This is a genomic window from Nostoc sp. DedQUE02, assembly GCF_034531035.1.
In the GTDB taxonomy this organism is placed as follows: Bacteria; Cyanobacteriota; Cyanobacteriia; order Cyanobacteriales; family Nostocaceae; genus Nostoc.
In genome coordinates this window covers 1-57671 of the sequence record NZ_JAVRBY020000048.1, presented here as the reverse complement: position 1 = coordinate 57671, position 57671 = coordinate 1, and the positions used below count along the sequence as shown (strand labels likewise).

Sequence of the window (57671 nt, the reverse complement as noted above, 5' to 3'; positions counted from 1 at the left end):
AATGCAGTATCAGGGATGAATAATCCTGCACTAGGAGCAGTAGCACCACTTGCGAGACGTGTTGCACCCGTGCCAAAAATCTGTACTATCGTAGGTTCTGCCATATTGACCTCTTGTGTACTTATGATGCAAATAGTATTTGTGTACTATCGGATTGTCAATACTCTTTTTTCATTCGTATACGAATTTGTGGAACCCTTAAGACATCCTGACCTTAAGAAGACCGCACTACCTGGGTTACAGTGAATTCACACACAGAGAAAGAGGGTCGAATTAAATGGCTGTCGCCGCAAGAAAGAAGACAACTTATTTCATCAATGTTTCAAGTACTAAGGTCGTCCGCATTAAGGCAGTAAAGGCTAGCGTTGGCAACCTTGCAGACAACCTGGGATGGACAGAAAGCGCTACGGGCGAAGTCCCTGACGGCAAAACCTTGGTTGGCACAGGAATATCCGAAGCATTACTTAATGGGTGCTTCCCTGTAGCAATCTATTACTCTAAAGGTGGCACGGAGCGCAGGGCTATCGTGTTGGCGTCTCCAACCAAGGCTGATACTATTGCTACCGAGGCAAAGGCGGGTACTTATGCTGGCAACCAGGTTATTCGCGTAACCGCGGTGCGTAAACGTAAGTTTGTGTACTAATCTCTGACTTTTCAATCAATCATCAATATCAACAGACAATAGGAGACAATAACAATGGCTAGTGGATATGTAATTGCAAAAAAAGTTGCTGGCACTACAACTGGATATTGGGATGGTACAGCATTCACTGCTGCCGCAACCGACGATGACTTGTTAGAGGCAGACTTCATTACATTAGTAACCGATGCACGTTTCGTGCAAGGCAGTGTTCAGGCTGCCAATACCGATGTAGAAGTGGTCAAGTTAGCTGCTGACGAAACTATCACCCTGACACCGTAATTGTGTGATTACTTGGAATAAGATATTCGAGCGTAGTTACTACAATCTTCAGGTTCCTAGCCGTCCCAAGATTGACATAGTTCACAATCTCACCAGTAATATTATCGCAGTGGAAACAAATAAAATAGGCGGATGGGATTACCGTTTTATAGGATATCTAGCCCCCTATGTTTATATTCCCGATAGTGGAGAAAGGACTTATGCGAATTGGAAGCGATTGTATATTGGTAGTCAAACTATTAACTTACAGCCTGAAGATATACTAGGAGGTTTAGAGGTAATTCCTAAACTCTGGATACCTGATATTACCGTTCGAGTATGGGAAGGCTTGACCGCATAACAAAGGTAATCTCAATAATCTCATCAGTATCACAATCCTGTGTTATTGGTGAGATTTTTACAAGGTAGGGTGTATCTCCAGAGTGTCATTCTGGATGACATAAAAAAATGTCATAAAAATATGTCATCTGGGATGACACTTTTATTTACGGGGGTAAAACAATGACAAACGAGGCAATTATGTGGCTTATAGGTTTGGGTGTTCCAGCATTTACGAGTTTGGTGATTTTGTACATTCAAGAAAGGGGTATCCACAAGAGGCAAAGGATTGCAGATTACGCCGCCAAGGAAAGAGCATACACCCTGATAGAGGGTGATATGAAGGCACTAAAAAGCACTACCGACAAGATGTCAATAGTGCTTGATAGAGTCGATGAAAGGCTAGACGGGTTGGGCGAAAGAGTGGCTCGTGTGGAGGCTAAACTTTGACAGCCTTGATAGCTACTACTAACTCATCTTTTTTCATACTGCCATAGCCCTTGATTTTAAGGTCTGTGGCTATTTTTTTGAGTTCCCGGATAGATTGGTCGCTAAGTGGTTTTTGGGTGGGTTGTAGCTATATCTGGGCACTACCTTTGGTAGGATTCGCCCGTTTTATCATAGCACTTGCACGTATCGCTTCATAATGTTCAAGTTTTGCGCGAATTGGCTCGTTCAACTCAATATATGCATCTGCTATTTTTAATTCATTGTCGTCATATTCTTGCTTCAGTTTTTTAATGGCTTTCTCGTGCATTTTTATTTCACTAGCTAAAGCTGCATTAGCCTCTTCAAGCGATGCTAGCTAAATTTCTGCTGGAGACCGGGAGACAATTGCTTCACTACGGTCAGTGTATCCCAAAGCTTTCTGAGAAAATGCTCTAACACCCATAGCGCCGAAAGCTTTAGCCATCAACTTTGCCTGTTCTGTGCAATATCTACCAGCATCGTGAGCATAATAGTAAACGATGTGATACACAGCAATGTCTGGAATACCATTGGTTTTCCACTGCTCTAGTTCCGCACCCTCAAAACCTTGCTCTGCAAGAGTTTCCGCTAATTTTGATGGCTTTAGTTCCGCACTCTCTAACATAGCGCGGATTGCTTTCTCGTCAACCTTGACTAGCCTTGCAGTTGCCCTGACACTAAAAATTGACCTGCCTTTGCTATCAAGCTTAATGTCATTAGATTTTGCTTCAGATTGTAATATTAAAATTGCGTTAGACACAATGCTTTCCTTTGTTGTCATTGTTTTTGGTGAGTAGTTTTTAGCTATTGGTGCAAACCTTAGTATTCCCAATCTTGGGCAATACCTTTCAATACCTTATGTTTCTGAAGTGACATATTTTTATGACATCTACAGTGACATAAAAAAGTGTCACTGTAGAATACAAGGTATCTACCCCTTGGGGAAATATTTATTCCCCATGTTTTTTGGTGCGTTGGCAATTATTTGCTTACACCGTTCACCCTCTTCTATCACAGAAGCATTCTTCTCTACATAAAGACGGGCTTTCTTGACCCTGACTTCTTCTCTTTCATACTCAAGCTTGCTCAACTGCTTTTTGAGTTCATCAATACGTTCAGAGATTGCTGACTCTTTTAACCCCAGTTGAGCAATCTCGCTGTCTTCTGAAGAAGGTAGGCTTAGTGTCGTAACATCTGCTTTCTTAGCTATACGCTCACACTCTAGGAAGTATTTTCGTATTACCTTACCTTGTTCTGTTCCTGCTATCATTCCCAACATCTTGAAACACTCAATGCTGAGTAGTAAAACCTCAGAAGGTCTACCACCATTACTTTTCACGCCAGCGCGTATAAAGTCTTCATTCTCCAAAAATCTGCTATCTAGGGCATCCTTAGCATTTTGTTTTTTGGCATACCCCAACCATTGCCATGCATCATCAAGGTCAATAGGGTACAAGTCATCAGACTCATACAGTGAGAGTGCAAGCGTTTTATTAAACATTAGGTTTGTCATTGTTTTGTCCTTTGTCGTTATCGCTGTCTTGTGCATAAATACCACTAGCATTAATCCCTAGTTTGTCTAAGAGATTTCTTAATATTGAGACAAGCTTACGTGCTTGCTCATAGCGTGGTGAAGTACTTTTTTCTTCACAAGTTTTTTCCCATGTATTAACCTCTCTCTCTAGGTCAATTAAGAGTTGATAGATATCGTCTAACTTGTCAGCGATAGAGATTGGGACATATTTCTGCATTACCTCTCCTGCGTATTTTTTCTTCCTTCCCGAACCTGGCTTTCTCGTACCAGATTTTGGTACACCTCTAGGCATAGATTAAACCCTCATTGCTTTTAGAATTTGTGGTACATCCCACTAGCACTAACCAGTGGAATGTATTGCTTTATTTCGACTTATGGATTGTTGGGAAAAATTCAGTTAATTACTCTGTGAGTAACTTTTCATTAAAGATGGACTCTGGTTTCAGGTCATAAAAATACTCGCCAGAGTCAAAGTAATCATATATTGGTCTGCCTTGCTGAGTAGCTGTAATAACAGCAGCCGTGTATTGCCAGTAACTAGACTCAGCATCAACACGAAGAACTTGCTCTATGATTACTCCTTTGAAAACTCTTATTGAACCACCGGAGTAACTTGTACATCTGCTAGTCCATCTAACCACTTGTCCTAGCTTGTGAATTGGAGCGGGAATAGACACGGTAGAAGGGTGTACAGTAACTTGATTAGCGGTCATAATGATTTAGCCTCTTGCGTAGATTGGTTACGTGAGATGGAAGTCGTCATTGGCTGAGGTGCGAACTCATCCAGTGGCGCTTTTTATTGTGCGTATAAGGCATTAACAGCGCTATGGAGTCGATGAATCTCTGAATCCCTTGCTGTTGTTTGCTTTTCTTATTTGTAACAGACAAATAAGAGCTTGTCAATTATTTATAACAGATAAATAAGAATATAGCCTGAAACGTATACTGTGACTAAATAAATTCATATTTACAGGTATCTTGGCAACAATGGGTATACCCTATTGCTCGTAAGTGACATATTTTAGTGACATTTTTACTGACATATTTCGATGTCATCCTACACGCTGAGATACCTGTTAGCCTGTTTAGCACGCTCTACTATTTCCTTGGCATCAAGTACTTGTTTTGCTATTTCAGGATAGGTATCAAGTACAGCCTTAGCTTCGGTGAATAACTCTTGTTGAATGTTTTGCAATTCGCGCTTTTTATCTGCTAGTTGACTTTCCATTACCTTGATGTCGTGCCTTGCTACCGCTTCACTGTTTTTCAGTTCAGTAAGCTTTGAAGTAGTGACAGATGGTAGTGCTTTGGCTGTAGCTTCCTTGGCGATACGTTCGCACTCTAGGAAGTACTTGCGGACGACCTTACCTTGTTCTGTGCCTGCCATCATCGCGAGACACTTAAAGCACTCGATACTAAGCAGTAAAACTTCAGAAGGTCTGCCGCCACTGCTTTTCAAGCCTCCCCTTAAAAAGTCTTCGTTGATGATGAAATTGTTTTTAAGCGTACTAACGCACGTATGTTTATTGGTATACCCCAACCACTGCCAAGCATCATTCAAATCTATAGGAAATTGCTTGTCAGACTGGTAAAGAGAAAGTGCAAGTGATTTATTAAAAGTTGAGCTACTCATGGTCGTTCAATCTCTGTGTATGTATTGTTTGTGAATGACATGTTTTGATGACAATAAAAGTGACATATTTTTATGTCAGTTGAATATGTCACTTTGTGGTGATAGGGTGTTACCTTGCGCTACTGCGATACGCCACAAATAGATACCATTCTGCAAGAGTGCTACCTATACATAGCACTCTCACAGAATGGCATAAATTCCCTCTTTCTATGCTTATCTCACAATTCCCTTTTTAATTACCCTTATTGCATTTTCGTGTGGCTTGTTTAGTCCATTATCCTTAATAATCTTCTCTATCTTTTTCTTGAATTCTGCTTTGTCATCCCCTTGACGCAGTGCTGTTATTATACGTAACCCTTGTACATCGCGAGTCTTAATGCATTCCTCTATCACTCTTGAATAGTCATCGTCTGTCACGAGGAAGCAACCGAAATCTATGTAAACACCCAATATTTTCTCTGCTATCCGCTTTGCTTCCCGCTTGCCTTGCGGTGCTACCATCTGCCATTTAACTGTCATCACACCTTTACTAGTAATCTTTTTATCCGTAGCTCTTACTATCCAGCTATCACCGATATGTGGACGTGCATCTACGACGCAGGGTAATCCGTGGCAACTAAGCGTTAAAAAATCTGCAATCAATTTTACTTTGTTATCCACTATTATTGGAACTCCTGTTTAATACAAGCTGTATATTTAGATGGAAAACGATTAAACAGATGTTATTACTTACAGGTTATGAACACAATAAAGTTCTCTAGACTTGAGCATTGTTTGAACATTACTACTGTGTACTAAAAACTACTTAAAAAGGATATTTTGTACTTAAAAATCGTAGTTTGAGCATTGAGTGAGCATTTTAAAACAAATAGAAGCCAAAAGTATTGAAAATAGGTGCTTTTATGCCAACATCGCTGTTGGCGGATGTTTTGTGCAGGGGAGTTTACCGATAATCAATACACAATTGAAGGTACAACTTTACACGATCGCGTCCACACCACAAGCGATATACAGCGAGGAGAAACTTGGCAGATTCGAGCAATTTGGTTAAAGTCGGAGCAATACAAACTCATCGGTAAATCCGATTTAATTGAAGCCGAATCAGGTCAAGTTTATCCAGTAGAATACAAACGAGGACGCAAAGGCGAATGGGATAACGATGAATTGCAAGTTTGCGCCCAAGCCTTATGTTTAGAAGAGATGACAGGACAACCTGTAACTACTGGATATATCTATTATGCCCACTCTCATCAACGGCAATTAGTAGAGATTAATGCAGAGTTACGGCAAAGTGCGATCGCAACTATTCAATCTGTCACAAATCTCCTAGAAACAGGAGCAATGCCAAAACCAGTTTACAGCAAACGCTGCCAAGGATGCAGTCTTTATTCGCAATGTTTGCCCAAAGCAACTGATAAAGTCAAAAGTTATCAAGAAGTTAATTTTTGAAAATTATCTTGGATCATAAAATTTCCTACTACATCCACATACATAACTGATGCGAATTTCTCTAAAGTTTGCTTAGGTGGACTTTGTTTGTGTCTGATTTTTCATTTATACGACAAATTTAAAGTCCTTTGACCTGCATCTTTATTACATTGACCTGCATGTTTGTTGCATTGACTTGTACCTTTGTTGTATCGGCCTGCATCTTTGATGTATCAAGCTGCACCTTTGTTGTATTGACTTGCACCTTTGTTGTATCGACCTGCATCTTTGATGTATTAAGCTGCACCTTTGTTGCATCGACTTGAGTTTGATAACTTTCAATTAATTAAGGATTAAATCATGGGAACACTTTACATAACACAAGCCGATGCTTTTATCGGTAAAGTTGACGAACGTCTCACCGTTAAAGCTGAACAAAAAACTATCATGGATATTCCTTTAATTAAACTAGAGGGAATTGTAGTACTAGGACGAGCTACTATTTCTCCCGCCGTCGTTAGTGAACTTTTAGAACGTCACATTTGTCTAACATTTCTCACACAAAACGGACGATATTTAGGGCGTTTAGAACCAGAAGCGACTAAAAATATTTTTGTTCGTAAAGCCCAATGGCAAGCTGTGGGAGAATCAGAACCAGCAATACATTTAGTTAGAGGATTTGTGCGAGGTAAATTAAAAAATTACCGCCACACTTTACTTCGCACTCAGCGAGAACATCCCGATCTCGACCTGAATAATAACATCACTCGATTGGAAAACGCGATCGCACCAATCGAAAACACTAACAATATTGATTCCCTCAGAGGCTTAGAAGGTGCTGGTAGTGCAGCTTATTTTGGTTGTTTTCAACAGCTAATCAAAACCTCAGAATTTATATTTGAAGCCAGACGCCGCCGCCCACCAACCGATCCGGTTAACGCCCTACTGAGTTTTGGGTATTCATTGCTACGTCATGATGTGCAAAGTGCTTTAAATATTGTCGGCTTCGATCCTTATCTAGGATACTTACACGTCGAACGTTATGGTAGACCTTCCCTAGCCTTGGATTTAATGGAAGAATTTCGTCCTTTGATAGTGGATGCTGTAGTGTTGTCGTTGATTAACAAGCGATCGCTAACCCTAACTGACTTTACCACCGAACCGCTCAGTGGTGCTGTGTCTTTAACCAAAGAAGGACTGCATACATTTCTTCGCGCCTATCAACAAAAGAAACTATCGAGTTTCAAACATCCAGTCATGGGAAACAAATGCACCTACCAAGAATCCTTTGAAATTCAAGCAAGGTTATTAAGTAAATACCTGATGAACGAAATCGATAAATATCCTCCTTTAATTCTCAAGTAATTTGTAATTTATCCCTCTCCCCTACTTTCCCATGTATATTGTTGTCAGCTACGACATTCCAGAAGATAAACGTCGTACTAAAATCCATTCTGTTCTCAAGTCTTACGGACAATGGATGCAACTGAGTGTGTTTGAGTGCGATGTCACTCCCACTCAGTATGCTAAACTGCGATCGCGTTTAGCCAAATTGATTAAACCCGACACAGACAGCGTTCGTTTTTATTTTCTCTGTGGCTGTTGTCAGCGAAAAGTCGAACGCATTGGCGGAGAACAGCCACGGGACGAAACAATTTTCTTTGCTGAGTCTCCTTCTAGCTAGGTTCCTGTATTTCAAATGCGCGGAAGGGTAGGTGTACAAATCCCACAGCCCCCAAAAAATGCTCCTATCCCAACTCCAGCAAGGCTTTCAACCCATTAGTCGTCTAATCCTTATCCGCGCAATCTCTGAAATGCTTATCAAAATAGGGTTTTAGCCTTTAAACTTTCCTGGCACTCTTTCCAAACGAATTTTCTAGTGGTATGATTGCTCTTGAATCGCGCAACCGCACCTTGAAAAATAAATACAGCTTGGCTTTCAGCCTCCTGCCATTGCAATTCATCAAAATCCCTATTAGGGATTGAAACAAATCAACAGCATCAGATTTGAGGTAACAGAAGAGATTGCAATTCATCAAAATCCCTATTAGGGATTGAAACCTGGCATAAATTCCAAATTAATATTTTCCATAATTTAAAATTGCAATTCATCAAAATCCCTATTAGGGATTGAAACTGCAATCTGGTGGGGGGTTTGAGGATTCATATTGATTGCAATTCATCAAAATCCCTATTAGGGATTGAAACGGTATTATTCGAGAGACTTTTACTACCTTGCTTAAATTGCAATTCATCAAAATCCCTATTAGGGATTGAAACTATTCATGAGGTGGCTAAACAAGGTAATTTCTCAGATTGCAATTCATCAAAATCCCTATTAGGGATTGAAACGTTGACGCTGCTTTCGCTCTCGGATTTCCTCAAGTATTGCAATTCATCAAAATCCCTATTAGGGATTGAAACGATGCTTGGTGAACTTCACCATTTTCATCTACATATTGCAATTCATCAAAATCCCTATTAGGGATTGAAACTTGAATTTTTGCCTCGCCCATTACCTCCAGTGGTATTGCAATTCATCAAAATCCCTATTAGGGATTGAAACTAGAAAATGAATTAAAAATATTGAATATTTGCTTATCATTGCAATTCATCAAAATCCCTATTAGGGATTGAAACTGATTCTTTGTATTCATTTCTTGATGCAAATTCAATATTGCAATTCATCAAAATCCCTATTAGGGATTGAAACAAAGAGCGCGGTTCTTTTGCAATGCTTCGTCCTCATTGCAATTCATCAAAATCCCTATTAGGGATTGAAACCATACGGGAATAAATAACAACTATGTAGTATACGTATTGCAATTCATCAAAATCCCTATTAGGGATTGAAACAATAAATTATTGATTAATTCGCAATCATTTTTAATTGCAATTCATCAAAATCCCTATTAGGGATTGAAACGATGCTAAAGCTGGAAGTGGCAAAACTTCTACACTTTGCAATTCATCAAAATCCCTATTAGGGATTGAAACACCTCACTTGCGGTATTCTACCTGGTGCTGTGATTGCAATTCATCAAAATCCCTATTAGGGATTGAAACAAATGAGCGCGATAACAGTAAATGAAATTGGGATTATTGCAATTCATCAAAATCCCTATTAGGGATTGAAACATCCCAATTAACGATGCTATGCGTATCGGTGCTTCATTGCAATTCATCAAAATCCCTATTAGGGATTGAAACATCATTTTTGGAAGGTAATCATAAAAATGCCTAGATTGCAATTCATCAAAATCCCTATTAGGGATTGAAACCAAAATAAAACTGATTTAGAAGGAATCTGTCAAAATTGCAATTCATCAAAATCCCTATTAGGGATTGAAACCCAACCGTGCTACCAGAAAGCACGATTTCACCACAGCATTGCAATTCATCAAAATCCCTATCCAATGTCTATGTGAGCGCTTGTAAGAGCCTATCTTATCTCCTGCAAAAATTGGGGAAAGGGTGGGCTAGCTTGCCCACCCTAGACCACTATTTGATTAGTACTACTTTACAGGTGCTTGAGTAGCAGTTTTACCAACCAGCATTGCAGTATTTTCGTCGCTTTCAAGGATACCGAATTCAATCAACAACTCTTCTAACTCTTCCATTTCAATGGGGGTAGGAACGGCGAGTTTGTCGTTGTCGATGATCTTTTTAGCCAGTATGCGATATTCGTTACTTTGATTGCTGTCAGGTGCATACTCGTTAACAGTCATCCGGCGCAATTCTGCGTGTTGTACAATGTTGTCACGAGGTACGTAGTGAATCATTTGGGTATTCAAACGTTTTGCCAAGGTTTCGATAAGATCGATTTCCCGGTCAACGTTACGGCTGTTACAAATCAAACCACCCAAGCGCACGCCGCCAGTGTGAGCATATTTGAGAACACCACGAGCGATGTTGTTAGCTGCATACATCGCCATCATTTCACCAGAGGTAACGATGTAGATTTCTTGTGCCTTGCCTTCGCGGATAGGCATAGCGAAACCACCGCACACAACGTCTCCCAAAACGTCGTAACTTACAAAATCAACATCTTTGTAAGCACCGTTTTCTTCTAAGAAATTGATAGCGGTGATAATACCACGACCAGCGCAACCCACACCAGGCTCAGGGCCGCCTGACTCCACACAACGTACATCGCGGAAACCAGTCAGCATTACTTCTTCGAGTTCAATATCTTCTACAGCGCCGCGTTCAGCAGCCAATTGCAGAACACTTGTTTGAGCTTTACTGTGCAGCATCAAACGGGTAGAGTCAGCTTTAGGATCGCAACCAACAATTAAAATGCGTTGACCCATTTCAGCCATTGCTGCAAGCGTATTTTGAGAGGTGGTAGATTTACCAATACCGCCTTTACCATAGAAAGCTATTTGTCTAATCTTTTCGTCAGTCATGGTTGTGTTTCCTACAATAATTTAGTTGATGGGTTGTAAGCCAATACGGTTCGGTTAAAGGGGAAAGGTTTTGAATACATCCTTTACCCAATACCTGCAAACCCATTCCCCAGACCACAAAGAAAATGAAAAATGCTTATCCGAACCGTATTGGATTGTAAGCTTGATGTAGTTGTTTACCCTTGGTGTCATTGGGAAGTAGAGCCTGTTGGCGTTGACGCATAGCAGCTTTTTGCTAGACATCACACCCTGGCAAAAACAGTTAAAATCAGAACATATTTACCCACGAAGCGATGGCTTAAGGAATAGAGAAATCTCTATTTCCTAATAACGAAGCCTTTAAAACTTTGACTTCAGCATTATCAGTTGTTGCAACAGAATCCCAAATGGTTGCTCAAGCCTCAAGAGTGGTTACAGCAGGAATTCAAATGAACGCAGATTTGTTCCCTGAACCACACAACCAACCAAATTGCAATCCACTCTTAAATGGTCGTTACAACTTTTCTGATTTTGCTGATGTCAAGTTGCCAAGAACATCTATAGCGCTTCTCGTTTCGTGATTGATGCAGCAAGATAAATTTCAGCCTAAAAGTAGCAGTTACAGGTGCAGTAATATAATGCCTGCACAGACAACCCCTAAGACTTTGACTTAGACAATATCTTCGCGACTTTTGACAGTATGGTTAAATTCCTGAAAATTAGGGAACGACACCATGTTGCTTGAAGTTTTCGTTCCAAAAATCAGCAACTGCTTCAACTTAATTCGCGGTTGAAAATGTTTGCTCCCGCAAGACTAAGTTAGTAAATATTCTGTATTTCTATGGATTTGTCAGGCTGTACTAAGAGTCTTTCTTCCCAGACTCCAAGAGTAATTGCCTTTGGCGGGTAATGCTCTAGCTAGGTTAGCCAACTCTTATTGGCTCATACCCAGATAAATTTTGATTGACTTCAAGTTGTTGCAAAGGCTACTATCCTACTCAATCTAGTTTTAGATTTTCGTTACAAAAAGATGTAGCTAATTGAAGTGGACTTACCAGAGCAAAAAAACTTTCTTGAGCTTGCCTCAAACTTGTCTTGAAGTCTTTTTGTGCTTTCACTCGTTTTGATTCCTATAAAAACCATAACATACATCTCACTAATTAATTTGCCGAATCTCAAATTATTTATCTATTTAATAGAACATTATCCTTAAAACCTTTAATAGTCATAAGTTACGCCCTTACAGGTTGCTAGTCAATAAAATTATTGAGCCTAGTCAATATGTGCAGTTGGATACTTTTGGGTATTTGATAAAAGTGTTTAAAAATAAGCTTTTATAACGAAAAGATAATTTTTTATTTTTGGGGTCAAAAAATTTGTCAAAAACGTAGATTAAATAACTCACAGAATTTCACTCAAACCCAATAATAAGTAATATCATGTCCGCCTGATTGCTTATTAAACCCGAAGAACCCCACCCCGCCAAAGCTGTCCTTTGTCTCCCCTCCCGAAGAGCGGGGAGGGGTTGGGGGTGAGGTTCTTTTATTATGGGTAATTTGGCGGACATGATATAAGATGGCTTATGCCAACTCTCTGTGCAGTTTCACAGAGAATTGCTATCCACACAACATATATAGGACTCATATTTGATTGCGTGAAAAAAAATCGGTATACCTTAATCTTCTGAAATCCTCTTGCCTATTGCATGAGTGCCTATTGCAAGCTTAGTTAGTCCATCAGTCGCTCCCACGATACCATGAAATCCTCTTGCCTATTGCCTTTAACCTATTGCCTTTTGTCTATTGCCTACTAAGCCAAGTGATTTCAGTAATCAAACCGGATTCCTATATAAAGAGTTTCTACCTCCTGCCCCCTGTGCCCTGTTCCCTGGCTCAAACCCTGTAGTTTTGTACTTCATGCAAATGAAAACTGCTGTAAGATTCTTATCATTCTCATAAATAAAAACTTATATACCACAAAATACTAGTATAATTAAGTTACAAAAGAAGTGAAATAAGAATTCATAAATTAAATACAATAGTATTCATAAATAAGAATTTATATATTAAAAAGTATTCCTATATTTCAGAAGAATCTATAAATTTTTACTTATACATCCAATCTAATATTTGTTTACTAAATCCAGACTCGGAGTTAACAAATTCAGCTTCAAAGGCTGTAAACTATTTTCAACAAGGTGAATGATACCTCTGCATCACAGTAGAAAAGCAGAGCAAATGAATTAGCCGAGTTTTTGTATAAGTAGCCGTATCAGTGATGAAATGGCTGCGATCGCGTGGGCAAATATAGCTTGATTAATCATTAATAGTGCAATAAACATAACGTTTTTTGCCTAAATTGTCATAGCTATAAAAAATAACATTCACGTTTTCAGGAGATATTTATGACAGAATTTTTTAATCAAATTTCTCGCCGCAAATTCATTTTCACAGCCGGAGTATCTGCAAGTGCTGTATTACTCAAAGGCTGTTTGGGTAATCCCCCTGAAAACCTGACTGGTGGAAGCACGAAAGCACAGCCAACTGCTCAGTCGGTTGCTAATATTAGTTCTGAACAAACGCCAGAAACGACTACAGTCAAGCTGGGGTATATTCCCATTGTAGAAGCGGCTCCTTTAATTATTGCTAAAGAAAAAGGATTTTTTGCCAAGTATGGCATGACTAATGTTGACCTTTCCAAACAAGCTTCTTGGGGTTCAGCCAGAGACAACGTAGAAATTGGTTCTGCCGGTGGTGGTATAGATGGCGGTCAATGGCAGATGCCAATGCCACATTTAATTACAGAAGGTTTAATTACCAAAGGCAATCAAAAAATACCCATGTATGTATTATGTCAATTAATTACACATGGAAATGGAATTGCGATCGCCAACAAGCACCAAGGCAAAGGTATTAGCTTACAACTCGCCAGTTCTAAGTCTTTGTTTAAGGAATTAAAATCTTCAACACCCTTCACAGCTGCATTTACCTTTCCCCACGTCAACCAAGATTTATGGATTCGCTACTGGTTAGCAGCAGGCGGCTTAGATCCAGATGCCGATGTGAAATTGCTCACAGTACCAGCAGCGCAAACTGTAGCCAACATGAAAACAGGAACAATGGATGCCTTTAGTACAGGCGACCCCTGGCCTTATCGTCTGGTGCAAGACAAAATCGGCTACTTAGCAGCATTAACCGCAGAAATTTGGAAGAATCATCCTGAAGAATACCTCGCGATGAGAGGCGATTGGGTTGATAAAAATCCCAAGGCTACCAAAGCAATTTTAAAAGGAATAATGGAAGCCCAAAAGTGGCTAGATAATTTTGATAACCGCAAAGAAGCGGCTCAAATTTTGGCTGGACGAAATTATTTCAATCTTCCTTCACCTGAAATACTGGCAGATCCATACCAAGGGAAGTATGACATGGGTGATGGCCGGAAAATTGACGATAAATCAATGGCTGCTTATTACTGGAAAGATGAAAAAGGTAATGTTTCTTATCCATACAAGAGTCATGATTTATGGTTCATAGTTGAAAACGTTCGCTGGGGATTCTTACCAAAAGATTACATTGATAATAATGCTGCCAAAGCTAAAGAACTGATCAACAAAGTCAACCGTGAAGATATTTGGAAAGAAGCTGCTAAAGAAGCTGGCATTGCTGCTGCTGATATTCCGACAAACACATCCCGTGGTGTAGAACAGTTCTTTGATGGCATCAAATTTGACCCCGATAAACCAGAAGAATATTTGAAGAATTTGCAAATTAAGAAGGTCAATATTTAGAGATGCGATGAATCGCGTCTAATACAAATAACAAATAAAATTTGCGGAGAATACAACATCATGACAATAGCTCAAAAACGCCCTGCAAGCCCTAAATTGAATAATAGCTTTATATCCAGCCTGAAAAAGCAATTTCCTGACCTGATACCACCAGCGATCGCCATCGCCATTTTCCTCGTTATCTGGCAACTTTTCGCTTGGATTCCAGGAGCCACATTACCAGGGCCAATACAGGTTATTCAAGACACTTGGGTGTTGATTTTCTGGCCATTTTATGACCGAGGTGGCATTGATAAAGGTCTATTTTGGCAGATTCTCGCTAGTCTGCAACGAGTCGCCATCAGTTATACCCTAGCTGCGATCGTTGGTATTGCTTTGGGCATTTTGATTGGGGTAAATAAAACCATGTCCAAAGCTTTAGACCCCATCTTTCAACTACTGCGGACAGTACCACCTCTAGCTTGGGTTCCGATTTCTTTAGCAGCTTTACGACAAAACGAACCAGCCGCCTTATTCGTAATTTTCATCACCGCCATTTGGCCCATCTTAATTAACACTGCTGTCGGCGTTACCCAAATTCCTCAAGATTACAACAACGTCGCCAAAGTTCTGCAACTTAGCCGCAAAGAATATTTCACCAATATTTTGATTCCTGCGGCATTACCCTACATTTTTACCGGCTTGAGAATTGCGATCGGTTTAGCTTGGTTAGCGATTATCGCCGCCGAAATCGTCATGTCCGGTATTGTCGGCATCGGCTTCTTTATCTGGGACGCTTATCAAAATAACAACGTCAGCGAAGTGATTTTAGCTCTAGTTTATATCGGCGTTGTTGGGTTGCTTCTAGATAAAGCGATGGGCTGGCTGCAAAACAAGATTTTACCAGCAGAACAGAAATAGTCATTAGTCATTAGTCATTGGTCATTGGTCATTTGTAAAAAACTAAAGACTAGGGACTGTTTTCAAACTCGAAGATCCCCCCTAACCCCCCTTAAAAAGGGGGGAAAATAAATTCTAAAAGCCTGCCTTAAAAAGGGGGGAAAAGAAACTCTAAAAGCCCCCCTTTTTAAGGGGGGTTGGGGGGATCTTCAAAGACTAAGGTGCTTAAAGAGAGATTTGAAAACACGACCTAATGACAACATACCAAAGACAAAAGACAAATAACAAAAGACAAATAACAAAGGAAAAATAAGTATGTTCGTAGCTGTTGACCAAATTGAAAAAGTTTTTGAATTAACTGGTGGTGGCAAATATATCGCCCTTAAAGGAATCGATCTCCAAATTAAAAAAGGAGAATTCGTTTCTTTGATTGGTCACTCCGGTTGCGGTAAATCCACCTTATTAAATATGATTGCGGGTTTGGATTTGCCTACTGAAGGTCTTGTCACTCTCGAAGGACAAAAAATCACCAAACCCGGCCCAGACAGGATGGTGGTGTTCCAAAATTATTCGCTATTACCTTGGCGGACAGTCAGAGAAAATATTGCCCTTGCCGTGGACTCGGTAATGAAGGGTTTACCCGCAGATGAACGCAACGCCATTGTCGAAAAACATATAAATATGGTGGGTTTGCGTCCCCATGCTGATAAACAACCGGGAATGTTATCAGGTGGACAAAAGCAGCGAGTTGCGATCGCCCGCGCCTTAGCAATTCGTCCGAAATTACTGCTGCTAGATGAACCCTTTGGCGCATTAGATGCACTCACACGCGGCAATTTGCAAGAACAACTCATGCAAATCTGCGAAGAAAATCAAGTTACCGCCGTGATGGTGACACATGATGTCGATGAAGCGGTGCTATTATCTGACAGAATCGTGATGTTAACCAACGGCCCCGAATCTAAAATTGGTGACATCTTAGAAGTAGATATTCCCAGACCCCGCAAGCGGATGGAAGTAGTAGAACATCCCAGCTACTACAGCTTGCGGAGTGAGATGATTTACTTCCTCAATCAGCAAAAACGCATCAAAAAAATTCGGGCGCGGAAAACTGCCGACGTTGCCCGTCATGGATTGGAAAAAGTTAACCTAGAAATTGGCTTTTTACCTCTTACCGCTTGCGCCCCCTTAGCAGTTGCTAAAGAAAAAGGCTTCTTTCTCAAGCATGGTTTAGATGAAGTTAACCTGGTGCGGGAAAGCAACTGGCGGGGTATCGTCGATGGCATGACTGGCGGTTATTTGGATGCCGCTCAAATGCCTTCAGGGATGCCGATGTGGCTAACTTTAGGAGGAAATAATAACCAACCTCTGCCCGTTGTTAGTGCCCTCACCATGACTCGCAACGGTAACGCTATCACCTTAGCAAAACGCTTTTATGACCGAGGCGTGCAAACCTTATCAGATTTTAAAAGATATCTGCTTTCCACTCGCGATCAAAGGCACACAATGGGAGTAGTGCATCCCGCATCTATGCACAACTTGCTACTGCGCTACTGGCTAGCAGCTGGTGGAATTGACCCCGACACCGATGTGGATATGAAGACCATTCCCCCAGCGCAGATGGTAGCCGACTTACAAGCCGGAAGCATCGATGGTTACTGCGTCGGCGAACCTTGGAACTACCGCGCCGCCGTGGAAAATGTCGGCTTTACCATCGCTACCGACTTAGAAGTTTGGTTCGGACATCCCGGTAAAGTTCTTGGTGTGCGCGAAGATTGGGCAGAAAATTATCCAAATACGCATATCGCCTTAACCAAAGCATTATTAGAAGCTTGCGTGTATTGTGCAAATCCCGATAATGCCCAAGAAATTCGCCATATTTTAGCAGGGCGAGAGTACGTCAGCACTGATTTAGAATACATTCAACTTGAAGATCCAGATAGTCTCACCTGTGACTTAGACCATCCGTTACAAGACTATGCCCATCATCAGTTTTATTCTGAGTCTGCCATTAACCGCCCCAGCCGCACCGAACAAATTTGGATTATGAGTCAATTGGCACGTTGGGGTGATACTCCCTTCCCCAGAAATTGGGTAGAAGTAGTTGAACGAGTATGTCGCGTGCGTGTTTTTAGTACCGCCGCACGAGAATTAGGTTTGGATATTAGCTATATTCGCCAACCGATCAAACTGTTCGATGGTACTCCCTTTAACGCCGACGATCCGATCGCTTATCTCAACAGCTTGAAAATTAAACGTGATTTTTCAGTCGCGGAAGTTGTTCTAGATGCACCGAGAAGGAGACTTGCCTCATAAAAAGAATAGTGAAAGAAAGAGGAAGTGCAAACAGTAACACATCACGCGCGAGTCTCTGAACCTCATTAATGAGTCTCTGAACCTCATTAATGAGTCTTTGAACTCCATTAATGAGTCTCTGAACCTCATTAATGAGCCTCTGAACTTCATTAATAAGCCTTTGAACCTCATTAAAGAGTCTTTGAACCTCATTAATGAGTCTTTGAACTTCATTAAAGAGTCTTTGAACCTCATTAATGAGTCTTTGAACCTCATTAATGAGCCTTTGAACTTCATTAACAATCTAATTTTTCACGTTATGTGGAAAAATCAATAAAAGACCTAACCCCCTACCCCCTTTCCTTGTAGGGAAGGGGGAAAATTCAAAGCCTCTCTCCTAAAAGGAGAGAGGTTTGGAGAGAGTTCAAAATATTCATTTGCACATCGCCTACATTAAGCTTTTTAATCCCCAAATACCAAATACCATGCAAAACCGCAACTCGACAGCTACAACCACACTAGGAAAACCATTCGTCAGTGCAACCACCAACCGCAGACCTTTTTTAGAAATTAAAGACGTTACCAAAGTCTACCCCACAAAGCAAGGCCCCTTCACCGTACTCGACGGCGTTAACCTCAACGTCGAACAGGGCGAGTTTATTTGCGTCATCGGTCACTCTGGCTGTGGCAAATCGACACTTCTAAATATGGTATCTGGTTTTAACTTTCCCACCTCCGGCCAAGTCTTACTAGAAGGAGAACCCATTACCCAACCAGGCCCAGACAGAATGGTTGTCTTCCAAAACTATGCACTGTTACCTTGGCGGACTGCTTTTGAAAACATTTACTTAGCTGTTAACGCCGTTTATCCCAACAAACCACAAGCCGAAAAAAGAGCGATCGTCCGCGATCATTTAGCAATGGTGGGGCTGGCTGATGCGATGGAAAAGAAACCAATGCAAATGTCCGGCGGGATGAGACAAAGAGTTTCTATCGCCCGTGCTTTAGCGATCCGTCCCAAAATCTTAATTTTAGATGAACCTTTTGGGGCGCTGGATGCGATCACCAAAGAAGAATTACAAGAAGAATTGCTGAAAATTTGGGGTGATAACCGTTGTACAGTGCTGATGATTACCCACGACATCGACGAGGCACTATTTTTAGCAGACAAATTGGTAATGATGACCAACGGGCCTCATGCGAAAATTGGTGAAGTCATGGAAATTCCTTTTTCTCGTCCCCGCGATCGCGCCCGCATCATGGAAGACCCACAATACTACCAACTGCGTAACTACGCCCTAGACTTCCTCTTTAACCGTTTTGCCCATGATGACGTAGGTTAAGCTAACCGTCTATTGATTTTTTCCAGAATAATTCTTTCTTCCTCCCGCCACCATCCCGAATTGTGGCGGGAGGAACGTTTTCGGCTTCCAGCTAATTTTTCTGATGTAGACAAAATACTCTAGTTTTAGAATGCGATCGTAGTCCCACACTTTATACCAATTCAAAATTCAAAATTAAAAATTCAAAATTAAAAAAGTCAGAATTAGTAAGGCTTTCGGGGTTTGCATCTGTCTCATTATTTTAGTGAATTGGTATTAGATATAGCCGTAGTCACATAGGTTAGGACATCATGACAAGCGTGAATGCTACGAACAGTAATAGTTTTACTCCTGCCCCCGGTCACTGAGCGTAGTCGAAGTGGCCCCCTGCCCCCTGCCCCCGGTCACTGAGCGTAGTCGAAGTGGTCTCCTCCTATATTTGGAAAGTAGACCAAAAGGAAGCTCAAACTAACTGCGTCCACAAGTTATAAAGTATGTGTAGATAAAACAGCGAGTATGTTGAGAAAAAATCTGTATGACAAGCTACCCAGAAACCCTAACTAGTAACGAATCCATTAATGAGTTAGTCGCCGAAACGACAAGCATTAACCATGTGGAGGTAATTGAAAATGTCATCGATTCTTTAGAACAAGATGATAGTGCGATGGTTAGCCACACTCCAGAGGGTGGTTATCTCTGGAAGTTTAAGTACGGAAGTGTAGAAGTATTTGTCCAACTCAACGGCACAACCGATGAAGACACTATAACGGTTTGGTCTACAGTACTAAATTTACCCGCTAAAGACGAACCTAAGTTGATGCGCTATCTTTTGGAGTTAAACTGCTCCAGCACTTTTGAAGCACGTTTTGGTATTATTGAAAACCGCGTGGTTGTAATATCGACACGCACCTTAGCAGAACTATCTCCTGGCGAAGTGTCTCGGCTAATTACCATTGTCGCAACGATCGCTGACAATAACGATGAAGCTTTACAAGCTGAATTTGGCGCTACTTAATGAATTTTGGATTTTGAACTTCGTTGTCAATTTTCTGTATACCAACTAAAAAGCGCCTGGGAGTGTTGCCGTGTTTCCACCCCAGACGCTTTTTATTTTTAACTTGCTCCTCACACAACTGAATCCTATCACTGCTTCAATCAAAAGGCGAGTATAGTGAGTGACACTTTCAAAACTGCACTACCAAGCAATTTATAGTGCTTTTCAAGTAATTGAACTACATTAATCCCTATTCTCCACTCCCCTTCTCAATACTTTTCGGATAAGCCTAACAATCTCTCCTTTGGTCTGGGAAAAGGTTAAAGGGTAAAGGGGAAAGGTGAATTAAAACCTTTCCCTTTCCCCTTTCCCCCAAAACCCGAAAAGTATTGCTCCCCGTCTCAGATATTGACAAGCCTTAAAACATCCACTTAGGCAAGATCAAGCTTTTACAAGCCGCCAGGTAATTAATTAAATAATTATTAAAAATACATACATCCCTTAATTCATGCCTGAAACTCTTTAATAATCAATTAAATTCTCGAATAAAAATTAGCACTAACAAGCATTGAGTGCTAATTTATGAGTGAAGTTTAATGCCTATGATATAGACCAAACCAATACTTTTTCTAGATGTTTTAGTTCCTTTCCAGACGTTATTTTAGAAGTAACTAAATTTTTCCTACAAATAATTTAAAATTGGGAGTACTGGCATGAAATACACTTTTGATATTGTCGGAGTATCTCCACTTTTGCAGTTTTTTGATTGCCAACAGCAAAATGGGCAAAAACCACCCCACCAAGGCATAGAATACTTGGGAATGCATACATGTACACTAGATACCTTTCTAGAATCGGTGGAATCAGTTCCAGCAAAGTGGGGTTGGAACCTTGATCAAGTGGTAGATACCGTGATTCAATTTTGGTTGAACAACTCAGACAGTATTCGTTATTGGAAAGTACGTTTAAGTGATGCTGGTAAAGATAATTTACTAGTTACAAGATTGGCGGATATGACCGCCTTACAAGCGGAATTTGAATCCTTACTAAATAAAGATTTGTGAAGAGATACCTAGAGCGGAGCAACTCTTGCTCCGTTTCCAGTTAAAATCAACATTTTTCTCTGTTATTCTCATTTTCAAGTGCTTTGAGAACTTTGAGATATAAATTCTCTACTCTTTTTGTCTGAACTTCACCAAATGAAGCATAGTGACTTAAGCTAGGAGCGCTGTTTACTTCAATGATCGTATAATCTTCCATTGGCGAAGTTATATCATTAGTAAGAATATCCACACCTGCTAATCTCAATTCCATATCTTTTGTGATACTTATTGCTAATTTTTGAAAATCAGGATGAATATTTTCAGTAAAGTCTACTGCCTCGCCTCCAGTCGATAAATTTGCATTGTCTAAAAGATAGATTATATTATTCTTGGGTATAACAGTATTAAAATTTAGTTTCCGTCTTCGCAAGTTTTTTTTGATTCTATAATCTTCAAAATCTATAATTTCTTTTCTACCATTTTTGATAAAATTTTCCTGTTTTTGTTGCATAAGTTCCAAAATAGTAGATTGACCATCCCCCATTATAAATAAGGGAATTCTTTGATATGCCGAAACTACTTCATCATCAAGCACTACGATTCTATAGTCATTGCCACTATAAAATCGCTCAACAATAAATACTGAGGTTTTTTGCAAGATTTTCTTAGCTGCTTGATAATATTCTTGTTTGTTGTGAACCTTTGTAACAAATGTTCCTTGGCTGAGATTGAGCGGCTTGATAATTACAGGAAATTCTAACTCTTTAGCATAATAAAATCCTGCATCTATATTCCTGGAATTAGCTATTTCTTCACATAGTTCTTCACTAAAAAATGTTTTGCCTTCAGTAACTTTATAGCCAAATTTATTCAGAAAAAAGTTTGAAACTCCTTTATCTTTAGCTATTGCCGTTGAACCAGAAGAATTAATACTAAACCTGCTGTTACGAAAAAAGGTTTTATTGCCGTTTTTAAATGTAATCAGTCCTACAAAGGTGCATTCTGGGTCTACTAAAACTACCGCTCCTATTTTATCCGCTACTTTTTGAATTATTGATGTTACAAATGGTGTGTCCATTGTCATTCATATAAATTACCGAAAAATATTAACTATTTTATGGTAATTAGTCAAGATATTTTGAATTAAACAATTGCTCTATATCTTTGTTTTTAAACTTATAGTTAAACCTCCGAAAATATTCATTTTTTAGTATTTAAACAAACTATTAATAAGTACTCTAAACTAACTATAAAAAATGTAAATGCCTGCAATGTAGCTTTACTGCTCGCACGATAGAAAAATTAAGAGTGTGTCCGCACCCATTAAATTCTACGTAGGTTATTGTTCTTTTTTTATTAAGCTTTTAATAGTATGTTTTCAGACATTGAGGATGATTTTACCACTGATGCGGACTTTACTTATGTGTATGCATATAAATAATGCAAACCCAATAATTGCTAAACTTTCTGCTTGAGCATTGTTGTGTCCTGGAAACAATTGCAAATTAAGGATTTGAGATTCATCGCTACCTGAAAATTCCAACTCAATTGGTCTAAAATATAGCGCTCAGTGTTGACAATTTATAAATAATCGAATAACAAGGTGGCAGCAGCATAAAAAAAAGGGTTAGTGCATTCCTACCTAGAAACTAATTAACGCACTTGATTAAACTTCATACGGTTAACATAATTATGCCAGAAAATACGGATAACACAGCTTCCAAATCAGACAATCAAGCTATTGCCTATAAAGAACGTCTTAATTCTTGGGCGATCGCTCGTCTACTTCCTAATACCCAACGGGAAATTGTTGCTCGCTTCCGCAGCCGTTCTGATGCCGATGGCTATATGCGGCATCTTTATCAGGAAACACCAAATGCTTCTTACATGGTTGTTTTTGATTGTCAACGCCAAGAAGCTGTGATTTAAAGTGCGATTATAAACGACCTCCTATGAACATAAGGTCTTAGGCGGGAGTTGAGCAGGTGAGTAACTGTAAAAAGCAGAAAACGATAGCTTTAGGAGGCACTGCGTTGCGCGGCTTTGCAGACTTGTACTTTCACAGGGAAGCAAACTACGCGCAGTTTCTCCCAAAAGAGAGGCTAGCGCCAAGGGACAAACGAGTGCCCTCCTCTTTTGTCGTAACAGTTTGAATTCGCTGCTTAAGATCAAAGGTGGGTCAATAACTATTAGCCATTGGTGATTGATTGAAGAGGAAGTAAAGCTGCAATAATTGGGCAGAAGCGCAAAGTAAGATAAAAGAGTAGGAGCAGTGAAAAAGAATAAACCAATGCTCAATTCCTTTTCTTGCTGACTGCTCAGTAGCCAAAGATGAAAAACTGAATCTCTAACTTTTAATAGAGGACAATTGACTTGGATGTATAGTATACTTAAGTAAATTTACTTAAAAAAATGTAATTATTTTTACGAATAAAACTTGACTAAGACCTACAAATATATTTTAATAATTTGTACCTCAAGGTTTCAACCAAAGTTAATTACAATTGAAATTTGATCAATTAAGATGAGATAAATTGATAACTGGGAGGAAAATCAAATATTCTCTCTAAATTACTTTGGCAGTAACTTTTTTGGTAACATTTATCACAAAAGTATTTTAAACTTTATCCTCTAGTATCAAAATCTAAATTAAGCAATTTCTGCATCACCAATTCAAAAAGGAGTTGGATGAGTAGATTTATCCCAGATTGACAAAAAGAAGATTAGGTAAGCTAGTGATAGAGCTTTAGAGATTCAAACAGAAGGAGAGTTGAAGAACTTGGAGAACAAAATAGTGAACAAGGATGATTTTCTCTTCCCTCGTGGTCGCTACTACGGTCAGGTAAAGCCAGAAAACTTGGTTTTTAATGCAAATTTACAGGAATTTGCCCAACGAGTAAGCTACATTTGCAACTTAGAGACAGGTGGAAAACTACCTCCAGGTGCAGCTTACGAACAAATAAAGGATCTATGGAAACAGTTGAAACGCTCAAAAAAAGAACTAGGAATTGGCGAAGACCCGTTTCAGGATGACCAGGGAAAGGCTGAAAGTTAAAGGCAAGACGCAGAGAATTGGACGGGAGAAGGATGATTAATAACTAATGGGCTACTTAGAAAGCATTGTCCAGACACCATCCCAGGACTCTGGAGGAGGGGTTTGTTGATAATTACGCGCACGTTCTAGGTGGATATCAACAGCTTGATCTTGGGGTTGAATGCATTTGGCGGCTTCAAAACAGGCGATCGCTTGTGAGAAGTTGCGCGATAAATAAGCCGAGCGTCCAGTATGATAGTGAAATAAAAACTCTTGAGTGTTGGCATCTAAGGGAGTGTTGCGATCGCCAATTAACTCATAGATATTAACAGCCTGATGTTTCCCTTTAACTCGAATTTTATCTAACTGGCGCACCCAAATGCGATCGCTGCACAATTGATAAGTAAATTCGCTTAAAACAATATCACAACCGTAATCCTTAGTTATCGCCTCCAAACGCGAACTTAAATTTACACCATCTCCAATTACGGTATAATCCATCCGTTTGCGGGAACCAATATTGCCCGAAACCACATCCCCAGAACTAATCCCTATGCCAATACGAATTCGCGGCTGTGCCTGGATAATTCGCCGTTGGTTAAATTCTTCTAAGCGTCGTCTCATATCTAACGCTGACTGCACAGCCCTCCAGGCATGATTTTCTGTCAATGGTAACGGCGCACCAAATACCGCCATTAAAGCATCCCCAATGAATTTATCGAGAGTGCCTTCGTAATTAAAAACCGCCTCTACCATCGTTTCAAAATACTGATTGAGCAGCAATACCACCTCAGCTGCACCGAGATTTTCTGTAAGTGTTGTGTAACCCCGGATATCGGAAAACAAAATGGTTACTTCCTTCCGTTCGCCTACCATTAAAGCATCTTCCCCCAAAGCCATAACTTGTTCAGCGACATGGGGCGTTAGGTAGCGAGACATGGTAGTTTTCATCCGTTTTTCCTGAGTAATGTCTTCTAAAACCACTAAACCACCACGTACACCGCCTTCTGGGTTAGTCAGGGGATTAACAGTAAGATTAATATTGCGCTCTAATATTTGTACCTTATTAGAAGTGAGAAACTCAGATTGGGGAGTCAGAGGTTGATTCCAGGGAATGAAAATATCAGAGTTAGTGCGATCGCGAACTGCTAAAATTGAGTGCTGAGTTTCAGGCAGTACTCGGCACGGGCTAAACACCCCGCTATCGCTAACAGCACTCACTACTTGATAAAGTCCCACTATCAAACTTTGTTCTGGTACATAATGTTTAGCTCCAGTTTTTAAACTATCTTCCAGCCGCATTTGCAGATTTTCAATCGGCACAACTTCCCACACAAGGCGACCAATCAAGTTTTGTTCCCACAAAAGCTTGTTGTTCTTGCTATCAGCGTCTTTTATCGGACAACCCAGTAACTCTAGTGCGGCATCATTAATTGTGACAATCTGTCCTGCCATATCTGTAGAAATCACCGCATCTGACAGACTTTGCAAAATATCTTTTTGATACTGTTTTTCTAACAGCACATTTTCAAACAGACGAGCATTTTCTAAGGCAATTCCTGCCTGATTATTAAAAGCCCGCATAAACTCTTCATCAGAAGCAGTAAAACTGCCTTGTTGTTTATTAATTAATTGCGTAACGCCAATCAATTCATTTGCCGAATTAAATACTGGCAAACACAGGATATTACGAGTTACATACCCAGTTTTTCTATCTGTAGTTGGGTCAAAACGGGGGTCTTTGTAGGCATCGGAAATATTTAATGCTTCACCAGTAGAAGCCACATAGCCAGCAATGCCACGGTTAGCGGGAATGCGAATTTCTATCAAGTTTGTGCCATCTGCTGCCGCTACAACTTTCGTCCAGAGTTCACTCATCTCTTTCCGATATAAAAACAATGTGCTGCGGTCTGCTTGCATTAAAATTCGAGCTTGCTCCATGACTATCTGCAAAGTTGCTTCTAAATCCAAACTTTGCCCCAGTGTCTGAGTTGCCCGCAACAAAGCCGTTGCGCCTCTTTGATTGCGAGCTGCTACATAAAAAGATTGGCAGCTTTCCAGGATAATACCAATCGAAGCGGCAAAGTCTCGAAAACGTTCTTCATCATCATGATTAAACGGAACATTCCCGGTTTTATTTGCCAGTTGCACTACCGCTACAGTCTGATTTTTGCTACTGATAACGGGCATACATAAAATATTATGAATTTTGTAGCCCATTTGTTTTTCGAGTTCTGGGCTAAATAAGGGGTGAGTATAAGTTTCAGATATATTTAGATATTGACCTGTACTGGCAACATGACCAGGAATACCCACTGTAATGGGGGTACGAATTTCTAAGAATTTTTGGGTATTATCTTGAGGAACTTTTGACCACAGTTGACCTTTGTCATAGTCAACTAAAAAAATGGCTGTATGTTCTGCTTGCAGAATTTGACCAATTTTGAGTGTGATAGCTTCTAGCACCTTCTCCAGCATAGTTTCTAGAGCTTCATTATTGATTAGTTCAATAGCTCTCAGAAATTGCTGGAATTCAGCAGTTATAAAGTCGAGTAAGCAAACAAATTCATTAACAGATAAGTCTTTGACGCGACGCAGTAAGGCGTGAGTACGATTAACTTGGTTCAGTTCAGTTAATGTAGCCAAGACGCTGCCAGGATTGGGGAGTGTCACGTTGCTTCGCTCCGAATTAAAAATTCAAAATTCAAAATTAATAATCCCCATAAATAAATGGGCTTATATCATGAGTCTGTTTCGCTCATAAGAATTTTAGATTTTGGGCATAGGGCATTGGGTATGGGGCATTTGTCATTTGTCATTAATTATCCTCCCCTGCTCCTCTGCTCCCCTGCCTCCCCTGCCTCCCCTGCTCCCTCATCTCCCCACTTCCTTATTTTGCCAACTGTTCAGAAAATATCACCTTTTGATAGTAATCTTGTAGCTGCTTAGTAGCAGCTGCCCAACCCCAACTTTCTGCTTCCTGGCGAGCATTTTTACGGATGATATCTCGTTGTTGTTTTTGTTCTAAGAGTCGAACAGTAGCAGCGATGGCTCCTTGAACATCTGCTGTTGGCTCAAAAAGATATCCATTTACGCCATCTGTCACAATATCAGGAATTCCCCCGGAACGGGCTGCTACTACCGGACAGCCAGCAGCCATAGCTTCTAGTAGTACTAAACCTAGTGTTTCTGTGCGGGAAGGAAAAATGAAGGCATCGGCACTCGCAAAGGCAGAACCTAACTCTTGCCCCATAAGATAGCCAACAAAATAAGTGTTTGTGCCAGCAAAGTGTTTTTGCAATGCTTGACGGTACGGTCCATCTCCAACCAATGCTAACCGCGCTTCGGGAATTGCTTCTAAAATTGGTTTGATGCGCTCAATTTCTTTTTCAGCAGAAAGCCGCCCCACGTAAAGTAATAATGGACTTTCTGGATGATTTTGTGATAGACGCGATCGCATCTCTACACTAGCTAAATCGGGGTAAAATAATTCTGTATCTACCCCACGCTGCCATAAATCTACACGTTCAATACCGTGTGCTGTCAGTTCCTCTACCATTGCTGTGGAGGTACACAGATTCAAAGCTGCTTGATTATGAGCGCCTTTTAGCAGTTCCCAAAGAAAACCCTCCAGCATCCCCAAGCCGTAATGCTGGAGATATTGGGGTAAATGCGTGTGATAAGACGCTACTAAGGGTATTTTGAAAATTTTGCTATAAAATATGCCAGACAAACCCAAAACTGCCGGATTCACGACATGAATAATATCTGGCTTAAACTCTTCTAAAGCGTAACCAATGGCTGGGCGGGGAAGTGCCATTTTCAATTCTGGATACAATGGCAAAGGAAAGCCAGTAACGCCGTAAACTTTAGCGCCTTTGTGTTCTGTGATGCCTCCATCAGGGGCAATCACCAATACTTGATTACCACTGCGCTGGAGATGATCGACAGTATGGCGCAGGCGCGTTACAATGCCGTCAACCTTGGGTAAAAAGGTTTCGGTAAACAGGGCAATTCTCATAAAAAACTATTCAGTCCAGGCAGATAATCTCAGCTTAAGAGTGCATTTTGCTATTAAACACAGAGTAAACTGTCTCGCGTTCTGTAATCAATTCTGCACAATCAAAATAACTGTAGTAAACAGTAAACAGTAAATTTAGTAGTAGCTGGAAGATACACCTGATAAATAATAAATAGTTGGTCGTCATATTGTGCTAAAATACGACGACCAATTTTAAACCCACGATTTACTGGGGTTTACGCTAATTTCTGTGCCAAGAGACTTTAGGCAAAATTTGTTTGCCATCGACTCGCGTCTGATACTTGATAGCAAAGTTTAACAGAGAATCGAGGAGAGAATCAGAGAGCAAGTGAGGCTGTAAACCTAAATCGAGCAATTTAGTGTTTTTAGCATTGAAATAATGTTCTTCTTTTTCAACTCTGGGATTATCTAGGTGATTGATTTCTACCTTCAATCCCATAGCGTTACCAGCTTTTTTCACCATCAATGCCAAGTCGCCGACGCTAAATTGTTCGGTAAATTGGTTAAATACGCGGAATTCACCAGCCTCGGCAGGGTTAGCGATCGCTAATTCCACACATCGTACTGTATCCCGAATATCCAAAAATCCGCGAGTTTGTCCACCTTTACCGTAGACAGTTAACGGATGTCCAATTGCTGCTTGAATACAAAAGCGGTTTAGTGCAGTACCAAACACACCATCGTAATCTAGCCGATTAATCAATAGTTCGTCCATCCCCGTTTCTTCGGTTAAGACGCCATAAACTACACCCTGATTTAAATCCGTTGCCCGCAATCCCCAAATCCGGCAAGCAAAGTGGATGTTATGACTATCATGCACTTTGCTTAAATGGTACATTGAACCGGGCTGCTTGGGATAAGGTAGGGTATCTTTGCGTCCATTGTGTTCAATGGTGATATACCCTTCTTCGATATCAATATTGGGTGTACCATATTCACCCATTGTCCCCAGCTTCACCAAATGACAGTCGGGGAAATCCTCCCGCATAGCGTACAGCAAGTTCAACGTCCCAACTACATTATTGACCTGGGTAACAACTGCATGTTCTCGGTCAATCATGGAAAATGGGGCCGAACGCTGTTCACCAAAATGCACCAAAGCATTTGGCTGAAATTGCTGTAATGTTTTATGGAGAAACTCGTAATTCGTAATATCGCCGATGAACAAATCGATAGATTTACCCGTCAAATCTTGCCAGCGCTGGAGACGTTGTTGAATTAGTGCGATCGGAGTAAGAGTTTCGACACCAAGTTCATTATCCCAATGCCGCCGCACCAAACTATCTAAAATTCCAACTTCATAACCTCGATTGGAAAGGTAAAGAGCAGTTGCCCAACCGCAATATCCATCACCACCAATAACCAGGACTTTCATCTTCACCAGTTTTTACTCGCTGATAGCTAAATCTATCAGGTTTCTGTACCCTCTTAATCATCATTCTGAGAGAGATGTGGATTTTGGGGAGAGTGGGGAGATTAGGGAGCAGGGGAGGCAGGGGAGCAGGGGAGGCAGGGGAGCAGGGGAGCAGGGGAGCAGAGGAGCAGGAGAAAAGGTTATTGTTCGGCAAGCTCACCAACCAGGTTAAAGGGAAAAGGAATAAATTTAATCTTTCCCCTTTTCCCCTTACCCCTTTCCCTTTACCCATTCCCAATGCCCAATGCCCCATCTTTCAAGACTTTAAAATTCGATACTGCTGGGCAATGTAATAAAACAAACGATAGTATTCTTGAAAATCTTGGCTCTTGCTTCGTCCTTGCCAATAGTATTTCACTTGACTCTGAGTTAATGTCAGTGTCATTGAACCTACTAGTTGATCAACTTCTACAACCAGCACCCCAGATACTCCTTGGGCGGTTTGAAAGTTGGGTTTGAGCTTTTTCTCTGATTCGTGGTTTGTAACAATAGAATTCGGTAGCTGCTGACTTGCCCACCCTCGAATTTCCACCGTTTTGTTCTGGGGTGAAATAAACGCAATTCCATCACCATTTTCTGAGGCTGCTAAAGAAGTCCAGTTACTCGGATATGGAAATTCAAAGCCATAACGGGAGTTACTATAAGTTTTCCAGGCGATCGCTCCAGCATTAAAATTATTTGCAGTACAACTCCACAAAATTATTAACAGGGCAATAACTCCGCTAACGCTGGCGGTAAACCGATAAATTCTTCGCCCCCAACTACGAATTTTATTAGCAGTAGCCATTTACATTACACATTTTGCCAAAGTCACTGATTGTATTGAAGTACCAGAAACTCAGATCAATACCTTCGTCAATTTACTAGCTATTCTCGAATCCGTAAACTGCTGAACAAACTGCACCAAAAGAGCGCTGATTAAAAATTCAATAATATTCAGGATATTTACCATTCTCTTTTGAGTTCTCAGTAGAGAAACTTATAAAGAGTGCTTTATCACACAACTTATGCACAGTGCATCTCAAACAGCCGAGCTAACTTTGGAGCTTTTTCACTGCCAAAGCAACAAATCTTTGCAATTTCCAGCAAATCGTTCTGTAATTTGCATCGGTAAGCCAAACGAGCAAAAATCACCAGATATTGATATTTCTGGCTTACCAGATTCGGATGTGGCATCTCGCATCCACGCGCAAATTTGGATAAATGGAGATGAATACCATATCACCGATTTGGGCAGTTCCAATGGCACATACATTAATGGTGCAAAACTTCAACCTCAAGTTTTTTTCCCACTGCATCCAGGAGATAGAATTTCTCTTGGGCAGGGAGACAAAATAACTTTCATGTTTAGGGTACAGCAGTCTGCATCTGCTACAACAAATCCTCTGCCAAACTCTGCACCCACAAAAATTACAGCGCCTACCATCGGCAAAGAAGAGGAACAAGTAATCCTTGCCAGCAAGCTCATTGGCTTAGGACTAATCCTCGCGGGCGTTACATTTTTAAGTACAAGTATTTATGTGAGCGTCTACTTACGCAGCACACCTGGAATTTTGCTGTGTATGGGAGGTGTAGTAGCTCTAAATTGGGGTGGGCGCGATAATCGGAAACTGGGATGGGTGTTGATTGGCATAGGAATTGCTCTATTCCTTGCCAGTGGTGTTGTAATTGGCTCTGTGTCCCTTTTTTCTCTGCTGGTGTCATTCGCTGGCATCTCTTGTGGATATCAGTTGTTTACAACCGGAAAGGTGTTCAACTTTAATCCGCTTACGTTCCAAATAGTTAAAAAATAAGTCCACTCAGGCAATCATTAATTAGCGATCGCTAATTTCTATTGAGGTTTCAGGTTTTGAGTGCCTAAGTCCTGATTAATTATCAAAGGTTTGTAGTCAGCTATTTATCACTCAATAAACAGCATTTCAACCTCAAATGTAAATAAATGTAACAATATTGGCGTCAAAACGTTTTACTGTCTTGACAACCAATAGAGGAACCGATAACTTGATATACATACCCGGGTAAGACCGTTAAAGAGTTATATGCAAACGCAAACTAAGCAAAAGGTCACTTTGTATTTATCGCCAGAGTTGCACAGAAAACTGAAGATTCGTTCAGCAGTAGATTCCGAACCAATGTCAGAACTTGCCGAACGTGCCCTTGGTTTTTACCTGTCTAATCAAGAATTGGTTGACGAGTTAGAAGACTCTTCTTATGGACGGACTCATAGAGTTTATTCATGCCCAACTTGTGATAGCTCATTAGTCTTACGTGATAGGGAACTGGTTGCTTTAGGCAATCAACCAGGAGTAGTTGGTCAACCACATCTTTCTATTGATGAAATGGATGAGGATGAAACCAATCCCAAGGGTGAGGAAGAGTTAGTTCCTTGCTAGATAAATATTAATGATTCGGTTGTCTTTACCAGAAGCAATGTCTCTACTGTCTCTATAAGGTCTCAAGTAGGTCGAAGTATGAACCAAGAGCTCAAGATCCTAATTCAAGCTCAATACCCTTTAATCTACCTTGTGACCTCCGAGGAAGAGCGGGCCGAGCAAGCAATTTCCACAATCGCCCAGTCAGAGTTAAAACCTCAGCGTCGAGTATTTGTTTGGACAGTAACACACGGGATTGTAGAGTATGGTCAACCTCGGAATGTTACCCAACACAATACCGTGTCTCCAGAGGCGGCGATTGAGTGGATAATTCGGCAGAAAGAACCAAGTATATTTATTCTTAAAGATTTACATCCCTTTATAGATGCGCCTGCGACTAACAGATCGTTACGTGATGCGATCGCTAGTTTCAAAGGTATGCAGAAGAACATCATATTGATGTCTCCAATGCAACAAGTACCTATAGAACTGGAAAAAGAAGTTGTCGTTCTCGACTTTACATTGCCAGATATGGCAGAGTTGAACAAAGTCTTAAGTCACCATATAGACCAAAATCGTGGTCGCCGACTGACAACAGAAGCCAGAGAAAAACTTCTCAGAGCCGCTTTAGGTCTAACTAAAGATGAAGCTGAAAAAGTCTACCGTAAGGCACAGGTAACTACAGGGCGTTTGACGGAAGATGAAGTAGATATCGTTTTATCTGAGAAAAAGCAACTAATTCGGCGCAATGGAATCTTAGAATACATTGAGGAAGATGAGACCATTGATGCTGTAGGTGGCTTAGAAGAGTTAAAAAGATGGCTCAAGCAACGCTCTAACGCTTTCACAGAAAGAGCAAGAGAGTATGGTTTGCCTCAACCAAAAGGGATGTTGATTCTAGGAGTTCCTGGTTGCGGTAAGTCATTAATTGCCAAAACTACTTCCCGGCTGTGGGGTTTACCACTGTTGCGGTTGGATATGGGGCGAGTCTACGACGGCTCAATGGTGGGACGAAGTGAGGCAAATCTGCGAAACGCTCTGAAAACAGCAGAATCTATTTCCCCAGCGATTTTGTTTATCGATGAATTAGATAAATCCTTTGCTGGTAGTGGAGGTTCCTCTGATTCTGATGGGGGTACTTCTAGTAGAATCTTCGGCTCTTTCCTTACATGGATGCAAGATAAGAAATCACCAGTGTTCGTGATGGCAACAGCCAACCGAGTAGAACGCTTACCTGGCGAGTTCTTGAGGAAAGGACGCTTTGATGAAATTTTCTTTGTCGATCTGCCAACACCGGAAGAACGGCAACAAATTTTTAATATTCATCTGACCAAGCGCCGTGAAGACATCTCTAGATTCGATCTTGAGCAACTAGCCAAGATGTCTGATGGTTTTTCTGGGGCAGAAATTGAGCAAGCGATCGTTGCGGCAATGTATGAAGCTTTTGCCCAAGATCGGGAGTTCACCCAACTAGATATTATTGCTGCACTAAAGGCAACATTGCCGCTGTCTCGAACGATGCAAGAACAAGTAACGGCTCTAAGAGATTGGGCCAGACAGCGCGCACGCCCCGCAGCATCCTCCGTAGCTGAATATCAGCGAATGGAGTTTTAAAAGCTTTCCTCTGCCATCCCAGGGGGAAAGGCTAGCAGAAAATGTTAGCAGTTATAAGAAAAGCCGCATCCTGTTAAGCGCGGCTTCGCCCAAAACAAACCGTTGTCGTTTTTCTCAATCTTCTCATTGGAGGAAACCCAAATGTCTCACTTTAGCACCCTGCGTACCAAAATCACCGATGCCGAAATCCTCAAGGCTTCCTTGCGCGACCTCGGTATCAGCGTAAAGACTGAAGCTGATGTCCGTGGTTATAACGGTCAGCGTGTCCGTTCTGACATCGTTGCCGTGTTGGAAGGCGAATATGACCTCGGCTGGTCTCGCAATGGCGATGGTTCTTTTGACCTAATCGCTGATTTGTGGGGCGTTGCTAAGAAGCACAACCAAACCGAGTTGATCAACTCAATCAACCAAAAGTATGCCGTTAACAAAACTTTGGCTGAAGTGAAACAGCGCGGTCTGCAAAACGCCAATGTGAAGTTGGTATTGCAATAACAATTTCTCTGCGCGTTCCCAAAGCTGCACGGGTTAACCATATAAATAGCGGTTAGCCCGCTTTTTTATCGGGACTGAGATTTATTTCTCAGTCCCGACTTTTTCAAAGTTAGAACTGGACTAATTATTAAGATTAAAATATTTCAATATAGCTTCTGATTAACAGGCAATTAAAACTGTAAATACAGTCAATGAATTACAGCAAATTTTGTCAACCAACTTTAATATAAAAACGCCAAAAACATAACCCCTCTCCGCCACCGGAAAGGGGTTAATCACTGTTGAAACTCAGCACTAAATTGTACAGACACGATTCATCGCGTCTCATTTAGCAATCTCTAATAAGCGTCCTGCAACTCATAAAAATCAGGCGAGATGTAATCCTTCCGTAAAGGCCAACCCACCCAATCTTCCGGCATCAAAAGCCGTTTGAGATTTGGGTGTCCTTCATAGATAATGCCGAACATATCGTAAGACTCGCGCTCTTGCCAATCTGCGCTCTTCCAAATCCAGTACACAGAAGGCACTACAGGATTTTCCCGTGGTAAGAACACTTTAACTCGAACTTCTTCGGGGCGATCGCTATTATCACCGACTTTAATCAAGTGATACATACTCACCAATTCCTGTCCTGGGCCAAGGTCAATACCGCCTTGACACTGGAGATAATTAAACCCGTAAGCATAAAGGGCTGTAGCTGTAGGAAGCAAGAAATCTGCCGCCACCTTAATTATCTCTACACCATTCTTATCCGGTGCTAAAAACTCATGGTCAAAGCCATTTTCCGTCAACCACTGGGAAACTTTACCCGCTTGTACCAATGCCTCTTCTTTCGCTGCTGGTACTGGTTTAGATTCTTCTTCAGCCACGGGTTTGTTCCTCCTTTTGTGCCTTTTCTGTCAGCAGTGCAGGTGGTATTGGCATACCAATCGCTTCCGCCAATTCCTTCGGTGGTGCAGAGCGAGTTTCTGACTGCAAATACTTACCAGTTAAGATTTCATCTACTGGCTTCAAGTTATGAGTCGTGCTGTAGTAGCGGTGGGTTTGCTTAATTTTATGCCGCTCTTGCATCGATTCATTGGAGATTTTCTTCCGTAGCTTAATGATTGCGTCAATAATTGCTTCGGGACGGGGAGGACAACCAGGCAAATACACATCCACAGGAATCAGTTTATCGACTCCGCGCACTGCCGTAGGAGAATCAACGCTGAACATCCCGCCAGTAATTGTGCAAGCACCCATCGCAATTACATACTTCGGCTCTGGCATTTGTTCATAAAGACGCACCAGTTGGGGAGCCATCTTCATCGTAATAGTCCCTGCCGTAATAATTAAATCGGCTTGGCGGGGGCTAGAACGGGGAATCAGCCCAAAACGGTCAAAGTCAAATCGGGAACCAATTAAAGCTGCAAACTCAATAAAGCAACAAGCAGTACCAAATAATAACGGCCACAGACTAGAAAGCCGTGCCCAGTCGTAGAGATCATCAACCGTCGTCAAAATGACGTTTTCTGAAAGGTCTTGAGTGATTGTAGTCCGCTCAATGGGGTTGATGATTCGTTCTTTACCCTGGGTTGTTAAGTTAGAATTCAAGACCATTCCAAAGCTCCTTTACGCCATGCGTAAACTAAAGCGACTACAAGAATTGCAATAAAGACTAGTGCTTCAATAAATGCTAATAGCCCCAAACGGTGGAAAGCTACCGCCCAAGGATACAAGAATACAGTCTCCACATCAAAGACGACAAAGACCAAAGCAAACATGTAGTAGCGGATGTTGAACTGAATCCAGGCTCCCCCGATGGGTTCCATACCAGATTCATAAGTGGTGTGCCGTTCTGGGCTGTAACCACTGGGTCGTAAGAGCTTGGAAGCTGAGAGCGCTAAGGCAGGAACTAGGCTACAGACTATGAAGAAGCCTAGAAGGTACTCGTAACCACTGAGAACAAACACAATGAGTATCTACCGCTTAAGGTGTAATTGAAGTGGGGAGTGGGGAGATGAGGGAGCAGGGGAAGCAGGGGGAGAATAACTATTGATTTTTAACCAATGCCCAATGCCCAATGCCCAATGCCCAATCCCCTAACTGCGTAACTTTCTTTTACATTATATCTGTTTGGTTTTTCTGAAATCTGGGAAACAGATACACTTCAAGTATTTAATTAGCTTTTGATAGTGATAGAAAAGCCTAACAATTATGTCATAATTTGTAACGTATATTTCAGATTTCTCCTCTGCGAGGCCCTAGCCATGAGCGAACCAGCTGTTGAGACTACAGTGTTAGACCGCTACGAGTGTCGCGCCTGCGGTTATGTTTACGAACCTGAGAAGGGAGACGACAAGGATGATATTCCTTCAGGGACATCCTTTGCAGAACTGCCCGTAAATTGGCGCTGTCCAGTTTGTAGTGCTAAAAAAACCGCTTTTGCCAATATCGGCCCTGCGGGTACTGCATCCGGCTTCAAAGAAAATCTCGGTTACGGTTTGGGTGTCAACAACCTAACGCCAACCCAAAAGAATATCCTAATTTTTGGTGCTTTGGCTCTTGGCTTCTTGTTTTTTATCAGTCTCTACGGCTTACAATAACAGCCGTTATCTCAGAAACAGAGAATAGTGAGTAGGGAAAGAGATTTTCATTATTGGTTGTGTGATTATAATCACACACGTATGTTGTTTTGCTTATTTCCTAAAGCTTTTAATTAAGCTAAAAATGCTCACTTTTTTACATTGATTAACAGTGTATTCTCTGATAAAATATCAAAGATTCAGGTGAGAATCTGTAACGTCAAGCAACCTCTATACTTACTGATAAGTTGCCTCTGAGGTGTTACAGCAAGTAATAGCAAATATGTTGCTTCTCAAAGCAAGAATCACGCTAGAAGCAAACAAGTAAGAGTGCATAGAACTTGTTTTTATGCATCGATTGATACAGCTTAGTTGAGATTGATCTGCTCAACTTATGTATTTGTTAGCAAATGTTAGCAAAAAAGTATCAGTAAACCTTTTAGAGAACAGCTACAGAAATTTAGAAACAAGTTAAGAAATACTAATGCATTCAATTGTGAAAGGTTGGCAACGAATAGCTACTTTGTTGATAGTAGTCCTCATGTGTATAGGTTGTAGCAAAATTCCCTCTGTTAGTTACAACCCTTGGAAAGTCATTTCTGTGCCAACAGACTCGAATCTCCTGGATATTGCTTTTACTAATAACCCTGAGCATGGCTACTTAGTAGGTAGCAATGCCACCCTCTTGGAAACCAATGACGGTGGTGATACCTGGAAACCAATAACACTGCAACTGGATGAGCAAAAGTATCGTTTTGACTCAGTAAGTTTTGCAGGAAAAGAAGGCTGGATTGCCGGAGAGCCTGGACTGTTGCTGCACACTACTGATGAAGGTGCTTCTTGGTCGCGTATTCCCCTGAGCGAAAAGCTACCAGGTAGTCCGATCGCAGTTAAGGCACTAGCAGATAATACAGCTGAGATGGCTACTGATGTAGGAGCCATATATAAGACCAAAGATGGCGGCAAAAACTGGAAAGCCCAAGTGGAATCAGCAGTTGGTGTGGTGCGTAACTTAGAACGTTCTCCCGATGGCAAATATGTTGCCGTTTCCGCCAAGGGTAGTTTCTACTCGACTTGGGAACCGGGACAAGATGCTTGGGTTCCCCATAACCGCAATAGTTCACGGCGGGTAGAAAACATGGGTTTTGCTGACAATGGGCAATTGTGGTTACTAGCTAGGGGAGGTCAAATTCAATTTAGTGACCCAACTAAACCTGAAGCATGGCAAGAGGCAAAATATCCAGAGTTATCGACCAGTTGGGGTTTACTGGATTTGGCATATCGCACACCCGATGAAATTTGGATAGGTGGCGGTAGCGGTAATTTACTACGCAGTCCCGATGGTGGCAAAACGTGGGAAAAAGACCGTGCAGTGGAAGAAATTGCTGCTAATTTGTATAAGATTGTGTTCTTAGAGCCAGAACGGGGATTTATAATTGGCGATCGCGGCGTTTTGCTCAAATATCTACCAAACCCTGAAACAACTTCGCCAGAGGCAGCTTAATGGGGACTGGGGACACTTCGAATCCCTTCTCTACGAGAGGCTGCGCCAACGGCTCCGCTCAGGGCAAGCCGCTCAGTGCATCGCTGGGGACTAGGGACTAGGTAAGAGTTTTCTCAATGCCCAGTACCCAATACCCAATACCTATTTCTGAGAAGAACTTTGCAACTTGTAACTCTTTCTTAACTTTGTAGGATAATAAACTCAATAACACTCTATGTATAAGGTAGGGAGCTAAATGTCAGGTACCACTGGAGAACGTCCGTTTTCGGACATCATTACTAGCGTTCGTTACTGGGTAATTCACAGCATCACCATCCCAGCATTATTTATTGCTGGTTGGCTATTTGTCAGCACCGGGCTGGCTTATGATGCCTTTGGCACACCCCGCCCCAACGAGTATTTCACACCAGCACGCCAAGAAGTGCCCATTGTGAAGAACCGTTTTGAAGCTAAAAAACAAGTTGAAGAATTTATTGGAAAGTAGTTTGAAATCATGACTAGCGGAAACAACATCAATCAACCAGTTACCTATCCAATTTTTACCGTTAGATGGCTGGCAGTACACACCTTAGGTGTACCAACTGTATTCTTTTTGGGCGCGATCGCCGCAATGCAATTTATTCAACGTTAGGAGCAATTATGGTAGAAAGATCGCCCAATCCCAATAATCAACCGGTTGAACTAAACCGGACTTCGTTATACCTGGGATTACTACTAATTTTCGTTCTGGGTATTCTGTTTTCCAGTTACTTCTTTAACTAATTAGAAGTACTGTTGTTAATCTTGGTTTATGAACGTGTGTTGATTTGTTGTTAAGGGAGGAGAGAAGCTGTGTCTGGAAGTGGGAGAATTCCCCTGTGGGTCGTCGCTACGATCGCAGGTTTAGGTATAATTACAGTCTTGGGCATTTTCTTTTATGGTGCCTACGCCGGACTCGGTTCTTCGATTTAACATTAGTTAGTTTGAACCGAATACTATAAGTTAGAATTTTTCTAGCATTTGTTGAGAAATCAACGTTAAAAAAACCGCCTGTCTCTATGAGATGGGCGGTATTAATTTTGGTCATTTATCCTTTGTCCTTTGTCCTTTGTCATTTATTTTTTGCAAATGACTAATGACTAATGACTAATGACTACATCAGTATCAGTTGATATCGCTGATATCGTCGCTTTCAATGTATAAAAACAGAGACGCGAAGACCACACCTGGCAAAATCCAACCAATTATGGGCACGAAGATCGCAGACAAGTACGAAGTACTAGCCAAGACAGTAGGCAAAAAAGATGCTGCCATAGTTAAAGGTTCCTATGAAATCACACTACAATTCAAGATGAGCTTACTGCAAATTCTGCCAAATTTTTGAAATTCTTTCATATTTTTAACACAGGGAAAGATATGGGGCCGCGATCGCCTATTTCCCATATAATCCATCATTTTCTCAACCAGTCCAACCATAAGACTTGATAATGTAAGCTTTTCGCTGTTGTCTGCTAGATTGTTAAGTCTGTCTAAATTGATTGTTCAGTTTTGAGAGTGCTGAGACTTCTACCTTTAGCTGAACAGGGAAATCAGTGATACTTAAGGTCGCAAGCTACGCACTACCGCCCCTGAACCTTTTAATTTAAAATCTTTATGAGTGAATTCAGTGACAGTTATCATGAACTGGGAAGAATATCTTCAATGAATGCAGCAAGTATAATTCCAAAACCCACTCATTGCAGCCCTCCATAATTTTTTTGACTCCAACTTCAACCTTTACCAAAACCTTCCTGTACCACCTCACATACCCAGGAGTTCATCTAGCTGCAAGTTTGGCAAGTCTGGAGGAATCACGGTTCGCACTATTGTGACTTTGTGACTCTCCTGCTGGGTTGTTAGATCGAGTGCGATCGCTTCCAAGCGAATTTCCAAACAGCCAAAGGGAATGTTTAATTGCGTTATCACTTCTAACCTACCTGATGCATTAGGTAGTAAATTTGTCAATAAATGCGGCCCATCTAGTAACCAGCGAGTTTGACAATCTTCAAGCCATAACTTGACAACAACTTGCGGAGGGACTTCAGGCAGTACTACGCGCACTATGATAAACTTGCCAGCGATTAGTTCGCCTTCTGGCACATGCAACTGTGGAGTTGGCAAAGGCTCGGTGGCTGCTGCAATTATAGGCAAGGAAGAAGATGAATATAACAGTGGTTGCTCCTTTTCTTCAAAGGTATAACTCCCAGTTGTATCGCCTTCCAGTTCGCTATCTGTATCATCTACAACGATTTCTTGCGCCAACCAAGCTGACGCTATATTTATTTTTATTGGAGGAGGAGGGGGCGGTACTTGTGTTAACACCGATGAGATTGTTGGTTCTTCTAGTAATTTTTCTATTTCCGTATTTTCTCTAATCCCTAGTTCCACTTCCCGCGCTGTGTCTATATCTTCCCCAAAGTTCTCCAGTTCAGGAGCCAACCCTTCGACTTCTGACCATGTTTCTTGTCCTTGGCGCGTTTCAGTCAAAAGAAGTGATGAACTGCTCCAATCTTCGTTCAGATTATTCTCCCTGTTAACATCTAGGTCTAATGGCAAGTTAACATCAACATTCGCATTTTCTGTACTAGGAGGAAGGGGTATCTGTTGCGGTGGAACATAGTTATTGTAATCTTGAGGTTGCACCTGGTTGATAGATTCAGGCAAGGAGTATCCTTGGCTCTGCATCCACTTCCTGAGCAGGGGAGATGAATAAAGGTTTCCTGTTGTAATTAATTGTGCGTTTTGCGGGGCTATTACTTCAGTAATAGATTCTTCCTGGAATTGTGCGTTTTGCAAAGCTACTACTTCAATAACAGATTCTTCCTGGAATTGTGCGTTTTGCGGGGCTAGTACTTCAGCAACAGATTCCTCCTGTTGCGAATTTTGTGAGGCTTCGACTTCAGCAACAGATTTTTCCTGGAATTGTGCGTCATCTACTAATTCAGGTATATTTTCATCTTCAGCTACAGCTGCGTCCAATTTTGGTAAGTCTTCAACCGTTTTAACTTCCAATGTATCTGGAGGAACATTATTTTCTACTTTTTCTTCGGCATCATTTGGTGAAGCTTGTAGCCGTTTCAAGTATGGCAAAGTAGTCTCGATTATTGGCATTCGACGTTGCTTGATGACCAACTGCTCTAAATTGATGGTGGCTATAGTAGCATCCTTTTCTACAAGCTCCTCCGGTGTCTGTGGTTCTGCAACAACATCTGAGGGAATGTTGGCATCATTTTGAATAGGGGGCAGTTTCGGTAATTGAGGCAACGAAATACTTGAATTCTTGAGCTTAGATGTCCGCAAGTTAGCTTCTCGCAGAACTTGCAGGTTAATTTGCGGTGGTAGAGGTGTATTTGGGGATGGATTAACTATCTGAGACTGGTCTGTTTTTGGAGTTTTGACCAGATTTAATAGTTTCAAATCGAGCCTAACAGGTGTCTCTGTTTCTGTGAAAGCAGCAGATGAGTCCGATGGTGTTATGAGGTCATTTAAAAATATGTTGGATTTTGCTGCGGCTGTGATTGCCAGTAATTCTGTTACATCTGCTGTAATAGTGAAGGACTGGCTGGCTAACCGGATGACTTCACCAGCATCGGCGAATTTACCATACAAACTGATATCTGCCAAAATTAACTTAGATTCACAGTCAGCAGGAATATCAATTGAGGTATTGATGGTGAAGGGCAACTCTTGATCTGGTAAAGGTTGCCGTACTTGGGTCAAGATTTCCGAGTTTTTGGGCGATCGCAGTTCAATTTCTACTTCAAGCGCCCGCAAGCTTTTTGGAGATGATGTTTCATCCCAATCTAGATTTGTCTTTTCTTGGAATTCTATGTACCCGTTGATTATAAGAGCTTGTCCCCAACGAGCAATATAATTATCCTGACTTAAAGTTAGCAGTAATGGTGGCGGTAGTTGTGTTGCCGAAGAGTCTGTAACCTTTTCATCTTTGAGCAACAGTTCAGAGGCGGGTAAAGCTAAATCTATTAAATTTTGTAAAATCTGCTCTGCCGTCTCTCCTTTGAGCCACACAGGACTCACAGGCTGCTCGATAACTATATCTTCATCTTCTTCCGTTTTATCTGGCACAACAGTGGTAGCAAGGTTGCTGTCTGTAGTAATTGCCAGTTCTTCAGAAACTGCGATCGCTCTATCTAACTCAATTTCAGTTTCTGCTGAGGCATTAGATTCCAAGTTTTCAGAAACAGTATCTAGGCGATCATTGGGTGAACTCGATCCTAAATTTTTCCTCGGCTCTCTTTTTGCTAACAGCGAGAAGACTTGCACTTGCACGCTGTATTGCCAAGATTTACCGAGCAGATCCGACATCAAATCGCCGGAACACCGCAACTCCCAAACTCCCGGTTGGAAGTAGGTAAAAGGAATTACCGCCATTAAGCCTTCTGAGTTAGTACGACGCGATCGCTTGAAAATTCGCCGCGTTGGTTGAACTTCCTCGGTTGAAGAGTGAGTTACCCGTACTTCCACGTCTGTATTAGGAAGGTTAGAACGAGCCAAAACTCTATAGTGCCCTTCCAAAATTTCCAAATTTGGCGATTCTAGAATATGCCACGAGCGAGCGCCTTGTTCCTGTATCAGAAATTGCCAGTGTTCCATTGTGAGTCATGCCCAGACCGACGAGTTGCTGAGTAATATTGTGTATTAACTTGCTTGCAAGTTTACCTCAGTATTTTAGAAATGCATCACTTAAATGGCTATCAATTTAACTTAGTTTTAGTGACTTGACTTCTCGCACTTTCACTAGTCACATCAAGCAAATTTCAAATGGTCGCCATGTTGCTTGTGCGTAAAGCTTTTGTTGTTTTCTGAATATCAAGTTTAACGCTCTCCAGTGCTAAATTAACAGACAAGCAATGGATACCGTTAGTTGTGTTTGCTCAACTTAGTGCAAATATTTTTGTATTATTTTTTACTAAAATCTCCAATTTCCAATATACACAACGTAGAATAAATTAAGATTCACTTGACAATATTTATTGAATCGGAATTGCCCACATTTTTGCTACAAAGAGGTACGGATGTGGCTCTTAAGTGTACTCTGCGATCGCCCAAGGTGGGCGCAAAGCCCATCGCCAATCACAACACTTAATCGCGCAAACGCATCCAATCTACCTGAAGCGGCTTTATCCGCTACAAAGCTTATCCTCTTGTGAGTGAAATGTGGGTGACAATGAGGATTTACAGGAGGGATTCGATGCTAGTCATTTTAATGGACGATCAAATCCTTGCCCCTGAGCAAGTTTGTCAGTCTTGTTTACTCGCTGACGGGAGCGGTCAACCCCGTTGGCGTGGCGGTCAACTGCGCTGTGGTCAAGCCATTCGCAAACTTACTCAACAGCAGCCAGACCAGTATGAGTGCATGATGGGCTTTCGCATTGCCCATATAGAATAGTTGAATTTGTCAGCAAGACCTAGCAACTGCGTTATCCTAAGCTCAAGTAACTATAGAAATTTAACCACAGGAGAACGCATAATGTCTTGGCGCGGGTCTACAACGGTTTCAGATCGGATTTTTGCTTCCTTGCCTTATTTGCTTCCTCTAATTGAGGTTTTTGTATTTGGTAGATATTTGCTCTCAGAGTTTCCACCATTACAACTGCTGTTTCTGCCGCTTCTGCCATTGTTGAGAATTTACTACGGCGTGCGTTATGCAGGAATGATTATTTTCTTTGCTTTATTTTTGCTAGTAGTGAGAAACGAAAAAATTAGTCACTTTATTCGTTTCAACACCATGCAAGCAATCCTTTTGGACATCATTATCTTTTTGTTTAGCATTCTGACTGATGTTGTGGGACTAGTTCCTTCTGGTGGTTTTGCAATCCAAACCCTATCCACAACTATTTTTATCGGCATAGTAGGAGCAGCCGCATATTCAGTCATCCTGTCTGTGAGTGGACGTTATGCGGAAATTCCGGCGATTTCCGATGCAGTGTATATGCAAGTGCGTTAGAAGTTAACGCGACGCTACGGTGTTTTCCAGGCGACCAATACCTTCAATTTCCACGCGGACGCGATCGCCTGGATGCAATGGATTAACACCTTCCGGCGTACCTGTAAGCACCAAATCACCGGGTAATAACGTCATCACCTGACTGATATAAGAAACTAGAACATCGGGGGAAAACACCATCTGATCGATACAAGCAGATTGGGCTGGATTAGCGTCGTCATTTACAAAAGTCTGCAATCTCGCTCCTGGATTTAATTCCCGCACAATCCAAGGACCCAAGGGACAGAAAGTATCAAAACCTTTGGCCCGTGTCCACTGACCATCCTTTTTTTGTAAATCTCGTGCTGTTACGTCATTAGCGATCGTGTAGCCCCAAATTTTGGTTTGGGCTACCTCTGGTGTGCATTCAAAGGCATAATCGCCAATCACTAATGCTAACTCTCCTTCGTAGTCAACTCTTTGTGACTGGGGAGGATACTTAATTTCCTTCTCAGATGGAATGATCGACGTAGGTGGCTTGAGAAAGATTAATGGCTCAGAAGGTACTGGAGTTCCCATTTCGGCTGCATGATCTGCATAATTCTTACCCACCGCCACAATTTTTGAGGGAGCGCAGGGAGCCAGAATTTGGTAATTTTCTGGTGTGAAAATTAAATCAGTGGGTTGTCCATGTAACCAGGGCGGAGCATCTAGCACCTGCACATTTAGGGATAGCTGTAGTAACCCATAGTAAATCTGTCCTTCTGGATTTTGAATTCGCACGTAGCGCTGCGCCATAACCTTGATAAATATCCTTTTATCTGCTTTTTAGTTGCTGTGAACAGGTAGCAATCATCAGTTAGCTGTTTAGCCAACCAGATTGAGCCTTGAGCAAAAAAGCGATCGCTATAGATGCCCTTAGAGAAAGATACTCCTTAGCGAAGCTGATAGCTCGATCAATCTTGCGAAAGAAATATTGCGGTTGCCTCCCGACCTAGAATTATAAGGGACATCCAAAAAATCCCAATTTTGGCGATTTGGCTGATGAAACAAATTGAAAACTGGTAAGATTATAGTTCCTTGTTGCTTCAGATGTTGATTAATACTGGCATTTTAAATAAAAATTAGGTATAGATTAATATCAGCAGCCACTTTTGTCCATGAGGAAACTGAAGAATATGACTACAAATTACGAAACAATGTACATCCTCCGTCCCGATCTGGGAGAGGAACAGGTAGAGCAAGCAGTTACGAAATATCAGAATTTGCTGCGCGATCAAGGCGCTGAAGATATCCAAATTCAAAATCGTGGTAAGCGGCGTCTGGCTTATGAAATCAAAAAACACCGCGATGGCATCTACATTCAGTTAAACTACAGTGCGCCTGCAACTGCGATCGCTCCCTTTGAACGTGCTATGCGTTTGAGTGAAGAAGTGATTCGCTATTTGACAGTTAAGCAAGAAATTGCAGAGGAAAAACCCCCTAAAGAGGAAAAGGAAAAGCCCACCAAAGTAGCTACAACAGCAACAGCTTAGGGAGCAGGGGGAGCAGGGAGCAAGAGAGGAAAGTTTTCCCCTCAGCCTCTTTCCAATTCCCAATCCCATTCAATAAAATTTTGTCTTTTTCTGATCTTGTAACTAGTTTGGGAATGCTAAATTAACAAATACTTGCCAAAGGTAGTACTCCCGCAGTTATACCTAAGAGTGGACAAGATTCTGAATGGGAGCTTTAAGCTACTGTGAGCCAATCTGATACACCTAATATTCAAGTTCTCTCTACGGAAGTATCGCAGCTACGCCAAGAGTTGCAACTTCGCGATCAATTAGTGCAGCAGCTATCTCAAGAACTCTTCCGGCTGGTAAAGGGAAATACTAGTTTTATGCCCCAGCAGCCGGAGGTTGAGCGCGATTTGACCCAGTTACACGCTTTGCAAGAACAACTCCAAGCTGTGGAACAGCAGGTGGCGTTCTACCAAGAGCAAATTACAACTCGTGACTCCGAAATTTATCAATTGCGACAGTCAGTTCAAGAACTCACTGATCGCACTCGGATGTTAGAGCAAGTAGTACAAGAGTTACCTCAAATTTACCGTCGGAAGTTTGAGGAGCGGATGACACCAGTCAGAGAAAAGGTAGCAATGCTACAACGGGAAAACCGCCAACTGCAAGCAGAACTGCAAAGTGTGAGTTACCGTTTAGCACTCAAAACTCGCAATTCTAGTCACAGTGGTATTGATTTGCCAAATTTTCCCCGCCCAGCATCCGAAGAAACTAATATTTCGACTCCCCAGAATGTGTAAAATTTCCATTGTGGTGGAATCTCAGAGGTAAGAAATTGGTGCAGCAAAGGATCTTGGAGACATCCAAGTAGTACATCAAGGCAAAAATAACTATAGAGTTAGAAATAACGCAAAAGTTAATATCCTGACCTTTCTTACCTCCTGCTTCCTTGCACTAGTTATGTTCAGATACAAGTAAGTAGGCAAAAATAAATCAAAGTAGATTAAGTAATGTAGAAATATTGAGACTAATTTGTAGTGAGCGGCTTCGCCCTACCTACAAAACGCTACATATAGCAAGATCCCCAAAGGAGTACATTACCTTTAATTATTTACGCCGCTCTACTTTAGAACAAGTAGTTTACAGTAATTTGAAAAGCCCTGTTTTTAAAAGGCTGGGGAGTGTTACAAAGAATTGCATTTGCTTTGACTTTTGGTTATTTCCTGCTTTAGAGGATGTTTGAAAAGTCGTAGACTATAGCAAAACCAAACTTCCATTTCTCTTCCGAAACACGTAGAGGCTTTGAAATCCCCTTTCCCGACAAGGGAATCAGGGCCAAGGAGGTTAGGTTTTTGATGTTTTGATCTAGCAACAATACTTTTCAAACATCCTCTTAGCTAGACAAAAACAAGCAGATGAATGAATGTGTCATTCATACTACCTAGCTCAAAATCATGAGTTTACTCAACATTCTTCTCTAGACAAAAAGGAAAATCAGCCTGCTAGCACCAGACTGTTATCTTAAAAGAATGTGAAAAAATACAAATATCGCTTGACTATACCATCCTTCTAAAGGTAGATTTGTTAATTAGTCCGCTAGCACCAGACTATTATCTTCGACGGTAGTAAAAATGTCTTCGTAAGTTTTGAAAATTTCAAACACTGTATCAAGTTGGGTAAGTTCCAAAATTAACCGTACAGGAGCTTGCACATTGCATAAAACCAAGCGGCAACCACTCTGACGTGCAGCTTTTAACCCTTTTACTAAAGGAACTAACCCAGAACTGTCCATGAAATTAACCTCTGCTAGGTCAATAACCCAGAGTTGATGAGCTTGAGGCACTACTCCAGCCATCTGTTCACTCAAAGCATTACCGCCTTCTAAATCTATGCTTCCTTGGGGTTTAAACAAAATCACTTGAAATTCTTGTGTAAGAGCCATGAATTTTAAGAGGGTAATTGGAACAATTGACAAAAAACTGAAAAAAGACATCAATACCTCTGCTCTTTCAACGACAAAATGACTGTTTTACCCAGATATTTGGGGAATTGCAGTCCTAAAGTTGAGAGAGATTATTTCAGTATTCATGCCGTATAATTTGTGATAACTTTCATAAATATAGGCATAAGGGCCTAAGAATTTCGGTATCAATCGTATCTTTTACAAAATTTTCATAGTTTTCTCAGAATTTTATAAATTTTATATAAATTTTTAATTTTTCCTGTTAAAAAAATACGAATTTATGGTATTAACTTAAAAAATTTGCATAGTCAATAGTCAAAAATTAATAGTGACCATAGACTATAAGTTATGGATTATGCAGAATTAAACTAATGACTTAATGACTGAATGTAGTGGTTTGATTGACACCCCACCCAAAAACAAGCAAAGATATAGTAAATAGTAAAAATTTGTAAAGACGGCGGTGCGGGATGTCTTTAGAGCTGATTTCACTAGAAAATATCCAGGAAGTCGCCCATACATACGGGTATTGGGCAATCTTTTTGGGAATTTTGCTAGAAAATTTAGGCATTCCCCTTCCTGGTGAAACCGTGACCTTAGTAGGCGGGTTTCTAGCTGGCAGCGATGAACTAAATTTCTGGCTGGTTCTCGGTGACGCAATTATGGGTGCTGTCATTGGTGGCACTTGTGGCTACTGGATTGGTAGACTTAGCGGTTGGGCTTTTCTGGTAAAAGTTGGTAGCATATTTCGGATTTCGGAAGTGCGGCTGCTGAATATTAAAGAGCAATTTAGTCAGAATGCTGCTAAAGGTGTATTTTTTGGACGTTTTTTGGCATTGTTACGAGTTTTTGCTGCACCACTAGCTGGTATAGCTGAAATGCCCTTTGGAAAATTCTTTTTATACAACTTTTTAGGAGCAGTTGCTTGGGCTAGTTTGATGGTGACATTAGCTTTTTTTGCAGGGAAAGTTGTCTCTTTAGAACAATTGGTTGCTTGGGTGGGTCAATTTGCGATCGCAGCGTTACTGATCCTTGCTGCCTTAATTTTTGTGCCCCTGTGGTTAGAGTCTCGCCAAGTTAAGGGGGCAGCAGAAGAGTAAGGAAAAAGAAGTGGGAGATGAGGGAGAAAATTTTCCCTCATCTCCTCATTTTCCTAACCTCTAACTTGCTTTGACCAAATGCGAGTTGGTAGTCCCCAAACGTAGATAAAGCCTTCAGCAGCTTTGTGATCGAATTGGTCTTCGGCTCCGTAGGTTGCCAAATCGGGAGTATACAGGGAATTATCGCTCGAACGCCCAACGATCGTAGAGTTGCCCTTGAACAACTTTACTCGTACAGTTCCAGAGACTCGCTCTTGTGTCTTTTCAATAAAGGCATCAAGTGCAACTTTGAGTGGACTGTACCATAAACCGTTGTAAACGATTTGGCTGTAAGTTTCTTCAATGCCGCGCTTGTAATGGGTAACATCTGCCGTTAAAGTCAAGCTTTCCAAATCTCTATGTGCCTGAATTAGCACCAACATCGCGGGTGATTCGTAGATTTCCCGTGATTTGATGCCTACTAGGCGGTTTTCAATCATATCAATTCGACCGATGCCGTGATTTCCTGCTACCTGAGTGAGTTCTTCAATTAGCTCAACTGGCTTTTTAGCTATACCGTTGAGGGTAGTAGGAATACCAGCTTGGAAACCAATTTCGATGTACTCTGGCTCATTGGGAGTGTCAGCGATCGCTTTGGTCATCTCATAAATTTCTTCTGGTGGCTCAAACGAGGGATCTTCGAGTAAACCAGCTTCAATACTACGACCAAGCAAATTCTTGTCAATACTGTAGGGAGAAGATTTTTTGACTGGTGAGGGGATACCAAACTTTTCCCCATAAGCGATCGTTTCCTCACGACTCATGCCCCATTCTCTGGCTGGTGCAAGAATCTTCAGGTTGGGGTTCAGGGCGGTTACAGAGACATCAAAGCGAACCTGATCGTTACCTTTGCCAGTGCAACCGTGAGCGATCGCATCAGCACCATATTTTTCGGCTGTTTCTACTAATACCTTGGCAATCAATGGACGAGCAAGGGCAGTTCCTAGAGGATAACGATTTTCATAAAGAGCGTTAGCTTGAATTGCTCCAAAGGCGTAATCTTTAACGAAACTGTCTTTAACATCTGCCACGAGGGATTCACTTGCACCGGATTTGAGAGCTTTTTCTCGAACTGGCTCTAATTCATCTCCCTGACCTAAATCTGCTGCTAGGGTAATCACCTCTTCCACACCCCACTCCTGTTTGAGGTAGGGGATGCAAACGGAGGTATCCACTCCGCCAGAATATGCCAGGACAACCTTTTTGGCGCGACCCATTAATTTCTCCAGTTAGGACAACAAAGAATGAGTCATTATTATATCTGAACTAACCCAGGTATATTTTCTTCATCTCAATCTCCCAGGAGACCACCACTTACCCGTAGCTGCAACACCTAATCTCGGTTAGTTGACTCAGAAGCTGGAGTTTCCACTTCAAAGTTGTCTCCCCGCTTCTTTACTGAAAAGTCCGGCTCATTTTTGCTATTTTGAGCTAATCCAGCAGCACCTGCGATCGCTGTTCCTGCAAGTCCAAGTCCAGCAGACCATTTGGCATCATTGATCTTTGGCGAGACTAAAACAGCAACACCAATAACCGCTCCAATAGTTGCCATAAACATCGGTGTTATAGCCCTAATGATTTCTGGTGTGAGAGATTTCATAAAAGTAAGTTATAGAATTGGTTCTGTTCATCAGGTAAATACACAGCATCAAATTCCCATTCCAGAATTGTGAACCAATTTAGCTTTAATCTTGACTATGACAAATAACTCAAAAAATTCCTTAACGTATCCTAGACCCATCACCACTGAGGATTTGTCAGAATTAATTCCGCCGCCTGCGAGCTATCTAATGGATGGGAGAAAAAATATCCCTGCCCATATTCGCAGTTCAACTTTCTCAACAGTGCTAGTTGCTCTTCTGTCTCCACCCCTTCGGCGGTCACATCCACACCTAATTTGTGTGCCAATGTAATAATTGTCTCAACAATATCTAAATTTTCATAATCAATAATGTCCCGGCTAACAAATGAGCGGTCTATCTTCAACTGATTAATTGGAAAGTCGTGGAGACGACCCAATGAGGAATAGCCCGTACCGAAGTCGTCAATTGCCAACTTAATTCCTAAATTTCTCAGTTGCTTTAGCCTGATGATGGCTTTATCGTTGTTTTCCATAATTACGCTTTCTGTAATCTCCAGCGTCAAACTCGCTGCGTCTATTCTTGTGTCTTCTAGGACTTTATTGATCTGCGACAGCAAGTTTTCTTCACTGAACCTTCTACTACAAACATTGACACTAATGCTCAAGGGCAACTTATCCAGATCCCCAGAGACAGAGGATAATTGCTCTTGCCACTGCTGTATCTGACTACATGCCTCATGCAAGACCCACTGCTCAATAAGGATGATTAGCCCAGTTTCTTGGGCAGTTGACATGAAATACTCTGGCAAAACAATGCCGTGTTTTGGATGTAGCCAGCGTACAAGCGCTTCAAAACCAATTATCCTGCCGCGACTGAGTGACACTATCGGTTGATAATAAATCCGAAACTCTTGAAGCTCAATGGCTCGGCGCAGTTCGTTAACCAACTGCAAGTGTGTCATTGCTTGAAGATGCATGTCAGTATTAAAAATCTCATAGCACGCCCTGCCTTGTGTCTTAGCTCGGTACATGGCAATATCGGCATCACGCAAGAAGTCTTCTGGTTGTTCACAACCTGTTGTGCTTAAGGCAATGCCAATACTGGCTGTAATAGAAACTTCTTGTCCACCTAGAATTACCGGAAGTGCCAGTTCCTTTTGTATTCGCTCAACAACCCCTATCACTTCTACTACATCTTTAATTCCCCCCAGCAAGATGATAAACTCATCTCCTCCCAGCCGTGCAGCTATATCTATAGAGCGCAAGCATTCTTGAAGCCTTTGAGCAACGGTAAGCAGTAATTCATCTCCAAATGTGTGTCCCAGGCTGTCGTTGATCAACTTGAAGCGATCTAGGTCTACAAACAAGACAGCAAATAAATAATCTGAATGCCGTTTGGAATAATTGACCGCAAGTTTTAAGCGGTTCATAAATAAAGCGCGGTTTGGGAGACCCGTTAGTAGATCGTGAAAGGCAAGATGCAGCAGTTGTGACTTGGCTCGTTTACGCTCTGTAATTTCACTCAGCAATTGCTGATTTGCTTTTGCCAGTTCTGCTGTGTGTTTTGCCGCTTGTTCTTCAGCTTTTTTAGCTTCGCTGATATTACGCAGCAACCAACGCCAGCTTAACAACTTGTCTTGTGAGTCATATACTGGAGATACCCTGATACTGGCAGGAAAAGGTGTACTTAACCGTGGCTTTAGGTAAATTACGCAGTCCTGCATCTGCTGCGAATTATTTATCAGGGAGCTAAATATCTGGCGGTCTTGTTGAGCAATAAACACAGTTAATGGTTTACCTAGCAGATATTTTTGGCGCACACAGAGCATAGTTGCTGCTGCATAGTTAGCCTCTAGGATCTTCCCTACCGTATTAGTTACCAAGTAACCATCTGGTGCAAAATCGAATAATTCTTGGTAACGCTGACGTTCTTTCTCTGCTACCGCTCTTGTTACCTCTAACTCTTCGGAGGCAGCCAATAGTTCTTCCACTGCATTTTGGAGTTCATCGAAAGCCACTATCATTAGCTCTTGTTCTGAGTCCGGTTCAGTTGCAGTGCGCTGCCATATTCTCCGTACCCGCGATCGCAATTGCTCTATCTGTTGGCTAAATCCATCTACGTCCATGTTGCTCAAGCTGCAAAATCCAGAAGCGTGGGCGTAAGTGGTTATACTATCAGTGTATAATCACAAAATGCTATCTATAGGAGGATATAGTTCTCTTTAAGATAGTGTGAAAGATTTAAAGTCCTGAAGAAGTTTACTCTGTAAGAAGTGTTGATAGTCAGCTTCAAATATCAATATAATCTGCTGTAAAGTTTGAAATAAGTTTAGGCAAAATTTATATATAGCTAACAAAGTTAAAGATTTAACGGAGATAATCTTTTGTTTGCTATTTCTTAACCTACTTATATTGGTTGAAAGTTTATTTAAGTGAAATTACAAAATTATTCATTTTTTAGCTTTGGAGCATTTTCTGATGAAATTAGCTAAAAATACTAGCATTGCTGCTTTTGTTGTTGCGATCTCGGTTGCTGCTGTTGCTAAACCGACACAAGCTGCCTTGGTTAATTATGGTTTCACTGTAAATGCAACATCTGGCGATCGCCCCGGTCAATATTTCGGCTCTTTTAAGTATGATGACTTAACCTTAACTGGTATAGGTGAGGAAACTCTAGGCGTTAACAATGGATTATCTATTTTATTTGACTACTTAGGTACTCAGTATACAGAGACAAGTGATTTTGATTACCCATCATCGCCTATAGTCAGCTTTACAGATGGCAAAGTGTCAGGACTGAGCTATTTAGTTGAAGATCAGTTTTTCATTGGAAATGATCCAAGTAATCCAAATACAGGAGGAACAAAATTTTATAGCATTCTCAGTGCTGACTTATTGTCTACAACAGAGGTGGGTACGGTAACTTACTCTAAGAGAACACCAGTACCAGAACCAATGACTCTTGGTGGTATAGCGATCGCAGCTGGTATGGCGTTGGGGATGAAAGGCAAGAAAAAACTATCTGGAGTGACAAATTAATAGCCCTATTTTGAAAATCAATCTAGAGACGTTAGATAATAACGTCTCTACACACATAGTCTTAAGTAAAATTACCAGTACAATTCTTGCGTCTAATGGCAATTACAGATGGTTTAGGAACACTTCTAGGTTGACTCTTTCCACCGTCAGCAGTTGGGATGTTACTCGGCCAACTACTACCACGAGGCACTGTCCGAGCCTGATTGAATGTAATACCATTCAAATCGAGTAATTCAATCTCACGACTCAGGAGCGTGCCATCGTTAATTGGACTATCTTCGCCGGGATGCTGTACCGAAATAATCAGCGTATCTCCTACAAAAGTTGGCCCAGTCATCTCACAACGCACTGGCCCATGAGCAAAGGGTATTACTTCTCCTGCATTCGTCCCAGTAGTAGGAATGTAGAATAGCCAGTTATTACCGAAAACTCCTGTGAAGTTGGAAACATTACCACTGGCTGTGTGGTCGATGGTAGTTACTGTCCCAGCAGCACCGACATTAAAACCATTGTGAGTGGTGGTAGACATATCTGTTACCCCCCAAATATTTGCCTTATTGTCGAACACCAGGTTATCTACATTGGCAAAACCAGCACCAGAAATTGATCCGGCTTCGCCACCTTGAGCAAATCTCTGCCAACGGAAGGTTAGACCTGTACCATCGACACTATCTTCAATAATCTTGTATAATCCCCCAGATTGTTGCGTTGCGTTGACATCTTTACTCAACTTGGCAACCTGGAAAATGCGCGAATCTGGATAACCGTCGCTTCCCGGCGCACCATCAGTATATGCAATGAACACTTCTTTGGTGGTCGGATGCACTTCTATATCTTCTGGACGTGCTGTGGGAGTTCCGCCAGCCAAATTCGCTGCTAAGAAGGCATCAGCGAGAATAGCACCTTGGGAAGTGTAGAAGTCAGATAACTTCTTACCTTGATAAGCAGGTAGTCTCTCTGCTTCGTTGGTGCGATCGACTGCGAGGGAACCGCCATCTGTAGTTTCACCTGCAATCCCATTACGTTTTGGTAGAGGTAAAAGACCATTTCTTTGAGCCGAACCCAAAGCAGCAAACTCCACAGAAGAAATCACCGATGGTGAAATGGGATTGGTGGGACTGTTTAAACTTAACGGTATCCATTGACCCGTACCATTTGGATTGTAACGGGCGACATACAACGTACCACTTTCCCACAAACTACTGTTGGCTTTACTGGTTGGTGAAGAAATAACACCTGCACTGACAAATTTCCAGGTGTGTCCGCCACGCCTATCATCACCCATGTAGGCGATTAACGGTTTTCTAGCTTCCGCACGGATGGCAACGTTTTCATGGCGGAAACGACCCAACGAAGTATGTTTGCGAGGGCGGAAATTCGGATTAACGGGGTCAATTTCGACAATCCAACCGTATTTTTCGCCAACTAAACCGAAGGTCTTACTAGTAGTACCATCGGTGTAACCTGTTTGAGTACCATTAAGGTTAACTGATTCCGTGACACCGACAAAAGATCCTATACTTCCTTGAAAGTTTTCTTCAGCACTTAAAATCGTTCCCCAAGGAGTTGTACCGCCAGAACAGTTATAGCCAGTGCCAATAATTTTGTTACCCAATCCATCAGAAGAGAGGTTAAATACTTGGGTTGCAGCTGGGCCAGTTGCGATGAGATAGTTTTGATCGCCTTTTTGGTGGCTACGACTTCCCCAAGAAGTGACATTTTTATATTCATCACTCCTTTGGCTATTAATTCCCAACCCAGAAAGACCGTGAAGGCGGCGATTCCTGGCATCACCTTTAACCACAGCATAACGGTTACTAGAATTACGTCGGGAGATGCGGACAATTGATCCACCTAAGTTATATAGTGCTTCGCCGTCAAATTCAATACCTCTAGTCGCAGGTAAAGCCCACCCAATCACTGATTCAAAGGTGGTAGGCAATCCTTTAACATCTGCTGGGGCTTCTGGTGCTAGATCAGAAAAAGGAAAACTCACATATTCGTGATTGACCCACAAATAGCCGACATCCTTGGTTCTGCCCAGAGGAATAAAACCTGTATAATCGTTGTTGTAGCCGAAATAATCATCTTTGTTAGGAAAGACGCGATCGCCCCAGCTGATAATTACATAACGTTCATATTCTGGTGGCACTACCACATCATCAACTACGTTGTAGCTATTTAACTTTGCATTTGCAGATGCATTGATTACCTGTCCCTGACCGATTCCTGTTGGCAAAAAACTTTTCTGCTGTTTATAAATCGGTAAGGGATGAGGTAAGCGCACTGGTGTAAAGCTTAGTGGCCTGTTATTTGCTCCTGCAATACTAGAAACACCATCTATAATTGTGTCTCCCAATACAGCAGCACCAGCACTGCCAGCAAAAAATACTAAAATTTGTCTGCGACTCAATTTAGACATCAAACTCTCCTCTGTTGTGACATAAAAAATTTAGTAGAGGCAAATCTTGATTACTGACAGAAAAAGCCATCAATTATTTACGTGAAATGCCACATATTTTGAACAGTAAATAACCTGTTATTAACAAAAGGTTTTTGCTATTCAGGTTACATAACTAGACAAAAATTTTTAAGTTTGTCATATAATCTAATGACCAAAAATTAACATCAGGTTATATGTTGATTAATGGAGATTTATCAAACAAAATTCAGGAGTCAGAAGTCATAATTCAAAATAAATTCTGCCTTGTTAAATAAACTTACTTTGAGAATTTTCGGGCGGATACCAATTAGAGATGGTCGGGGAATACCTATAAAAATTATTTCCTTTGACATTTTCTTAACCAGAATCAGCTAAGGAACAGTGTCAGCGCCTCATCTGTCCTATTCTGGAGATGGATAAATAATGTTGTGGGTGAGACTGTGTTTTTCAGCGTTGTGATACCGACTTATAATCGCCAACCGATTTTAGAAAAGTGCCTCCGCGCCTTGGAGGTGCAGGAGTTTAGTCAGCCAAATTCGGTTACTGGTTACGAGATTGTCTTGGTAGATGATGGTTCTACTGATGGCACATTAGAGTGGTTAGCAGCACACAAAGAAGAGTTTCCCCATGTGCGATGGTTTGAGCAAGATCATGCTGGCCCAGCTGCGGCTCGGAATTTGGGGGTAGAACAGGCGCAGGGAGAAACAATTATCTTTATTGATAGCGATTTAGTAGTGCTGAAGAATTTCTTGCAAGCTCATGCGGACGCACTAGTGCAGGGTCAAGAGAAATTGGGGAGCGATCGCTTTTTCACTTACGGTGCAGTTATTAATACTTGTAATTTCAACAATCCAACTGCTGAACCCTACAAAGTCACAGATTTTTCAGCAGCTTTTTTTGCTACGGGAAATGTAGCAATACCCAAACATTGGTTAGATGAAGCCGGACTTTTTGATACTAGTTTTCAACTCTATGGCTGGGAAGATTTAGAATTAGGCGTGCGGCTAAAAAAACTAGGTTTGACACTAATTAAATGTCCAGAAGCCGTAGGATATCACTGGCATCCAGCATTTAATTTGGAACAAATTCCCCGATTAATTGACCAAGAAATTCAACGCGGACGGATGGGAGTTTTATTTTATCAAAAGCATCCCACATGGGAAGTGCGAATGATGATTCAAATGACTTGGCTGCATCGGTTACTTTGGGGAATTTTGTCACTTAATGGTGCGTTAAATGAACGGACAATGGCTCCGTTATTGCAATGGCTAATTAACTTAGGTAAACCGCAATTAGCTTTAGAAATTGCCCGAATTTTCCTCAACTGGTACAACGTGAAAGGTGTCTATGAAGCCTATGCCCAAATGCAGTAAGCATTGTGATTTAAACACCTTTGAAAAGTACCACCATATAATCAACCGTGTAAAGATACAGGATGTCGGAAAATAGAGGGAAAGTCGACATTAGGATAAAAGCGGTTACAGTAGAGTATTCAGCCCCAAATCAGCCCAATCATTGTCTCTGTGTTAAGCTGTTTTACTTTTGCCCTTGCTGTATTTTTTATGTATCTTCTCAATTGCAAATTCATGCTCATACTCATTTAAGCTTTGTTCTCGAATCTCAACCCAAGCAAGTAACATATTTGTCAAACTCGGCCACTCCGTTTTCGGGATAAAATCACTATCGTAGAAGCTGATTACAGGTGAAGTAACTTGCTGTTCATCACTACCAATTACAGCTAATATTAAATCCTCAAAACAATCAATCGGGAACCAGCGTGGCTCAATCTTGTCGTTGTACATAGCTTGACGTACTAAACCTTTGTACATACTCATAGCTTTTTCTAACGAAAAAAAAGAATCATCAGTAATAAAAGGAAAGTCAAAGTAATTATCAAAGGAGTTCCAATCTTTTGATCCTAGATTCCGCAGGTGCGCTCGTAAATGCTGTATTTTAAAAATGACCTAAATGCTGCATTTTAGAAGCATGACAGC

58 protein-coding genes, 1 pseudogene and 1 CRISPR repeat array (1 of these 60 running past the window's edge) are annotated in these 57671 nt (G+C 41.3%); of the genes and pseudogenes, 32 read left to right on the top strand and 27 right to left on the bottom strand.

Features of this window, described 5'->3' with window-relative positions:
• Positions 1-104, bottom strand: the beginning of a protein-coding gene (locus RMX98_RS27160; RefSeq protein ID WP_322682039.1) for a hypothetical protein. It extends 247 nt beyond the left edge of the window; only the first 104 of its 351 coding nucleotides appear in the window; it begins with the start codon at positions 102-104; its stop codon lies beyond the left edge, outside the window.
• A gap of 173 nt (positions 105-277) precedes the next feature.
• Here RMX98_RS27160 and RMX98_RS27155 point away from each other — a divergent pair, with 173 nt between their 5' ends.
• The 4 genes from RMX98_RS27155 (at position 278) to RMX98_RS27140 (ending at position 1690) form a co-directional block, all read left to right on the top strand.
• Entirely contained in the window at positions 278-643 is a 366-nt protein-coding gene (locus RMX98_RS27155) for a hypothetical protein (protein WP_322682040.1), read from the top strand.
• Positions 644-697: 54 nt separating this feature from the next.
• Positions 698-922, top strand: coding sequence for a hypothetical protein (locus RMX98_RS27150; RefSeq protein WP_322682041.1), 225 nt, complete (start codon positions 698-700; stop codon positions 920-922).
• 4 nt (positions 923-926) lie between these two features.
• Positions 927-1262: a hypothetical protein gene (locus RMX98_RS27145; protein ID WP_322682042.1), complete on the top strand. Its 336-nt coding sequence runs from the start codon at positions 927-929 to the stop codon at positions 1260-1262.
• Positions 1263-1441: 179 nt separating this feature from the next.
• The gene (locus RMX98_RS27140) at positions 1442-1690 is read left to right on the top strand and encodes a hypothetical protein (RefSeq protein ID WP_322682043.1); all 249 of its coding nucleotides are present in this window, start codon (positions 1442-1444) and stop codon (positions 1688-1690) included.
• On the opposite strand, the pseudogene RMX98_RS27135 reads toward RMX98_RS27140, so the two are convergent.
• From RMX98_RS27135 to RMX98_RS27100, 8 genes and pseudogenes are all read right to left on the bottom strand, one after another.
• Positions 1680-1784, bottom strand: a pseudogene (locus tag RMX98_RS27135) (Rho termination factor N-terminal domain-containing protein); the annotation flags it as partial. The gene RMX98_RS27140 and the pseudogene RMX98_RS27135 overlap by 11 nt on opposite strands.
• Before the next feature lie 33 nt (positions 1785-1817).
• Positions 1818-1997, bottom strand: a complete 180-nt coding sequence (locus RMX98_RS27130) for a hypothetical protein (RefSeq protein ID WP_322682044.1) — start codon at positions 1995-1997, stop codon at positions 1818-1820.
• 48 nt (positions 1998-2045) lie between these two features.
• Positions 2046-2468 (bottom strand): hypothetical protein, encoded by a 423-nt coding sequence (locus RMX98_RS27125; protein ID WP_322682045.1) that lies wholly within the window; start codon positions 2466-2468, stop codon positions 2046-2048.
• A 171-nt stretch (positions 2469-2639) separates the two neighbouring features.
• Positions 2640-3221, bottom strand: coding sequence for a hypothetical protein (locus RMX98_RS27120; RefSeq protein ID WP_322682046.1), 582 nt, complete (start codon positions 3219-3221; stop codon positions 2640-2642).
• Positions 3202-3534: a hypothetical protein gene (locus RMX98_RS27115; RefSeq protein WP_322682047.1), complete on the bottom strand. Its 333-nt coding sequence runs from the start codon at positions 3532-3534 to the stop codon at positions 3202-3204. Before RMX98_RS27115 ends, RMX98_RS27120 begins: the two co-directional genes overlap by 20 nt.
• Before the next feature lie 109 nt (positions 3535-3643).
• A complete protein-coding gene (locus RMX98_RS27110) occupies positions 3644-3955 on the bottom strand; it encodes a hypothetical protein (protein ID WP_322682048.1) in 312 nt (103 codons plus the stop codon).
• Positions 3956-4299: 344 nt separating this feature from the next.
• A complete protein-coding gene (locus RMX98_RS27105; protein WP_322682049.1) occupies positions 4300-4875 on the bottom strand; it encodes a hypothetical protein in 576 nt (191 codons plus the stop codon).
• A gap of 213 nt (positions 4876-5088) precedes the next feature.
• Complete coding sequence (locus tag RMX98_RS27100; protein ID WP_322682050.1) at positions 5089-5535, bottom strand: hypothetical protein; 447 nt, start codon at positions 5533-5535, stop codon at positions 5089-5091.
• 234 nt (positions 5536-5769) lie between these two features.
• On the opposite strand from RMX98_RS27100, the gene cas4 reads away from it, so the two are divergent.
• From cas4 to cas2, 3 genes are all read left to right on the top strand, one after another.
• Positions 5770-6324 (top strand): CRISPR-associated protein Cas4, encoded by a 555-nt coding sequence (cas4, locus tag RMX98_RS27095; protein WP_322682051.1) that lies wholly within the window; start codon positions 5770-5772, stop codon positions 6322-6324.
• Between the two features lie 339 nt (positions 6325-6663).
• Complete coding sequence (gene cas1d, locus RMX98_RS27090) at positions 6664-7668, top strand: type I-D CRISPR-associated endonuclease Cas1d (RefSeq protein ID WP_322682052.1); 1005 nt, start codon at positions 6664-6666, stop codon at positions 7666-7668.
• A 31-nt stretch (positions 7669-7699) separates the two neighbouring features.
• Positions 7700-7987 carry a CRISPR-associated endonuclease Cas2 gene (gene cas2, locus RMX98_RS27085; RefSeq protein WP_322682053.1) on the top strand — a complete coding sequence of 96 codons (288 nt, stop codon included), beginning with the start codon at positions 7700-7702 and terminating at the stop codon, positions 7985-7987.
• A 268-nt stretch (positions 7988-8255) separates the two neighbouring features.
• A CRISPR array of direct repeats spans positions 8256-9655; the repeat unit is 37 nt; unit sequence ATTGCAATTCATCAAAATCCCTATTAGGGATTGAAAC.
• 163 nt (positions 9656-9818) lie between these two features.
• Here cas2 and nifH read toward each other — a convergent pair.
• A complete protein-coding gene (gene nifH / locus RMX98_RS27080; protein WP_100900953.1) occupies positions 9819-10712 on the bottom strand; it encodes a nitrogenase iron protein in 894 nt (297 codons plus the stop codon).
• 2383 nt (positions 10713-13095) lie between these two features.
• Between nifH and RMX98_RS27075 the strand changes: the two genes are divergently transcribed.
• The 6 genes from RMX98_RS27075 to RMX98_RS27050 all read left to right on the top strand — a co-directional run bounded on the left by RMX98_RS27075 (position 13096) and on the right by RMX98_RS27050 (position 21032).
• The gene (locus RMX98_RS27075; protein WP_322682054.1) at positions 13096-14478 is read left to right on the top strand and encodes a CmpA/NrtA family ABC transporter substrate-binding protein; all 1383 of its coding nucleotides are present in this window, start codon (positions 13096-13098) and stop codon (positions 14476-14478) included.
• A gap of 60 nt (positions 14479-14538) precedes the next feature.
• Positions 14539-15378, top strand: coding sequence for a nitrate ABC transporter permease (gene ntrB, locus RMX98_RS27070; RefSeq protein ID WP_322682055.1), 840 nt, complete (start codon positions 14539-14541; stop codon positions 15376-15378).
• A 288-nt stretch (positions 15379-15666) separates the two neighbouring features.
• Positions 15667-17673, top strand: a complete 2007-nt coding sequence (locus RMX98_RS27065; protein ID WP_322682085.1) for a nitrate ABC transporter ATP-binding protein — start codon at positions 15667-15669, stop codon at positions 17671-17673.
• Positions 17674-18137: 464 nt separating this feature from the next.
• Positions 18138-18995, top strand: a complete 858-nt coding sequence (locus RMX98_RS27060; RefSeq protein WP_322682086.1) for a nitrate ABC transporter ATP-binding protein — start codon at positions 18138-18140, stop codon at positions 18993-18995.
• A gap of 514 nt (positions 18996-19509) precedes the next feature.
• Entirely contained in the window at positions 19510-19989 is a 480-nt protein-coding gene (locus RMX98_RS27055; protein ID WP_322682056.1) for a YbjN domain-containing protein, read from the top strand.
• A 692-nt stretch (positions 19990-20681) separates the two neighbouring features.
• On the top strand, positions 20682-21032 hold the full coding sequence (locus tag RMX98_RS27050) for a hypothetical protein (protein ID WP_322682057.1): 351 nt from the start codon (positions 20682-20684) through the stop codon (positions 21030-21032).
• Positions 21033-21078: 46 nt separating this feature from the next.
• Here RMX98_RS27050 and RMX98_RS27045 read toward each other — a convergent pair whose 3' ends face one another.
• Positions 21079-22089 carry a cyanophycin synthetase gene (locus RMX98_RS27045; protein WP_322682087.1) on the bottom strand — a complete coding sequence of 337 codons (1011 nt, stop codon included), beginning with the start codon at positions 22087-22089 and terminating at the stop codon, positions 21079-21081.
• A 614-nt stretch (positions 22090-22703) separates the two neighbouring features.
• On the opposite strand from RMX98_RS27045, the gene RMX98_RS27040 reads away from it, so the two are divergent.
• Positions 22704-22940: a hypothetical protein gene (locus tag RMX98_RS27040; RefSeq protein ID WP_322682058.1), complete on the top strand. Its 237-nt coding sequence runs from the start codon at positions 22704-22706 to the stop codon at positions 22938-22940.
• A gap of 850 nt (positions 22941-23790) precedes the next feature.
• A complete protein-coding gene (locus RMX98_RS27035) occupies positions 23791-24066 on the top strand; it encodes a hypothetical protein (RefSeq protein WP_322682059.1) in 276 nt (91 codons plus the stop codon).
• Between the two features lie 51 nt (positions 24067-24117).
• Here the strand turns inward: RMX98_RS27035 and RMX98_RS27030 are convergent, their stop codons facing one another.
• The 4 genes from RMX98_RS27030 to RMX98_RS27015 all read right to left on the bottom strand — a co-directional run bounded on the left by RMX98_RS27030 (position 24118) and on the right by RMX98_RS27015 (position 30288).
• Positions 24118-26718, bottom strand: coding sequence for a GAF domain-containing protein (locus RMX98_RS27030; RefSeq protein WP_322682060.1), 2601 nt, complete (start codon positions 26716-26718; stop codon positions 24118-24120).
• A gap of 217 nt (positions 26719-26935) precedes the next feature.
• Entirely contained in the window at positions 26936-28066 is a 1131-nt protein-coding gene (locus tag RMX98_RS27025; protein ID WP_322682061.1) for a glycosyltransferase family 1 protein, read from the bottom strand.
• A gap of 241 nt (positions 28067-28307) precedes the next feature.
• On the bottom strand, positions 28308-29462 hold the full coding sequence (locus RMX98_RS27020) for an NAD-dependent epimerase/dehydratase family protein (RefSeq protein ID WP_322682062.1): 1155 nt from the start codon (positions 29460-29462) through the stop codon (positions 28308-28310).
• Positions 29463-29757: 295 nt separating this feature from the next.
• Positions 29758-30288, bottom strand: coding sequence for a hypothetical protein (locus RMX98_RS27015; RefSeq protein ID WP_322682063.1), 531 nt, complete (start codon positions 30286-30288; stop codon positions 29758-29760).
• A 220-nt stretch (positions 30289-30508) separates the two neighbouring features.
• Here RMX98_RS27015 and RMX98_RS27010 point away from each other — a divergent pair, with 220 nt between their 5' ends.
• From RMX98_RS27010 to RMX98_RS26995, 4 genes are all read left to right on the top strand, one after another.
• Positions 30509-31294 carry an FHA domain-containing protein gene (locus tag RMX98_RS27010; protein ID WP_322682064.1) on the top strand — a complete coding sequence of 262 codons (786 nt, stop codon included), beginning with the start codon at positions 30509-30511 and terminating at the stop codon, positions 31292-31294.
• A gap of 246 nt (positions 31295-31540) precedes the next feature.
• Positions 31541-31894, top strand: a complete 354-nt coding sequence (locus RMX98_RS27005; protein ID WP_322682065.1) for a hypothetical protein — start codon at positions 31541-31543, stop codon at positions 31892-31894.
• 78 nt (positions 31895-31972) lie between these two features.
• Positions 31973-33487, top strand: coding sequence for an AAA family ATPase (locus RMX98_RS27000; RefSeq protein WP_322682066.1), 1515 nt, complete (start codon positions 31973-31975; stop codon positions 33485-33487).
• Positions 33488-33628: 141 nt separating this feature from the next.
• A complete protein-coding gene (locus RMX98_RS26995) occupies positions 33629-33979 on the top strand; it encodes a DUF1257 domain-containing protein (RefSeq protein ID WP_094350625.1) in 351 nt (116 codons plus the stop codon).
• Positions 33980-34317: 338 nt separating this feature from the next.
• Here RMX98_RS26995 and RMX98_RS26990 read toward each other — a convergent pair whose 3' ends face one another.
• Genes RMX98_RS26990 through ndhC form a run of 3 tightly spaced genes read right to left on the bottom strand, consistent with a single transcriptional unit; the run spans position 34318 to position 35931 of the window.
• Positions 34318-34848 (bottom strand): NAD(P)H-quinone oxidoreductase subunit J, encoded by a 531-nt coding sequence (locus RMX98_RS26990; protein ID WP_322682067.1) that lies wholly within the window; start codon positions 34846-34848, stop codon positions 34318-34320.
• Complete coding sequence (ndhK, locus tag RMX98_RS26985) at positions 34841-35578, bottom strand: photosynthetic/respiratory NAD(P)H-quinone oxidoreductase subunit K (protein ID WP_322682068.1); 738 nt, start codon at positions 35576-35578, stop codon at positions 34841-34843. The genes RMX98_RS26990 and ndhK overlap by 8 nt, the downstream gene beginning before the upstream one ends.
• The gene (gene ndhC, locus RMX98_RS26980) at positions 35569-35931 is read right to left on the bottom strand and encodes a photosynthetic/respiratory NAD(P)H-quinone oxidoreductase subunit C (RefSeq protein WP_100899269.1); all 363 of its coding nucleotides are present in this window, start codon (positions 35929-35931) and stop codon (positions 35569-35571) included. Before ndhC ends, ndhK begins: the two co-directional genes overlap by 10 nt.
• 297 nt (positions 35932-36228) lie before the next feature.
• Between ndhC and RMX98_RS26975 the strand changes: the two genes are divergently transcribed.
• The 6 genes from RMX98_RS26975 to RMX98_RS26950 all read left to right on the top strand — a co-directional run bounded on the left by RMX98_RS26975 (position 36229) and on the right by RMX98_RS26950 (position 38998).
• Positions 36229-36564 (top strand): rubredoxin, encoded by a 336-nt coding sequence (locus RMX98_RS26975; protein ID WP_100899268.1) that lies wholly within the window; start codon positions 36229-36231, stop codon positions 36562-36564.
• A gap of 463 nt (positions 36565-37027) precedes the next feature.
• Positions 37028-38047, top strand: coding sequence for a photosynthesis system II assembly factor Ycf48 (locus RMX98_RS26970; protein WP_322682069.1), 1020 nt, complete (start codon positions 37028-37030; stop codon positions 38045-38047).
• 235 nt (positions 38048-38282) lie between these two features.
• A complete protein-coding gene (gene psbE / locus RMX98_RS26965) occupies positions 38283-38531 on the top strand; it encodes a cytochrome b559 subunit alpha (RefSeq protein ID WP_094348030.1) in 249 nt (82 codons plus the stop codon).
• Positions 38532-38540: 9 nt separating this feature from the next.
• The gene (gene psbF / locus RMX98_RS26960) at positions 38541-38678 is read left to right on the top strand and encodes a cytochrome b559 subunit beta (protein ID WP_015115279.1); all 138 of its coding nucleotides are present in this window, start codon (positions 38541-38543) and stop codon (positions 38676-38678) included.
• A gap of 8 nt (positions 38679-38686) precedes the next feature.
• Complete coding sequence (locus RMX98_RS26955) at positions 38687-38809, top strand: photosystem II reaction center protein L (RefSeq protein ID WP_015127970.1); 123 nt, start codon at positions 38687-38689, stop codon at positions 38807-38809.
• Between the two features lie 69 nt (positions 38810-38878).
• Positions 38879-38998 carry a photosystem II reaction center protein J gene (locus tag RMX98_RS26950; RefSeq protein ID WP_012411803.1) on the top strand — a complete coding sequence of 40 codons (120 nt, stop codon included), beginning with the start codon at positions 38879-38881 and terminating at the stop codon, positions 38996-38998.
• 192 nt (positions 38999-39190) lie between these two features.
• Here the strand turns inward: RMX98_RS26950 and psaI are convergent, their stop codons facing one another.
• A complete protein-coding gene (gene psaI / locus RMX98_RS26945) occupies positions 39191-39340 on the bottom strand; it encodes a photosystem I reaction center subunit VIII (protein ID WP_322682070.1) in 150 nt (49 codons plus the stop codon).
• A gap of 486 nt (positions 39341-39826) precedes the next feature.
• Positions 39827-42679 (bottom strand): hypothetical protein, encoded by a 2853-nt coding sequence (locus RMX98_RS26940; protein ID WP_409881597.1) that lies wholly within the window; start codon positions 42677-42679, stop codon positions 39827-39829.
• A 598-nt stretch (positions 42680-43277) separates the two neighbouring features.
• Between RMX98_RS26940 and RMX98_RS26935 the strand changes: the two genes are divergently transcribed.
• Together RMX98_RS26935 and RMX98_RS26930 are read left to right on the top strand one after the other, a co-directional pair.
• Positions 43278-43475 carry a hypothetical protein gene (locus RMX98_RS26935; RefSeq protein WP_179065660.1) on the top strand — a complete coding sequence of 66 codons (198 nt, stop codon included), beginning with the start codon at positions 43278-43280 and terminating at the stop codon, positions 43473-43475.
• An 81-nt stretch (positions 43476-43556) separates the two neighbouring features.
• On the top strand, positions 43557-44033 hold the full coding sequence (locus RMX98_RS26930) for a Tic20 family protein (RefSeq protein WP_322682072.1): 477 nt from the start codon (positions 43557-43559) through the stop codon (positions 44031-44033).
• A 3-nt stretch (positions 44034-44036) separates the two neighbouring features.
• On the opposite strand, the gene RMX98_RS26925 is transcribed toward RMX98_RS26930, so the two are convergent.
• Positions 44037-44810: a fumarylacetoacetate hydrolase family protein gene (locus tag RMX98_RS26925; protein ID WP_322682073.1), complete on the bottom strand. Its 774-nt coding sequence runs from the start codon at positions 44808-44810 to the stop codon at positions 44037-44039.
• 380 nt (positions 44811-45190) lie between these two features.
• Here RMX98_RS26925 and rpsF point away from each other — a divergent pair, with 380 nt between their 5' ends.
• Together rpsF and RMX98_RS26915 are read left to right on the top strand one after the other, a co-directional pair.
• Positions 45191-45547 (top strand): 30S ribosomal protein S6, encoded by a 357-nt coding sequence (gene rpsF, locus RMX98_RS26920; RefSeq protein WP_322682074.1) that lies wholly within the window; start codon positions 45191-45193, stop codon positions 45545-45547.
• A 203-nt stretch (positions 45548-45750) separates the two neighbouring features.
• On the top strand, positions 45751-46311 hold the full coding sequence (locus RMX98_RS26915; protein ID WP_322682075.1) for an Npun_F5560 family protein: 561 nt from the start codon (positions 45751-45753) through the stop codon (positions 46309-46311).
• Between the two features lie 788 nt (positions 46312-47099).
• Here RMX98_RS26915 and RMX98_RS26910 read toward each other — a convergent pair.
• The gene (locus tag RMX98_RS26910; RefSeq protein WP_322682076.1) at positions 47100-47453 is read right to left on the bottom strand and encodes an STAS domain-containing protein; all 354 of its coding nucleotides are present in this window, start codon (positions 47451-47453) and stop codon (positions 47100-47102) included.
• 491 nt (positions 47454-47944) lie between these two features.
• Here RMX98_RS26910 and RMX98_RS26905 point away from each other — a divergent pair, with 491 nt between their 5' ends.
• Positions 47945-48574 (top strand): DedA family protein, encoded by a 630-nt coding sequence (locus tag RMX98_RS26905; protein ID WP_322682077.1) that lies wholly within the window; start codon positions 47945-47947, stop codon positions 48572-48574.
• A 53-nt stretch (positions 48575-48627) separates the two neighbouring features.
• On the opposite strand, the gene RMX98_RS26900 is transcribed toward RMX98_RS26905, so the two are convergent.
• The 3 genes from RMX98_RS26900 to RMX98_RS26890 all read right to left on the bottom strand — a co-directional run bounded on the left by RMX98_RS26900 (position 48628) and on the right by RMX98_RS26890 (position 52321).
• A complete protein-coding gene (locus tag RMX98_RS26900) occupies positions 48628-49830 on the bottom strand; it encodes an argininosuccinate synthase (RefSeq protein ID WP_322682078.1) in 1203 nt (400 codons plus the stop codon).
• 116 nt (positions 49831-49946) lie between these two features.
• On the bottom strand, positions 49947-50213 hold the full coding sequence (locus RMX98_RS26895; protein WP_322682079.1) for a hypothetical protein: 267 nt from the start codon (positions 50211-50213) through the stop codon (positions 49947-49949).
• Positions 50214-50353: 140 nt separating this feature from the next.
• The gene (locus RMX98_RS26890) at positions 50354-52321 is read right to left on the bottom strand and encodes an EAL domain-containing protein (RefSeq protein ID WP_322682080.1); all 1968 of its coding nucleotides are present in this window, start codon (positions 52319-52321) and stop codon (positions 50354-50356) included.
• A gap of 352 nt (positions 52322-52673) precedes the next feature.
• Here RMX98_RS26890 and RMX98_RS26885 point away from each other — a divergent pair, with 352 nt between their 5' ends.
• Positions 52674-53234, top strand: a complete 561-nt coding sequence (locus RMX98_RS26885; protein ID WP_322682081.1) for a PEP-CTERM sorting domain-containing protein — start codon at positions 52674-52676, stop codon at positions 53232-53234.
• A 61-nt stretch (positions 53235-53295) separates the two neighbouring features.
• On the opposite strand, the gene RMX98_RS26880 is transcribed toward RMX98_RS26885, so the two are convergent.
• Complete coding sequence (locus tag RMX98_RS26880; RefSeq protein ID WP_322682082.1) at positions 53296-55656, bottom strand: PhoX family phosphatase; 2361 nt, start codon at positions 55654-55656, stop codon at positions 53296-53298.
• A 461-nt stretch (positions 55657-56117) separates the two neighbouring features.
• On the opposite strand from RMX98_RS26880, the gene RMX98_RS26875 reads away from it, so the two are divergent.
• A complete protein-coding gene (locus tag RMX98_RS26875; protein ID WP_322682083.1) occupies positions 56118-57050 on the top strand; it encodes a glycosyltransferase family 2 protein in 933 nt (310 codons plus the stop codon).
• 153 nt (positions 57051-57203) lie between these two features.
• Here the strand turns inward: RMX98_RS26875 and RMX98_RS26870 are convergent, their stop codons facing one another.
• Positions 57204-57512, bottom strand: a complete 309-nt coding sequence (locus RMX98_RS26870) for a hypothetical protein (RefSeq protein WP_322682084.1) — start codon at positions 57510-57512, stop codon at positions 57204-57206.
• Positions 57513-57671 lie beyond the last annotated feature (159 nt).

Excerpts from the sequence above, each read along its gene's own strand:
- ntrB (WP_322682055.1), top strand. The coding sequence starts at position 14,539 with ATGACAATAGCTCAAAAACGCCCTGCAAGCCCTAAATTGAATAATAGC.
- RMX98_RS26880 (WP_322682082.1), bottom strand. The coding sequence starts at position 55,656 with ATGTCTAAATTGAGTCGCAGACAAATTTTAGTATTTTTTGCTGGCAGT.
- RMX98_RS27105 (WP_322682049.1), bottom strand. The coding sequence starts at position 4,875 with ATGAGTAGCTCAACTTTTAATAAATCACTTGCACTTTCTCTTTACCAG.
- RMX98_RS27050 (WP_322682057.1), top strand. The coding sequence starts at position 20,682 with ATGAAATACACTTTTGATATTGTCGGAGTATCTCCACTTTTGCAGTTT.
- RMX98_RS27110 (WP_322682048.1), bottom strand. The coding sequence starts at position 3,955 with ATGACCGCTAATCAAGTTACTGTACACCCTTCTACCGTGTCTATTCCC.
- nifH (WP_100900953.1), bottom strand. The coding sequence starts at position 10,712 with ATGACTGACGAAAAGATTAGACAAATAGCTTTCTATGGTAAAGGCGGT.
- psbE (WP_094348030.1), top strand. The coding sequence starts at position 38,283 with ATGTCAGGTACCACTGGAGAACGTCCGTTTTCGGACATCATTACTAGC.
- RMX98_RS26925 (WP_322682073.1), bottom strand. The coding sequence starts at position 44,810 with ATGGCGCAGCGCTACGTGCGAATTCAAAATCCAGAAGGACAGATTTAC.
- RMX98_RS27045 (WP_322682087.1), bottom strand. The coding sequence starts at position 22,089 with ATGGACACACCATTTGTAACATCAATAATTCAAAAAGTAGCGGATAAA.
- RMX98_RS26955 (WP_015127970.1), top strand. The coding sequence starts at position 38,687 with ATGGTAGAAAGATCGCCCAATCCCAATAATCAACCGGTTGAACTAAAC.
- psaI (WP_322682070.1), bottom strand. The coding sequence starts at position 39,340 with ATGGCAGCATCTTTTTTGCCTACTGTCTTGGCTAGTACTTCGTACTTG.
- RMX98_RS27130 (WP_322682044.1), bottom strand. The coding sequence starts at position 1,997 with ATGCACGAGAAAGCCATTAAAAAACTGAAGCAAGAATATGACGACAAT.
- ndhK (WP_322682068.1), bottom strand. The coding sequence starts at position 35,578 with ATGGTCTTGAATTCTAACTTAACAACCCAGGGTAAAGAACGAATCATC.
- RMX98_RS27075 (WP_322682054.1), top strand. The coding sequence starts at position 13,096 with ATGACAGAATTTTTTAATCAAATTTCTCGCCGCAAATTCATTTTCACA.
- RMX98_RS26910 (WP_322682076.1), bottom strand. The coding sequence starts at position 47,453 with ATGGCTCTTACACAAGAATTTCAAGTGATTTTGTTTAAACCCCAAGGA.
- RMX98_RS27000 (WP_322682066.1), top strand. The coding sequence starts at position 31,973 with ATGAACCAAGAGCTCAAGATCCTAATTCAAGCTCAATACCCTTTAATC.
- RMX98_RS26885 (WP_322682081.1), top strand. The coding sequence starts at position 52,674 with ATGAAATTAGCTAAAAATACTAGCATTGCTGCTTTTGTTGTTGCGATC.
- RMX98_RS27005 (WP_322682065.1), top strand. The coding sequence starts at position 31,541 with ATGCAAACGCAAACTAAGCAAAAGGTCACTTTGTATTTATCGCCAGAG.
- RMX98_RS27140 (WP_322682043.1), top strand. The coding sequence starts at position 1,442 with ATGTGGCTTATAGGTTTGGGTGTTCCAGCATTTACGAGTTTGGTGATT.
- RMX98_RS26900 (WP_322682078.1), bottom strand. The coding sequence starts at position 49,830 with ATGGGTCGCGCCAAAAAGGTTGTCCTGGCATATTCTGGCGGAGTGGAT.
- RMX98_RS27055 (WP_322682056.1), top strand. The coding sequence starts at position 19,510 with ATGACAAGCTACCCAGAAACCCTAACTAGTAACGAATCCATTAATGAG.
- RMX98_RS26930 (WP_322682072.1), top strand. The coding sequence starts at position 43,557 with ATGTCTTGGCGCGGGTCTACAACGGTTTCAGATCGGATTTTTGCTTCC.
- RMX98_RS27115 (WP_322682047.1), bottom strand. The coding sequence starts at position 3,534 with ATGCCTAGAGGTGTACCAAAATCTGGTACGAGAAAGCCAGGTTCGGGA.
- RMX98_RS27040 (WP_322682058.1), top strand. The coding sequence starts at position 22,704 with ATGCCAGAAAATACGGATAACACAGCTTCCAAATCAGACAATCAAGCT.
- psbF (WP_015115279.1), top strand. The coding sequence starts at position 38,541 with ATGACTAGCGGAAACAACATCAATCAACCAGTTACCTATCCAATTTTT.
- RMX98_RS26935 (WP_179065660.1), top strand. The coding sequence starts at position 43,278 with ATGCTAGTCATTTTAATGGACGATCAAATCCTTGCCCCTGAGCAAGTT.
- RMX98_RS26995 (WP_094350625.1), top strand. The coding sequence starts at position 33,629 with ATGTCTCACTTTAGCACCCTGCGTACCAAAATCACCGATGCCGAAATC.
- RMX98_RS26970 (WP_322682069.1), top strand. The coding sequence starts at position 37,028 with ATGCATTCAATTGTGAAAGGTTGGCAACGAATAGCTACTTTGTTGATA.
- RMX98_RS26905 (WP_322682077.1), top strand. The coding sequence starts at position 47,945 with ATGTCTTTAGAGCTGATTTCACTAGAAAATATCCAGGAAGTCGCCCAT.
- RMX98_RS27155 (WP_322682040.1), top strand. The coding sequence starts at position 278 with ATGGCTGTCGCCGCAAGAAAGAAGACAACTTATTTCATCAATGTTTCA.
- rpsF (WP_322682074.1), top strand. The coding sequence starts at position 45,191 with ATGACTACAAATTACGAAACAATGTACATCCTCCGTCCCGATCTGGGA.
- RMX98_RS27025 (WP_322682061.1), bottom strand. The coding sequence starts at position 28,066 with ATGAGAATTGCCCTGTTTACCGAAACCTTTTTACCCAAGGTTGACGGC.
- cas1d (WP_322682052.1), top strand. The coding sequence starts at position 6,664 with ATGGGAACACTTTACATAACACAAGCCGATGCTTTTATCGGTAAAGTT.
- RMX98_RS26895 (WP_322682079.1), bottom strand. The coding sequence starts at position 50,213 with ATGAAATCTCTCACACCAGAAATCATTAGGGCTATAACACCGATGTTT.
- RMX98_RS26870 (WP_322682084.1), bottom strand. The coding sequence starts at position 57,512 with ATGAGTATGTACAAAGGTTTAGTACGTCAAGCTATGTACAACGACAAG.
- RMX98_RS27020 (WP_322682062.1), bottom strand. The coding sequence starts at position 29,462 with ATGAAAGTCCTGGTTATTGGTGGTGATGGATATTGCGGTTGGGCAACT.
- cas2 (WP_322682053.1), top strand. The coding sequence starts at position 7,700 with ATGTATATTGTTGTCAGCTACGACATTCCAGAAGATAAACGTCGTACT.
- RMX98_RS27120 (WP_322682046.1), bottom strand. The coding sequence starts at position 3,221 with ATGACAAACCTAATGTTTAATAAAACGCTTGCACTCTCACTGTATGAG.
- RMX98_RS26975 (WP_100899268.1), top strand. The coding sequence starts at position 36,229 with ATGAGCGAACCAGCTGTTGAGACTACAGTGTTAGACCGCTACGAGTGT.
- RMX98_RS27015 (WP_322682063.1), bottom strand. The coding sequence starts at position 30,288 with ATGGCTACTGCTAATAAAATTCGTAGTTGGGGGCGAAGAATTTATCGG.
- RMX98_RS26940 (WP_409881597.1), bottom strand. The coding sequence starts at position 42,679 with ATGGAACACTGGCAATTTCTGATACAGGAACAAGGCGCTCGCTCGTGG.
- RMX98_RS27150 (WP_322682041.1), top strand. The coding sequence starts at position 698 with ATGGCTAGTGGATATGTAATTGCAAAAAAAGTTGCTGGCACTACAACT.
- RMX98_RS27010 (WP_322682064.1), top strand. The coding sequence starts at position 30,509 with ATGCACAGTGCATCTCAAACAGCCGAGCTAACTTTGGAGCTTTTTCAC.
- RMX98_RS26890 (WP_322682080.1), bottom strand. The coding sequence starts at position 52,321 with ATGGACGTAGATGGATTTAGCCAACAGATAGAGCAATTGCGATCGCGG.
- RMX98_RS27060 (WP_322682086.1), top strand. The coding sequence starts at position 18,138 with ATGCAAAACCGCAACTCGACAGCTACAACCACACTAGGAAAACCATTC.